This window comes from Enterobacter sp. PL_is514, assembly GCF_055816715.1.
Genome location: NZ_JBVPGN010000034.1, coordinates 568574 through 625753, shown reverse-complemented (window position 1 = coordinate 625753; position 57180 = coordinate 568574). Strand labels below are relative to the sequence as shown.

The window sequence follows — 57180 nt, the reverse complement described above, 5'->3', positions numbered from 1 at the left end:
AGCAGCTGCCGGTGGTTCTGTTTGACCGCCACATCAACGACAGCGCGCTGCCGCTGGTGATCACCGATTCCATTACCCCGACGACCGAACTGGTGGCCGACATTGCGCGCCAGCATCCTGATGAGTTCTACTTTCTCGGCGGCCAGCCCCGCCTGTCGCCCACACGCGACCGTCTGGAAGGGTTTAAGCAAGGGCTGCGTGATGCCGGTGTGGCGCTGCGCCCCGAGTGGATCATTCACGGCAACTATCACCCGAGCTCCGGGTACGAGATGTTTGCTGAACTCTGCGCACGCCTGGGGCGTCCGCCGAAAGCGCTCTTCGCCGCCGCCTGCGGGCTGCTGGAAGGGGTGCTGCGCTATATGGGCCAGCATAACCTGCTGCAGAGCGATATCAGGTTAGCCAGTTTTGACGATCACTATCTCTACGATTCGCTGACGATCCCGGTGGATACCATCCGCCAGGATAATCGCCAGCTGGCGTGGCACTGCTTTGATTTGATTAGCAAATTGATCGAGGGGGAGACCCCGGAACCGTTGCAACGCAAGCTGTCTGCCACCCTGCAGCGGCGCTATAAGTGAGCAATATAGCCCGGACCGATACATCAATAACTTTAATTAATTTAAGTTTTGGAAGCGCCGATAACCATAAGGAATAATTCTCCTTGAGGTATTGGTTTATGTCGTTGAAAAAGTCGTCCCTGATTGTCCTGTTCTCGCTGCTTTTCTTCTTTGTTGTCAGCACCGTCACCAGCGTTGGCCTCATCATTAAAAGTAATAATTCGCTGGATAACGTCAACAAAGAGATCCAGGTTGTGCTGTCCATTATTGACCCGATCAACCATAGCCGTACGCTGCGCGTGCGGGTGATGGAGTATGTGAAGATGGTGGAAGCGGGCAACGCGGCGGACGGCGCTGCAAAGCTTACCGCCGTGAAAGAGGCGCTGACCAAAGCGGACCACGCCTTTGCGGCCTTTATGGCGTCGCCGCGCCTGAGCGATGAAGCGCCGCTGGTCACTGCCTATCAGGACGCCTGGCAAAACTACCGCAACCAGGGGCTGGCGCCGCTGATCGATGCCGCCGAGGCGCACGATGTCGCCAAATTTAACGCGCTGATCCCGGAAGTCTCCCGCCTCGACCGCCAGTACGAGATCGTTCTCGACCAGGTCCTTTCCGTCCACCAGAAATACGCCAAAAGCCTGAACGAAGATGCGAGCAGTAACTTCGTCTCTGGCCTGGCGATCATTGCCGCTATCGCCAGCCTGTTTGTGGTGGTGATTGTCGCCGTCAGCCTGCTGATGAAGCGCTTTGTCTTTGCGCCGGTCAACCTGGCGCGCGAGCACTGCAGCCAGATTGCGGCAGGCAAGCTGGACATTCCGGTGCCGGTGAAGGGGAGTACAGGCAACGAAATCGACCACCTGATGGGCTCGATGGAGCAGATGCGTCAGGCGCTGCTGGCGACCATCGCCCAGGTGCGCGATGCGAGCCATACCGTAACGCACGCAGCCCAGGAGATTGCCTCCGGTAATATCGACCTGGCGTCACGCACCGAGCAGCAGGCTTCGGCGTTAACCCAGACGGCGGCCAGCATGGAAGAGCTGAGCGCGACGGTGGCGAACAATACCGATAACGTGTATCAGGCCGGTAAGCTGGTGCAGGACGCTGTGAAAAATGCCCACACCGGTGAAGCGGTGACCCGTGAAGTGATCGACACAATGAATACCATCGCGGCGAACTCGAAGCGCATTGAAGACATTACCAGCGTGATTAACAGCATCGCCTTCCAGACCAACATCCTGGCGCTGAACGCGGCGGTTGAAGCGGCGCGCGCCGGTACGCAGGGCCGCGGCTTTGCGGTCGTGGCCAGTGAAGTCCGCACCCTGGCGCAGAAAAGCGCGGTGGCGGCCAAGGACATCGAAAGCCTGATTGCCCAGTCGGTCTCCAGCGTGAAAAACGGTGCGGAGCTGGTGAGCCGCTCGGGCGAGGTGATTGACTCGATCATTTCATCGGTGAATAAAGTGAATACGCTGATGGAGCAGATCTCCGTCGCCTCCGAAGAGCAAAGCCGCGGGATCAGCCAGGTTGGGCAGGCGGTGACCGAGATGGACGGCGTGACGCAGCAGAATGCCGCGCTGGTGCAGCAGTCCGCCGCGGCAGCGGCCTCGCTGGAAGAGCAGGCGCAGCAGCTATCGCGGAGTATTTCGAGTTTTAGTTTGCCGGTGCAGGCTTGATGGTATGAAGGAGGCTCCTGGGGGAGCCTTTTCTGTATCTGGTGTAACCCTTTCTGTATAATTCAGGACGTCTCTACAGGCAGCACGAATCTACTAGTAATTATCGCCAGGGAAAATTATGTTAATTATTTTTAGTGGGCTACCCGGCAGTGGTAAAAGCACTGTTGCAAAAATCGTTACTCAAAGGCTGGGGGCTGTTTATCTGCGGGTTGATACCGTTGAGCAGGCCATTCGGTCGGTCTCTGAACCTGGTCAAAAAATTGGACCGGAGGGATATTTTGCCCTCTATGGTTTAGCGAGTGAGAACCTTAAGCTGGGCTCCACCGTTGTGACCGATTCCGTTAATGATATTAACCTTGTGCGAGATGCTTTCCGCAATATTGCTCTGTCGTTGAATGTCCCTTTCCTGGAAGTTGAAATTGTCTGCTCAGACGAAAAAGAACATCGTTATCGCGTAGAGAACAGAGTCTCTGATATCCCAGGACTCACGCCTCCTGACTGGGGACAGGTAAAAAACCGTGAGTACGAACCCTGGGGGAGAGAACATCTCATATTGGACACCGCCGTTTTATCAGCGGCAGAGTGTGCAGATAAAATCCTGGAAATAAGGCATAAGATTGCGCTTAACTGGTCTTAAACGATGGACAAGCGCCTGCAATGGCTTAACTACTTTGAGGATTCGCCTGAATTCAGCATAATTGGCTTCAGGAAATAAAAAGCTTCGTTTTTTACCGGCAACGTAAACCGCAGCGCAATCAGAAATCGGAACCGCGCATTGGAAGAATTAATTCACAACATGAACTTAGGGGCAACATCGAAAATGGGAAAGCGCAAGAGTGCTCTGATTTATGTCCTGACCGTAATTATATTTTTGCTTATTATCCCTGAGATCATTCTGCGTGTATGCACGTCCGAGCAACTCGGCCGTATCAGCGACTTCACTAGTTTAGGTGGCTTGTTAAATCCACTATTATCCTTGCTCATCTTCCTGGCATTGTTTTCAATCATACTGGCCGTCATTGCTATCGCATTGGTTAAGCGAATTCTTCATACGCAGTGATTTGCCTGCAAGCGACTCATAGCATCCGCCAGCCGTTACCGCTATGAGACCAAATTCGGCAGCACTAAAAATTTATATTCATCCCAGCAATATTTCCCTTCCTCATCCGTCTACCTCATCACAAGCCATAATCAGTTACTGTAAATGAGGTAAACACCATGAGAGATTTTGATATGCACGGCAGAGGTCACGGGCGCGGATTTGGTCGCCACCGTATGGGCAAGGGCTTAGTCATCGGCGCGGTGATTTTCATCGTGCTCGGCCTGCTGGTGATGACCCTGTGGAACGCCTTGCTCCCGGCCATCCTCGGCGTTAAGGCCATCGGATTCTGGCAGGCGCTGGGCATTCTGGTGCTGAGCCGCATTCTGTTTGGCGGGTTAGGTTTCCGCCCGGGGATGTTCGGCGCGCACCGCCGGATGCACGAGCGCTGGATGAACATGACGCCAGAACAGCGTGAGGCGTTTATTCAGCAGCGCCGCGAAGGGTTTGGTCGTCACGGCCGCGGGCACTGCGGCTGGCGCGGGCATCGTGACGATAAGCGCGATGACGCCACGCCAAAAGCGCCGGAAGCAGAGTGAGCGAGATGAAAGCCGGGGAGGCGGGCGGATCCATGCTGATGTCGGCGCTCAATGCCTGCCGCGCCCGGCTGAAAGCCTTCATTCGCGGACGGACGTCCGTTCGCGATGATGCCGACGACATTTTGCAGGAAGTGACGTATCAGCTGATGAAAGTGGAGCAGCCGGTCGAAAACGTCGCCGCCTGGCTGTTCCGCGCGGCGCGTAACGAGATGACCGACCGGGCGCGTAAAAAGCGCGAGGTCTCACTCTCCGGCTATTTTACGGGCGAAGACGACGAGGGTTTTCCGGAAGACGAGCTGGCCGAAACCCTGTTTGGCGTACCGCACACGCCGGAGGAGGAGTACCTCAAAACGCTGCTGTGGGAAGAGCTGGGGCAGGCGCTGTCTGAACTTCCTCCGCCGCAGCGGGAGGCGTTTGAAAAGACCGAGCTCCACGGCTACAGCATTAAGGTGCTGGCAGAGGAGACCGGCGCCAGCGAACAGGCGCTGTTATCCCGCAAGCACAAGGCGGTGCTTTTTCTGCGCACGCGGCTGCGGGACGTCTATGACGCGCTGACGGGCGAATAGCGGCGACAGACAAAACCTTACACTTCCGGCACTTGTAGATTCATCACTATCGTTTATGATCGGGGCGTCTTGTCACTCTGGAATGTTATGCGCAACCGTCAGCTCCTCGGAAAATGGCTTTTGATTATCACCTGTCTCGCGATGGCGCTTTGCCTCGTGCAGCGTGCGGTGATGCTCAACCATTTTTTACAGGGACTGGATCCGCAGATTTCACTGAGTGCAGATGCCCCGGCTCAAACCAGCAGCACTGAACAACCCGGCCCGTCGCCGTGTCAGCTCGGCGCGCACTCGCTGCTTTGCGCCCAGCCGCTGTTCTTCGACGGTGCATTACCGGCCATTATTATCTTCTTCGCGCTGCTGCAGCTGTTGACGCAAGGGCGGGCATTGGCTCCCGTGGAACAGCCCGTTCAGGCACCTCCTCCCCGAATACACCTTAAAAACTGCGTTTTCCGTGAATGAAAAATATCGTCACCACACGATAATTTTTCACTGTTCACGGAGTACAACATGGTTAACCTCTTCAGGGGATTCGTCTTCCTGTGGCTGTCCTGCATCGGCATTGTCCATGCGGCAGACACCGGCTGGCTGGTTTCCCCACAAAACGATCACGCCCGCATCCGCTTTCAGGCGGAGAGGGAACAAACGCACGTTAAAGGCCTGCTCACCGTTGAGCTAAAGCCCGGCTGGAAAACCTACTGGCGATCGCCGGGCGAGGGCGGCGTCGCGCCAAAAATCAGCTGGCCGGAAGGCGTAACGGACAGCTGGTCCTGGCCGGTGCCGTCGCGCTTCGATATCTCCGGCATGACCACGCAGGGCTATCACGATAAGGTGACGATCCCGATTACGCTCGATGGAGCGAAGGGCGACACGCTCGACGGGACGCTGACGCTCTCTACCTGCAGCAACGTCTGCCTGCTGACGGACTACCCGCTGCATCTCGATTTTACCCAGCCGGTGGATGAGGGCTTCCGTAGCGCCTTCGGGCAAACGATGCGCGCCGTGCCGGGCACGTCTGGCGTATCCAAGGATCTCTCTGCCTGGCTCTCTGGCGACAAGCTGGTGATTACCGGCACGACGGACGGCAAATGGGACAATCCGGGGATCTACTTTGACCCGCTGGAGGGTGACATTCTGCCCGGCGAGCCGGTCATTAAACACGACGGCAATACCCTTCGGGTGACGGTACCCGTGACCGACGAATGGGGTGATAAACCTGCCTCGCTGGCAGGCAAAAGGCTGTCGTATGTGCTGACCAACGGCGAACGGGCGCAGCAAACCACCATGACCGTTGGGACCGCGCCCGAAGAGACCTCCGTACCGGACAGCACGGGAAAAATGGTGCTCTTTGCGCTGCTGGGCGGGCTGATCCTGAACCTGATGCCCTGCGTGCTGCCGGTGATGGGCATGAAGCTTAACAGCATCCTGCTGGCGGGATCGAACAGCCGTGCCATCAGGCTGCGCTTTCTGGCCACCAGCGCCGGGATCCTCACCTCCTTTATGCTGCTGGCCGGGATGGTCACCGCGCTGAAGCTGGCCGGAGCGTCGCTGGGGTGGGGTATTCAGTTCCAGAACCCGTGGTTTATCGGCCTGATGGTCGCCGTGACCTTCCTGTTTGCGCTGAACCTGTTTGGGACGTTTGAAATGCTGCTGCCTTCTTCTGCCGCAGGACGGCTGGCGACGGCAGGGGGATCGGGGATCGGCGGCAGCTTCTGCGAAGGGATGTTCGCCACGCTGCTGGCGACGCCGTGCTCCGCACCGTTCCTCGGTACCGCGGTCGCCTTTGCCCTTGGCGCGCCGCTGCACGCCCTGTGGCTGATCTTCCTGATGCTCGGCGTGGGCATGAGTCTGCCGTGGCTGTTCGTTGCCCTGGTGCCGAAAACGGCCATGCTGCTGCCGAAACCCGGCCGCTGGATGAACACGCTCAAGGTCATCCTCGGCATGATGATGCTGGCCTCCAGCCTCTGGCTGGCGACGCTGTTGAGCGTGCATCTGGGCGAGGCGGTCAGCCAGATCGTGATGCTGGCGCTGACTGCCGCTGCGCTGGTGCTGTTCGCGCTGAAGGGGCAAAAATCTTCGCCGCTGTTCTGGCTGGTGGTCATCGCGCTGTCGGCGTTCGGCGGGTATCAGCTGCGCGGTCTACTTAACGCGCCGCCTGACGCACCGGCACAAAACGTTGCGCAAACCATCCCGTGGCAGCCGCTCAGTGAAGAGGCCATTGAGCAGGCGCTGGCGCAGGGGAAACGGGTGTTTGTAGATATCTCGGCGGACTGGTGCGTGACGTGTAAGGTGAACGAGCACCGCGTACTCAATCAGCCGGACGTTATTGCCGCGCTGCGCCAGCCGGACGTGGTAGCCCTGCGCGGAGACTGGAGCCAGCCGTCCGCGTTTATCGCGGATTTTCTGGCGAAGCGAAACCGTTACGCCATTCCGTTTAACGCGGTGTATGGTCCCGGCCTGCCTGAAGGGGAAGTCCTCTCGCCGCTGCTGGACAAGCGCACCCTGGTCACCACCCTGAACAATGCAAAAGGCTAACGGTATGATGAATAAACTCTTTATTACGCTTCTGCTCCTGCTTGCCCCGCTTCAGGCGTTTGCTGCCCAGCCGCTGACGCCGGACCAGGAGCAGCGCGCGCAGAAGATGATCGCTGACTTCCTGTTTAACGATCCGAACTCCCCGCGCATCGGCGCGAAAAACCCAAAGCTCACCCTGGTGGTGTTTACCGACTACAACTGCCCGTACTGTAAAAAATTCGATCCGTACCTGGAGAAGATTGTCGAAAAACACCCGGACGTGGCGGTGGTCTTTAAGTTTTTACCTTTCCGCTCGGAAAGTTCGCTGACCGCCGCGCGAGACGCGTTAACCGTCTGGCGTGCGCATCCTGAGCAGTTTATGAAGCTGAACCACACTCTGATGGCGAAAAAGGGGTACCACGATGACGCCAGCATTCAGGAGGCGCAAAAGCGGGCGGGCGTGAGCGTGACGACGCCGGACGAGGAGAGTTTTCTGACGATCAGGCGCAGCCTCATTGTGGCGGAAAAAATGGGGATCCAGGGCACGCCTGCCACGCTTATCGGCGAGGGGCTGCTGCCCGGCTGGGTGCCGTACGAACAGTTCGACGAAATGGTCAGTGACGCACTGAAAAACCGCTAACCTGAAGGGGGCGGAATGCCCCCGACAAACCGGAGAGGGAAATGAAAAAATTACTGTTACTTTCGGCGCTGGCGACGTCAGGGCTGGTACAGGCGGCTGAAGCCATACCGGATGTGGTGAAGCACTTCAGCGAGCAGCAGAACATCAAAATCATCAAGAAGCTGGATGCGCCTGGCGGCGCACCGGCCTGGCTGGGGCAGTATCAGGATATGGGCGTGACGCTCTTTCTTACGCCGGACGGCAAGCACGTGATCTCGGGATATCTTTATGATGACAAAGGGAAGAACCTCAGCGAAGGCTATTTCCAGAAAGAGATCTACGCCCCAATGGGACGCGAAATGTGGAAGAACCTCAACGCGGCGCATCCCCTGAAGGAAGGGGCGGATAATGCCCCGCGTAAGGTCTTTGTCTTTGCCGATCCGTTCTGTCCGTACTGCAAGCAGTTCTGGGCCGAAGCGCAGCCGTGGGTGAAGGCGGGCAAGGTTCAGCTCAACACGCTGCTGGTGGCGTTTCTCAACCCCAACAGCGGGCGTAACGCCTCAGTGATTCTGAATGCGAAAGATCCGGTTGCGGCCTGGCGCGAATATGAGCTCTCCGGCGGCAAAAAACTGCCCAAGCCTGAAGGCGAGGCTTCCCGCGAAACAGTTGAGATCTTACAGAAACATCAGGCGCTGATGGACAGCCTGGGCGCTAACGCCACGCCGGCTATTTATTATCTGAATGCGGAAAACGAGCTGCAGCAGGTGGTGGGGATGCCGGATGCGCAGCAGCTCGAGGCGATGTTCGGGCCGAAGCCGTAAAAAAACAGGCAGAAACGGGCGTTTCTGCCTGATCGTTACTTAGCTACCCCAGCGTCCACGGAGGTAGTTTACCGCCTGCTGGGTCTGCGGCTGGTTCAGGTAATCTTCCCGGAACAGGATGGTGCCGTTGACGTTGGGCAGAGAATCGTTGAGATCGAGCTGCTTTTTCAGCTCCGGCACGCCGCCCTGAACCGTCCAGTCCGGCTCATTTCTCGACGGCTCGCCCACCTTGTAGAACGCAATGCCGATATACAGGCGAGTGTGGGTCGGCTTCACGACGTCGGCCCACCATTTGGTCAGCACGTCGTAGCGTGCGGCATCCCGGGAGAAGGGCCAGTAAATCTGCGGAGCGATGTAGTCCAGCAGGCCCTGCTGCACCCACTGACGCGTATCGGCGAAGGATTCATCGTAGGCCGCAGCGCCGCGTGTGTCGGAGCCAGCCGGGTCAAAGGAGCGGTTACGCCACACACCCGCCGGGCTGACGCCAAACTCAACGTCGGGCCTGGTTTGTTTAATCGCGCGGGAAACCTGGACGATCAGCTGCTGCGTGTTGTGTCTTCGCCAGTCGGCTTTTGAGGCAAATCCCTGGCCGTACTGCCGCCAGGTCTGCGAATCATTCAGCGCGGAGCCCGGCGATTCGGCATAGAAGTAATCATCAAACTGCACGCCGTCTACCGGGTAGTTCGCTACCACTTCGGTCACCACTTTGGTTATCCAGTCCCGCACCTCGGGAATGCCCGGGTCGAGCACAAAGCGGTCGCCTGAGATGCGCACCCACTCCGGATGCTGAACATAGACGCTGGACGGGGTCTGATAGGCGGTCCGGTTTAGCGCGGCGATGGTGGACGGCTTCGTGTTGGTCGACACGCGATAGGGGTTGAACCAGGCATGGACCTTCATGCCGCGCTTGTGCGCTTCATCGAGCATAAACTGCAGCGGGTCGTATCCCGGATATTCCCCGATGTTGCCCGTCAGCATATCCGACCAAGGGAGAATCTTTGATGACCAGAGGGCCGTGCTGTCCGGCTTCACCTGGAAAAAGACCGTGTTAATGCCGAGATGCTTAAGGTTGTCGAGCTTTGCGATCAGCGCCTGCTTTTGCATCGCGATGCGCTGGTCCGCGCTGCGGCCATTCACCGACGCGACCGGGGGCCAGTCGAGACGCGAGACGGTCGCCAGCCAGATGCCGCGCATCGGCTCGTTTGCCTGCGGCGTCGGTTTACTGACGGTGGGGAGAGGGGTAACCAGCGATTTCGGTGGTTTTGAGGAGCAGCTCACAAGTAAAAGCGCGCAGGCAGCCAGCGCACCGATCCGTTTTACGTGTCGCGTCATTTGCGTATTAGCTCTTGATAATCCGACTGTTGGCCCAGGGATTAAAGGCGGGCGCCGCCTGCTCTGTATTTCCCTCATCGTTGAGAGAGTCCAGATACAGGGCTTCCACTTCCGCGCGCGCCCACGGGGTGCGGCGCAGAAATTTCAGGCTCGATTTAACGCTGGGGTCTTTTCTGAAACAGTTAATTTTGATGCGGTCGCCCAACTCGCTCCAGCCATATTTCGCCACCAGAGCGTTGATCATCATCTCCAGCGTTACGCCATGCAAAGGATCTTTGGAAATATGTGCAGTCATAGGCGTCCGGATGTCTCGATTTTTAGGGGGTTGGGGTAAACGCTGAAAGGGTACAAGAAAGCAGGGGAAGCGGCAATTTTCCTTTTCCCCTCGCTCACTTTATGACGGACTCCGTGCGCTGATTTTCGCCGACAATTTTTCCCGCACTGTTTTTTATCGTAAACCGAATCGACACGTCATCCTGGCCAGCGGGCGTGGTCGTCAGCGTTTTAATCATCGTTCCCGAGTCTGCTGCGATCGTCATCGTCGTCGTGCCTTTTGCCAGCATCTTATCGCGCTGGGTGATGTGCCAGGTCAGACGGCATTCGCGGCACGGTTTCCAGGTGTCGTTGATGGCCCACAGACGCACGGTCGCCGCCGCCCCGGATTGCCACTGCGCGGTGACCGGTTCAATGGACGGCAGAACAGGCTGGTACGCACGTTGTAGCGCGTAAAACCCGGCCTTAGGTTTACGCAGGTAGTCCACCACGCCCCAGTTAATGGAGGGCCAGGTTTCCACAAACATGAAGTGGAACAGGGCCGTCACCGGCTGGTAGCGTTGTCGGCGATAACTCTCGGCCGCAGTGGCCACCAGCCGCGCCTGATACGCCTGAGTATTGCGGATCATTTCCTGAATGTTGTTTCCACGCGGGATACCGGCAAACTTAAAGGTCTGGAAAGGCTGAAAATTATGGTATTTCCAGACGGTCCAGCCGGGATCGTCAGCGGCGGTCGTTTTTGGCCAGAGCGACGCCGCCGGGATGATGGTTTTTAGCGTCGATAAGCGGGGAAGCGCCTGCGCGCCAAACTCGGTGATGATCCCCGTTTTGGCCGGCGTCAGCAGGTCGCTCACGGTGCCGAAGTACCAGCCCGCCCAGTAATGCTCCTCAACGGCGGAAAAGCGATGCACGATGCGGGAAGTATCTTCGGCGAGCGTGTCCGCCACCCGCTGCGTGAGCTCGCGATTCAGATCTTTATTCCAGTCCGGGAAGCGTTTTTCCATCCACGGCGAATTCCAGGGCGGTTCGTTATGCCCGCCCCAGACGATGATGGCGGGGGAATTGCCAAACTGTTCGACCATCTCCCGCGTCTGGCGAACCGCGTTTTTCGTAAAGGCGTCACGGCTGTCGTAGCCCCACTGCAGCGGGACGTCCTGCCAGATCATCATCCCCATCTCATCGGCAACGTCATACAGCGCGCGCCCGCCAACGTGTCCGTGCACGCGTATGGCGTTAGCGTTCATGGTCTCCACCAAACGAAGATCGCGACGGTATTTTTCTCGCGTCATGGTGCTGAGCCAGGGGGAACCGATGTAATTACTGCCCTTAATAAAAAGGCGTCTGTCGTTAATGAGCCAGCCTTTATTGTCGGGCTGCTCAACGATTTTGCGCAGCCCGGTGCGGGTCACCGCAGTATCCATCAGGCCGTTTTCATCGCGCAATGCCACGTGAATGGTATACAGGTGCGGTTTCCCCGTACCGACCGGCCACCACAGTTTTGCCTTCGGCATGGGTAGCGTCACCTGCACGGAATGGGCGCCGCTTTCGAGGGTAACCGGAAAGACAGCCTGATAGCGCTTGCCGCTGAAATTGGCGGGCGTGGCGGTGAGCCGCACGGTCGCCGGGCCCTGACCGAGCGCGCGATAGCGTATCTCCGCCTTTAGCGCCGGGCGAGTCAGCCCCTGCGTCCAGTCGGGCCGCAGGATGGTCTCATCAAGGGTAGCGCCCCGGCTAAGATGCAGCCTGACCGGTGCCCAGATGCCGCCTGAGTTAGCGTCCTGTCCTTGCGGCGACCAGGCCCCACCGGGACGCGTGTCATGCTGGTTAAGGATCCCCTTCATGAGCGTTTTATGCAGCGGCCAGACATTAGTGGGATCTTCGTAAGGGCTGTCGACCCTGACCACGAGCTGGTTGTGACGTTGTAACGCGGAACGGGCATCCAGCGAAAAGCGCTGAAAATAGCCCTCATGCTTGCCCAGCGGCTGGTCGTTTAGCGTCACCTCTGCTAGATAATCGACGCCGTCAAACACCAGGGTACTCATCACGTCGGGGGGCTGCACGGGCAGGGAAAACGCGTGCTTGTACCACAGCGCGCCCTGGTGATCGTACCCGGCGCTGTACCAGTTGGCAGGAACCTGAAGCGGGCGCCAGCCTGATGCAGCAGGATGCGCACTGTCATTGGCGTCCTGAACCTGCCATTCTCCAGCCAGAGACCAGCTGACCGGCGCAGAGTTCGCCACCGTGTGGGGGGCCAACAGGGCAAAAAGCAGCGCGCAGTTGCGAGTCATCATGCGTTTACCCCGCGCGCGGTGAGCCATGCCGTCAGGCGCCGTGATTCCTGGCGAAGGTTTTCATTCAGGGCCGCAAGCTGTTGCCCATCCAGCGCATGCGCGTCGCTTTCCAGCACCTGTAGCTGCTGTGCGAGCGTGCTGAAGTCCAGGGTGACGGCTTCTCCCCGCAGCTTGTGGGCCGCGCGGCGCAGCGCGTCGCGGTCGTCGCTGTCGATAGCCCGGGTGATGGCCTTCATGGCCTCCTCCAGCCCTTCGCCAAACAGGGCCAGCAGCTCCTGTACCAGGTCAGGGTCGTCAGCACACTGCTTCAGCAGGCGAGCTTCATCCGGAAGACCGGAGGAATCTTCGTGGCGCTGAAGCACGCGAGCAATCTCTTCAGCGAGACGCTCCTGGCTGATGGGTTTGGCAATGTAGCCGTCGAAACCCATGTTAAGACAGCGCTCTTTGTCCCCCTGCATGGCGTGTGCGGTCATGGCGACGGTGGGCTGAGCCGGGCCAGGCCGGGACCGTTCTTCTTCACGCAGCAGGCGAATGGCGGTCTCACCGTCCATCTCTGGCATCTGAAGGTCGATCAGCAGAACGTCCCACGCGCCCGCGCGCCAGCGTTCCAGCAGCGAGACGCCATTATCGACGATCTGACAGGTGTGCCCGAGCCGCTCAAGCAGGCGCGCGGCGACCTTCTGGTTAACCAGATTATCTTCTGCCAGCAGGATCCGCAGTCCCGTAGCCCCTGGCGAGGCGACAGGCGCGGGCGTGCTTTCACCCACGGGCGCCGGCGAACGTTCAAACGCGGCGGCAATCGCCTGATGTAATTCATCCTGGGCGATAGGCTTATGCAGATAGTTCTTGATCCCGATCCGCTTCAGCATATTGATATCAAAATGTCGGCTCATGGAGCTCAGCATGATGATATGGCTCTCAGCAACCTGCGGCAGAACTGAAAGCTCAAGGGCCAGAGACACGCCGTCCATATCCGGCATCTGTGCGTCTAGCAGGATCAGCGGCCATACTGTTCCAGCTTTAACCCGGTTGATGGCCTCGCTGGCGTTGTTGACGCAGGTGGGTTTCAGCCCCATCTGGCTGAGCATCGCTGCCAGCAGCCGCAGGTTGGTCTCGTTATCATCAACTACCAGCACGGGGTCACCGTTAAAGCGATGGCTATGTGGGCGCTCGCCAGGCGCCAGGGTCTGTGCCGCCAGCGGCAGCGAGAACGAAAATTCGCTGCCTTTTCCCGGCTCGCTGGAGACCGTTAATTCGCCCCCCATCGCCGCAACCAGTCGCGCAGAGATGGTTAGACCGAGCCCCGTACCGCCATAGCGGCGTGTGGTTGAGTTATCCGCCTGGCTGAAGGCTTCAAAAATAGCCTTCTGCTTATCTGCCGGTATGCCAATGCCGCTGTCGCGCACGCGAAAACGCCATCTGTCCGCGCTATCGTCGGGCTCAACAATCAGGATCACTTCTCCCTGATGGGTAAACTTCAGCGCGTTACCCAGCAGATTGGTCAGGATCTGGCGCAGACGCGCGCCGTCGACCAGCAGCACGTCGGGGACGCCGGGCGCAATATCAACCAGCAGCTCAATGCCTTTTTCGCTCGCCCCCGGCATGTGCGGGCGAATAAGCGACTGAATAAAGGTGCGCACAGGCACGGGGTCCGCCTCCAGCTCCACTTTGCCGGCTTCAATTCGGGAAAAATCGAGAATGTCGTTGATGATATGCAGCAGAGACTGGGCAGAACTCATCACCAGCGTCAGGTAATCGCGCTGATCGGCACTGAGAGACGTATCCAGGCACAGCTGGGTCATGCCAATAATGCCGTTCATCGGGGTACGAATTTCATGGCTCATATTCGCCAGGAACGCGCTTTTTGCCTCATTGGCTTTTTGTGCCTCAAGGGCCGAGGCGAACGCCTGAATTTCAGCCTCTTTGCGCCGCGTAATATCCTGCAGCGTGCCAATAACGCGCTCGGCGTTTCCCTCAATGGAGAGCGTGACCACCTGGCCTGACAGCAGCATCCAGCGCAGTCCTTCGGTAGGATGATGTACGCGAATTTCACATTCAAAGACCGGACGGTGATCCTGCTTCGAAGCGTGCAGCGCCTTGCGCAGCGCTGCGCGATCGTTCTCGTGGACCTGATTCAGCAAAAACCGCACCGGATATCGCCACTGTGTGCGCGACTGGCCCAGCATGGCAAGCAGGGTGTCGTTCACCTGGAGCGTGTCGCCGGAAACCTGCCAGTCCCAGATCCCGATATGAATGGATTCCGCCGTCAGCAGAAAGTCGTCATGCAGCTGGTGGCGCGCGCGCTGCGCTTCATCCAGCTCCGTAATATCGCTGTGCAGGCTGACAATACCGCCGTCCGAAAGCCGCTGATGCTGAACGAAGATCCGCCGCTGGCCCGCCTGCCGCACTTCGCAGTGTTTATCCTGCCGACAGTTGCGTACCACTGACTCCCGCAGCGTCTGGCGAAGACCGGGGTCGACGTTGTAAACGGCATCGATAAAGCGTTCCGCCAGCGCCTCAAGAGTCGTCCCCACTGTCAGCCACGGGGTAATGACCGGATAAAACAGGGCAACGTTGTGATTCCATGCCTGCAGGCGTTCCTCGCAGTCATAAATCATGACGGCGGCCGGCAGTGCGTTAAGATCGTACGTGAATGTGCTCATCGTGATCCTCCCTACGCGCGGTAGTGCAGTTCTGCCTGTCGGCGAAGGTATTCCAACCCGGGCGCGATCGCCATGGCCCAGGCCGTCAGGATCTCATCGTCGCACTGCGGATCGCGCAGGCTCACCGCGTTCAACATCGCTTCGCGCCACAGGGCAAAAAATCGCGGGGGGAGGTGGAGACCGTCGTCGCTTTGCTCCCGCGCCAGGCGTTCGAGAAAATCAGGCACGATTAATGCGCCGTCTACCGCAAGCATGGCGAAGAAGCTTTTAAACAGGGTCTGCTGACCTTCCCGATCCGGCAGACGAGAAAAATGCGCTTCAGTTTCGGGTGACATGTGGACGAAGGTGTCATAGAACGTCTGAAAAAACGCGGTTTTTTCATTATTCGGAAAGACGCGGTTCAGGCTGGATTCAAACAGATCGCGATAAAACTTCACGGCGTCCTCCTTAGGGTGCTTTCGCCCGGTAGACAGTGCCCGATGGGCGTGTATTCCTCTGCCAGACGGCGTGAAAAATAGCTCTCTTTCTTCGATCGACGCACGTCAAACAGCGGCCCGGCGTTGTGTTTAAAGAAAAGGGCTTCCAGAACCGTGGCATTGGTTGAGAGGGTTAAGGCAGCGTTGGTATCCCCCGTGGCTTCCTGACGGCCCTCGTACCAGCCTTTCTGCGGATCGTTAAGGTGTTTTGTAACCGTCATCAGCACGTCGGTGTACGGGGTGTCCCACAGGGCCCACAGGGCAAAGACTGCTTTGGTCGATACCTGCGCGAAACGGGTGTAGTCCCGGCCATCGTCGCCGACAGAGTTCCAGGCATAGCCATTTCCCCAGACGGTATCCTGAATATGCCAGGGCGCCTGAGAGAGCGAGAAATCTGCCCTGGCCGTCAGGATCTTATCGGTCTCCCAACGGGTCTTCTGGCTTAGCCAGACGTTTTCGGCCTGCTTGCGCAGACGCTTTTGCAGATCGGCCGCAACGCTTTCGGGCTCCCAGCCAAACTCCAGGCCCGGCAGCATATAGGGAAGGGTGGTAATCAGGGAGGGCTGCCACGTGGTGCGCGGATCCCGGGCATCCACGGCCAGCCGCCGTTGAGAGATGATGACGTGGTTCTTCGGCGGCGTAAACGCTTTATCCGGGGAAAAACCCCATAGATGAAACGCCGTCGCGGCGTATTCGCTCTCGCCCAGACGTAGCTCTGCCCGGACCACCGGCTGGCCATTTTGCAGCGAAGATGACCACAGTTCGCCTTCACCGTCGATGACCGGGCAGAAATTCCAGCGCAGGATAATTTTATCGAGGTATTCACTGTACTGTGGCTCCCGCTCAGCGGTGAGGCGCAGGGCGAGCATCAGGCGAGCCATATCGCGTGCGGACCAGCCATTTTTGACGGGGTTGCCGCTAAAATCGATCGGCGCCGCCGTCTGGCTGGAATAGAGCCGGCCCGGCGTCCGGATCTCGGTCAGCGTCAGGCGGTTAAGGGTGCCCATTAGACGGGTTAAACGAGCGTCATACTCGGCGTCATCAATTAGCCCCAGCTCTTTTGCCGCCAGCAGGGCGATAAGCGTATCGCCCATTTGCCAGAGCGTGGCGCGGGGCTGTTTGTCGCTCCCGTTGACCAGGCCCGTTTGCGGCTGGGTATTGTTGACGAAATAGCGCCAGGCGGTTGCCGCCCATTTCTGCTCTTCCGGCGTCAGGGCGGCAATACGCGCGCTGGAGTGCCAGCCGCCATTAATTAGCCAGCGCCAGCCGGCTCCCTGATGGCCAAGCAGAGCAAAGATGATCGCGCCTGCGAGGAGTAATCCCGCGAGCCCTCTGGCTATGGTTTTAAGCATTGCGCAGTCACCGGAGGCAGTTTAACGGGCTCGTCCGCGCTGCATGATGCGCACTGACAGGCCTGGCAGGCGGGTCTGGTGCGCTGCGTGATGCCGGTCCGGTCGCACCAGCTTTTTACGGCCGGCGTGCTGCTCAGGAACGGACGGCTGCGAAGCGCGTTGTTCTCTTCAAACTGATCGAGCAGCTTTTGATCCCACAGCGATGGGGCAAAATCCTTGCTCTTCGGGTTGTCGGTGTTGAAGGCCAGCAGTTTTCCCTCTTTTTTGAACAGCAGGGCCTCCAGCATGATGCCGTTATTGTTCGCGGTGAACTCCTTGATCGGCCCGTCACCGTTTTCATATAGCCCTTCGTAGTAGCCTTTTCCCTCTTCGTTGGCATTCTCAATGGTGTTCAGCAGGCGGTCGGTATAGGGGGAGTTCCACAGCACCCACATGCCCAGCGCCGCCTTCAACGATATCGCGGCAGCGTTAGGGACGAACTGGCCCTTATCGGTAATGGTGTTCCAGTTGTACCCGTCGCTGAAGACGGTGTCATAGACGAAGTAAGGGGCTTTATCGAGCTGGTGCTCAGATCGCGCGGTGAGGACGCCGGTAATGGTATAGCGGTTCTCCTGAGCCTGATAAACGCGGTCAGCAAAGTTTTTCATCCACGTCAGGGAGTAGTCGCGCGGGGCGTTATCCCGGTCGGTCGGTTTATCAAAGCCGAACTCCAGCCCGTAGAGCAGGTAGGATTCCGTCACCACGTAGTTATGCTGCGACGTGTTGCGCGGGTCGCGTGTATCGTACGGGACCAGCACGCAGTAGATTTCGGCAAGCTCGTAAGGCTGCGGACGGCTGGCTTTACAGGTATTAAACCCCCACAGTTGGAAACCGGCCGCGCCGTACTCTTCATAGCCCAGCCGACCTTCCTGAACATATTTCGGCTGGCCGTTCTCCAGATAGGCGCCGTACAGCGTGCCGCAGGGGTCGATCGCGTGGCTGAAATCCCAGCCGAGCACCACGTTATCAATGCTGTTGCCGTACTCCGGATAACGCTCTTTGATGATTTTCAGCCAGACCAGCATTCGCCCGATATCCAGCGCCGAGAAGCCAATTTCACCGGGCTTGTTGGTGTAGTCCACTTTCTGGCCGCTGATGGTGTTATAGGCCTTGTTGGGCAGCTCGTTGCGGAACAGTACCAGGGTGTTTAACGTGGCGAGGAATTTTAGCATCCGGCGGTCAAATTCCGCTTTATCAATGATCCCCAACTCGCGCGCCGCCGTCAGGGCGGCCAGATAGGAGGCGCTGTCCCACATGGTGGTGGAGGGGTATTTGTTGACCGCATTCACCAGGCCCGTCGTGGGCTGATAGTTGGAGACGAAATACTGCCAGGCGTTTTTCGCGATGGTCATCTCTCGGGCGGTCAGCTCGCCGCTACGCGGGGAGTAACCTGATGCAGGAAGCTCGGTGTCCGCACGCACGGTCGATAAGGCCAGCCAGCAGATCGTTATTCCCGTGAGCAGGTGGAAAAGGATCGGGGATCGTGGCTTCATGGCGTTGCTCCTGCTGAGGGGGAAGTGGAGAGGCAGGCCAGACAGAGCATCTGGCCATGCGCGATGTAAGACAGACTTTCCAGCACAATGGCATTGGTATCGGCGTCTACGACGGCATTGACGCTGTTGTTGAGATTTAACCCGCGCTGCCAGCCTTTACCCGGCACCTGAAGCGGCAGAACCTGCTGGCGCAGCGCTTCGCTCCAGCTGTTGCGGAACAGGGCGTACCAGGCAAACGCGGTGCGTGTGGAGGTAATCGCCACCTTCTCCGGCACTTCGTCGCGCAGGTTGCGCGCCTGAACCGGCTGCCTGTTAGGCAGATCGTTAACATAATCCGGCGCCGGTTCGGCATAATCCGTGCTGACCGGCGGTTTTGGGGTACGCAGGCTATGACGCCGCTGTTGGATCTGCATAATCCGCCACGCGATTTCAGCGCTCTGCGCGTCAAAGCCCAGCTCAAGGCCGGTTAACAGATAGGGGAGACTGATCAGGGAGGTTTGCTTGCCCCAGGGCGTGCGTAGCCCTTCATCCGGCACCATCACGCCGTCCAGATCGATCATCTTTTGCCCTTCAGGCGGGTTGGTCACCGCGAGGCCTGCCGCGCTGTCAATTAAGCGCAGCGTATGGCTGGCATAGAGCCTATAGCCAAAGCTGTCCCGCTGTTCGTCATCGGTCAGCGTCCAGTGATGGAGCGGCACCGAAGCCTGGCTTTGGGTGTTATTTTCAATCAGCGCCGCGGTGCGCCACACGCTCAACAAATCGCGGATGGCCGCCGCGTGCTGCGGATAGCGCCACAGCAGGGTCTGTAATGCCGTCAGCAGCCTGCTCAGACCGATTGCGGAGACGTCAGGTTTGCCCAGAATCTTGAGTGTGTCAGCATGGTAATACGCGGCAGGGAGGCCTCGCTCGTTGAGCGGCAGCTGCCCCAGCGTAAACAGGGCCGTGCTGACCCTTTCGTCAAACTCATCGGTGGAAATGATGTTGAGCTGCTGTGCGGCGGCAGTCGCAAACAGATAACTCCCCACGCTCCATAGACTCAGCCACGGTTCACCGTCGCTGGCGTTCGCCAGGCCGTTTGGCTGGGTATTATTCACGTAGTATTGCCAGGCGACCCGCGCCCAGATGGCTTCGTCATAGGTCAGCGCCCGTTTCGCAGGCAGCGGTGGGAAGTCTTTACTGAGCGCGATGCCGCCGCTGCTTTCCACACGCGTGGGCATCTGTTTCTCCACCCAGACCACAATGGCAAAGCCGAGCAGGAACCCGAGCAAAATGGTGAGGTAGCTGCGAGCGGGCAGCAGGGCATCACGTATCCTCATTGGGTGACCTCGTCCTCTTCAGCGGGCGTCCACATGGCCGCGAAAATTAGCGGCAGCATGGCGGCGATGTTCACCCCTCCCCAGAAAATATTGATGACGTAGCCGGAGGGGTCGTCCACCTGTCCACGCGCCACCTGGATACCGCCCCAGACGAGTCCTGTCAGGGTCAGCACCACGATGGCTATCTGCGGCTTCACCAGGTAGAGAAAGCGGCCCGTCTGCCGCTCTTTTGGCGTAACGTGAAATTTGATCTGCTCGCCCCGCAGCACCGTATTGAGCGCGCGCAGGTTCATGGAAAAGAAGGAGAGGTAGGAGGCCCTGCCGTCCCAGGCCGAAATCCCCCATGTCCCGAACATAAAGGCCAGTTCAGAGAAAATAAAAAACGGGAGAAAGTGGAGATAAAACGGCGTCGACCAGGCGGATACCGGCGGAATGCCTGTGAACAGATAAATTATGGGTGAAATCAAAAACACCGTGTTCCACACGCAGGCCATGTACGACCAGAAGGTGGTGGCATACATCAGCGTCTGGGGTAGGGAAAGCCTGAAGCGGCGACGGCTGAAGATGTTGTCATGGAACAAAATATCCAGCGAGCCGGCGGCGTACTTAAAGCGCTGGATCATCCAGGTCAGCATATCCTGCGGAGAGAGCATCTTCGACTCCACCCGCGGGTGCATGACCGAGCGCCAGCGTCGTGCGGCGTCACCGTGCAGCAGCACCGAGGTGTAAATATCTTCCGAGACGTGGAATTTGTAGGGCGTTAGCTCAGTGTCAAACGCTACGTGCGGGCGCATTGCCTCCTGCAGCGCTTCCCGCGTTTCGTCATCGCGAATATCGCGCGTATGGCGATGGATCTCCTCTTCGACGGACCAGACATAGCTGCGCAGCGCGGCCTGCATGACCGCTTCGCGACGGTGGATGGAGGCCGCGCCGCAGCAGAAAGCCGCGTTCGCCCAGTTTCGCCGCCGCAGGATCACGTCATAGAACATGCGTGGATCGTTAAAAAACGGGTCGCGGCCTATCGTGACCGGGCCAACACACTTTTGAATCAGCCAGCCCAGACCGTAGCCCACTTTTCCCGCTTTCCGCTGGCCCCAGCGTGACAAATTTTCACCTTCCGGAAGATCGAAGAACCACTGCGGTGTCTGCACCCAGGCTACGTCCGGATCGCGGAAATAGCCCAGCGTATGGCTGAGTAGGGTGGGAAATACCCGGGTGTCGGCGTCGCAGATGACAATAAAATCGCCGTCAGTTTGCTCAAGGCCATTACGCAGATTACCGGCCTTAAAGCCGATGTTGGTCTGTCGACTGATGTAATTGACGCCTTCCTCATCGCAAACGGCTTTCATCTCCGGGCGACGGCCGTCATCAAGCACGTGGATCCGGTAGTCAATCGGGAACGGGTACGCCATCTTCAGGGCGTCGCGAATGGATAGCCTGACCAGTTCGGTATCTTCCGAGTAGGTGGCAATGAACAGATCCACTTTTACAGGACGAGGTTCTACGGTCTCTTCTGGCGACAGGCATTCGTTAATTTCGCCAGGCGGCGGGCACTGGGGAGGATCCTGTTCTTTCCATAAATTGATGGTAAACAGCACTGTGCCGATCCACGCCAGCGTTTCGGCGAGAACCAGCGGTATGGCGTACCATAACGCGTCCGTATTCAGGGAGGAGGTCCAGCGCCAGTAAATATAATTGGCGCCCAGAATAAGCGCCGCGACCGCTAACACCTGCCAGGTCATCATTACCCAACGCGGTGTTGTTAACGGCTCCGGAGGACGACGATGTTCAAAACGGGAAAAATAAAAATCCATAGTTCCGGCGTTCCTGATTCCGTGAAAATGCAGACCCATTCTGCTGCGCAGACAGTTGCCCAAAAGAGAAAGAAAATAGCGATTAAACAAGATTTAAGATAAGTGTAGAATGCCCAATAAAAGTGTCCAGCCGCGTTTTTATTAATATGTAGCAGGGGTTAATTCAGCTTTAATTCTGCTTAATATGTTTCATCTGTCGCCGATAAATTGCAGTTACTATTCCTTTAGGCTATCTACTTTATTTAGACCTTAATGTTCGTTTTCAGGCAAAGGACACCCTATGAGCCATGTTGCGCCGTCCATCGCGCAAGAAGATGCCGCTAAATCAATAGCATGGCGTTATGCTGTTGCAGGTGCCCGGGATCTGAGAATTGACTTTATGCGCGGCATTGCCCTCGTCATGATGGTCGTGGCGCATACGGAGGTAATGTCGGTATTTAATATATTCTCCTGGGAGCGCTTCGGGTTGACCACAGGTGCTGAAGGGTTTGTTATTCTCTCGGGGTTTATGCTGGGAATGCTGAATCGCGCGCGTCTGCAAAAAGTGGTTTTACTCACGGTTTCCTGGGGGCTTTATCTCAGGGCGTGGAAAATATATCGCGTAAATATCATTGTCATAGTGTCATTTATTCTTCTGGCCTATATCCCACATATTAATATTTTCGAGGTTACCCATTTTACCGACCGTTTTTCGGGGCAAAGCTGGTCGCTTTATCCTGTTACGCCGCAGATTAAAGAGACCTGGTTCAACATTATTCTCTATTTGCAGATCGGCCCCCATCAGACGCAAATTCTGGGACTGTATATCTTTTTGCTGCTCTTTAGCCCCCTTTTTTTAGGGATGTTGCAGAAAGGGAAAGTCTGGTGGCTGTTAGGGCTGTCGCTGCTGGTGTACGGCCTGTGGCAGCGGTGGCCGCTTCGGCTGACCCCGTCGGAGTTCGAATTTGCCTTTCCGCTGCTGGCCTGGCAGTTCATCTTTGTGCTGGGGATGGCCAGCGGCTGGTATAAAGCCGAACTGCTCTCTTTCGCCCGGACGCCTCCGGGGAAAGGGGTGGTAGTGGGGCTGGTCATGGTGTCGCTGGTGCTGGGATTTGTCGCCCAGAACCATACCAACCCGTTTATGCCGCCCGCGCTACTTATGCACGTCATCCCGCCTGACAGCTTCAATACTTTTTATCACACCTGGGCGGCGAAGAACGGGCTGGGCCCGGTGAGGGTGCTAAACGATATCGCTCTGATGGTTACCGTCTACCTGGTGCTGACGTATTGCTGGACGCCGCTCAACCGCCTGCTGGGATGGTTCCTGATCCCGCTAGGCCAGCACTCGCTCTATACCTTTATTTTGCATGTGTACGTGGTGCTGCTGGTGAGCCAGTTCATCACCTTCGACTTATGGCGTCACGCCTGGATAGAGAACACGTTAGTGCATGCGGCGGCACTGGGTATTTTGTGGCTGATGGCAAAATACGACGTCGGCGCACGCTGGATACCTAACTAAGGATGGCGGTTATGCGCGAAAAATGGCTTCTGGCGGGCGTGCTGCTCGCCGCGATCCCCGCCGCAGAGGCGGCACAAAGCAATGATAAAGAAACCCTGCGCGATAAGAACGGTGAACCCGTTCAGGCAGGCGTTTTTACCAGCCGGTGGGGGCGTTTGTTCTCGGGAAATGACAAGAAATTTTCTGGGGCTCTGAGCTTCAGTTCGGGGCTGAAAGAGCAGCTGGTGAGCGTGCCAAATAGCTCTGACAGCGCCGCGCAGGAGAAAAAAATAAACCAGACGCTCAACCTTAGTCTGCAGTATTCCCCGTACAGCTTCTGGTTTGCCAACATTACCTCCCGGTTGCCGGTCAGAGATACCACCCGCTATACCGCCGATTTTCGCTACAGCTTCGGCTATGATGACTGGCACGCCAATACGTTCAGCCTGGTTTACGGTAACTACGGTGAAAACCACTTCTGGACGTCAGGCAGCCGGAGACATACCTATTTCGAACAGGGCGCCTTCACGCTGGCCTACAAGTTTTCGCTACCGAAACCGGTCGAAAACACGCTCCTGATTAATAAAGGGGATTCCATCATTTGCCAGGTCGGGTACAGCTGGGTGCCGCGCTACTACGACCTCAGCAGCGATGACATCCGCAAAAATAAAAACGTCATGCTGGGCGGCTGCGGCTACACCTTCAAACAACATTTCTTCGTTCGTGCGACGGCATTCTGGTTTCCGGACAGCAGCCAGCAGCAGCCCTGGAACGGCGATTACAGCTACAGCTTTGGCTACGCGGGCTATACGCCGGGATCGTTCTCTGTTCAGTACGCTAACTATGCGGGGACGCGCTATCCGGGGCACGGCAACGGTAACGCAAAATTCAGGGAAGGGACCGTGAGCCTCATCTGGTTCTTACCGCTATAGGAGGGATACATGTCGGCTCTGCACGTGTTAATTGTTGAGGATTCGCTGATTTATCGTCGTCTACTTTCCCGGATGCTCACCCAGTGGGGGTATCTCGTGAGCGAGGCGGAAAATGGCGTCGCCGCGCTGGAAATCTTGTCCAGTCAGCCGGTTAGCATGGTGATAAGCGACTGGGAAATGCCGGAAATGGACGGACTTACGCTCTGTCAGACGATCCGTAACCGTCAGTTTGGCCACTATGTGTATATCATCCTGTTGACGGCCCGCGAGAATGCCGGGGACGTGACGCAGGGGTTTGATGCCGGGGCGGATGATTTTTTGAGTAAACCCGTTGAACAGGCTGAACTCCGGGCGCGGCTTCACGCCGGGGTCCGTATTTTGACGCTGGAAGCGACCCTCGCGGCGCACAACAAGCGCCTGAGTGAAGCCTTGCATCAGATTGAAAAAGATCTTGAACTGGCGGCACGCGTTCAGCACTCGGTGCTGCCTTCACACCGCTTACGCTACGGCGACTACTTCTCCGACTGGCTTTTCCTACCGTCAGCCTGGGTCTCGGGCGATGTGTTCAATATCTTTCCGCTGGATTCCCATTTGGGATTCTATTGCGTTGATGTCTCGGGTCACGGCGTGGGGGCCGCGATGATGTCCCTCGCGGTGGCTCGCCAGTTTTTACATGGCCGGGTGGTGGACCGCTTCCTGTTTACCGATGAGGGCGGCATTCAGTCACCCGCGGAGGTCGTCAGGATGTTGAACAGCCGCTTTTGCAGTGAAGAGAGCGACATCACCAGTTATTTCACGCTCATTTACGGCGTGATCGATCCAGAAACTGGGCAGGGGTTGCTGTGCCAGGCAGGACATCCCACTCCCGTCATTGTGAACGCAGACAGCGAAGTCACGTCCGTGGGCGATGGCGGCCCGCCGGTCGGGCTGATCCCAGACCTGAGCTGGGAGGACGTCGCGTTTACCCTCAATCCGGGGGATCGCTTATGCTTATTCAGTGACGGTATTACGGAGTGTGAGAACGTCAGCGGCGAGCAGTTTGGCCCGCAGCGTCTCGAACGCTGGCTTCATGAGCATGCCCGGCTCCCGGTTGACCAGCTCCTGCCGCGGTTTGGTGACCACCTGACCGACTGGCGCAATGCAAATCGTGATGAACCCATCGCCTTAACCGATGACGTGTCACTGCTCGTGATTGAGCGTCAGGGAGAACAGAATGATTATTAACACCGAACGATTACCACATGCCAATATTCTCACCCCCGCAGTTCGGCGGCTGGATGCGTCCATTGCCGCGACGTTTAAAGCGTCCGTGACGGAGGAAATTGGCAGCGATCGTAAAGCCTTAATCGTCGACTTTAGCAAAGTGGATTTTATCGACAGCAGCGGGCTGGGGATGCTGGTGTCGTTGTTCAAGCTGATGAACGGGAAAGGCGAAATGGCGCTGTGCTCCCTGAACCCCGGGATCATGAACATGTTCACCCTGACCCGAATGGATCGCATCTTCCGCATCTATCCGGATAAACATAGCGCGCTTGCGCAACTGGGGCAGTAGATGCAGAGGCCGGATCAGGCTGAATTTCCGGCGGCGATCGCGTCCCTGACGCCGCTGTCCGGCTGGCTTGGCGACAGGTTGAGCGCGCTTCCCGTCGATGATGAGTGGCGTTTCGCCTTCGATCTCGCCGCCTGTGAAGTGGCGACGAATATCATCCGCTACGCGCTTCACGAGGATAACTCGCGCGCCTTTCGCGTCCAGTTCGACGTCCGCGGCAATGATGTCTGCGTTGTTTTTAACGACGCGGGTGACGCGTTCCCGCAGGAGCGGCTTGAGGCCGCCAGGCGAGACCGTTTCTGCGAAATGTCGCCGCTGCTGGAGAGCGGCAGGGGGCTGATGCTCATTTTGCTGAGCGTCGATCGTTTCACTGTGAAACGCGTGGCGGGTGAAAATATCGCCACGCTTGAAAAGAAAATAAGCGTATGACCTGTGGGCCATACGCGCGTGATTTTCTCTATTTTTTAGCGGCAAACAGCTCCGGCGCCCACGGACGCGGATCCACCTCCATAAACGGCGCGCGCTCGAAGCGGTCCTTCAGCGCCCACGGCACCGTGCAGTCGAAGATCGTCTTGCAGGAAATGCCGTTGCCGCGAATCGAGGTGCTGTAATCCGGCGACTGGGACGGATCCAGCTGGTGGCCGCGGATCCCCGGAATATTGGTGATGCTCACATCACCCTGCATGCGCGTCGTCATTGCCCACAGGATGTCGTCGCTGTCGAAAATATCCACGTCTTCGTCGACAAGAATAATGTTCTTCAGCTCCGAATAGGTGGCTAAGGCGATAAGCGCCGCCTGGCCCTGACGTCCTTCGTCTGACGGCTGGCGTTTTTTCACCTGCAATATTCCGAGGAACTTGCCGCCGCCCGCGGTATGGGCATAGACGTTTTGCAGGAAGCCCGGAATCGCCTCCTCAATGGCATTGCGGATGCTGGCCTCGGTCGGCAATCCGGCCAGTGTGGTATGTTCTTCCCCCGGCCCCACCAGCGTCTGCAGGATGGCGTGGTTTCGCATAGTCACGGCTTTCACTTTGATCACCGGCAGGGAGGGATTCGCCTCGCCGCAGTAGCCCGGGAACTCCGGCATCGCGTGGCCGGTGTTGGTGTGCTGATCCTCTCTCACGCGCACGCCCGGAAGCAGTTCGCCTTCGATGATGATCTCCGCCCGCGCGATGGCTTTCTCTTTGACCGCCACGCCCTGCACCAGCTCAACCGGCTGCTGGCGCAGCGCCCCGGCGACGCCCAGCTCGTTATAACCAAATGGCGTGGTGGGGGCCTCAAAGCACGCGCCGATATAGATGGCGGGGTCGAGTCCCATGTTGATCGTCACCGGCAGCGGTTTTCCGGCATCTTCCGCCTTTTTGCGGAACACTTCGATGTGGCGCCCGGCGGCAAGGAACATGGAAAGCTCGTCGCGCTCCTGCACGCAGAGGCGGTGGATGGTGACATCCGTCAGCGAGCTGTCTTCCGGATCGCTTGCCAGCACCAGCCCCAGACAGAAGAACGGGCCAGCATCAATCGGCGTGTTAGTCGGGGCCGGAAGCAGCCTGCGCAGGTCGAAGTCAGGATCGTCAGCGTAGAAGACCTGCTCCTGACAGGGGGCCTGTGTGGCCGGAACGACAACCGGCGCAACCGGCTTTTTCACCGCCTGGCCGACGTGTTTTGCCAGTTCAGAGGGCTCGCAGCCTAACAGAAGCGCCGCGCGCTCGCGGCTGGCGTGCATGCCCACCAGAATGCGGGAGTGCGGATAGCCCTTAATGCTGTTGAACATCATGGCCGGGCCCGTGCGGGTTGGGCGTTTGACCGTGCCGCCTGCGCCGATATGGCGATAGACGCCCGCCAGCTCCGCGTTGGGATCGACCGGACGATCGGTTTCAAGATACTGCCCTTCGTGGCGCTGCAGTAAGGCGATGGCGCTGCGGAGATCTTTAATCTTGTTTTCCATATTTTCCTCCCTCGGTTGAATACCTCCATTTTTATGGCAATGACCAATAGCATCAATTGCATCATTTCTGTTAAATTGATAAGTAAATTTATATCAATATAAGGAGGCGTCTCGTGCAGTTTCGTCAGATGCGCCACTTCATCGTCGTTGCCGAAGAGCTCCACATGCACCGGGCCGCCGAGCGTCTGAACATGGCGCAACCGGCGCTGAGCCAGCAGATTAAGGCCCTGGAAGAACGTTTAGGCGTCACGCTTTTCAGCCGGGCCAACCGCCGCTTAACCCTGACGCCTGCGGGCGAAGCGTTTCTCGTGAAAGCCCGGCTTGCCATCTCGCTGACCGAACAGGCGGTGCTGGACGCCAGACAAACGGCACGGGGCGAGCAGGGGGTGTTAAACCTCGGATGCGTGTCGAGCGCGATGTTCGACGGCAGGCTACCCGCCGCGCTTCGCCAGATGCACAGCCGCTGGCCGGCCATTACCATGTCGCTGATGACGGGAAACGTGCAGACGCTCTACGCCGCCGTGCAGAGCAACCAGCTGGATGTGGCCATCATCCGCGCGCCGCTACCGTCGCTGCCGGACGATCTGCAAAGTCGTCCGTTCACCTCGGAGAAAACGGTGCTGGCGCTGTATCGTCAGCATCCGCTGGCCGGGTCCGCCGCGCTGACGCTCTCGTCGGTGAAAGACGAAAAATGGATCTCCCTGCGCGACCCGGAGGGAATGGGGCTGGAACAGTATTTCTATGACGCCTGCAGCGTGGCGGGCTTTCAGCCGGACGTAGTGCAAAACGCGACCGACGTGCCTACGGTGATAAGCCTGGTTTCGGCAGGGTTTGGGCTGGCGCTGCTGCCCGTGTCGGCAAGGGCGGTGAGCGTCGAGAATGTGGTTTACGTGGACATTCTCGACCGGCTGCGGGAGAGCGAACTCACCCTGGTTTGCCACCGGATTATTCGCTCAGAAGTGCTTAAAAAGTTTCTGGTTACCCTCGATCACACCTGACGTCCGGCGGCCCGCAGCAGCTGTTCACGCAGCCAGGCATTTGCCGGATCCTGGCTGTTTTTCGGGTGCCAGTACATGTTGATGGTAATTGGCTGGAGCGGCAGCGGCGGTGGGAAAATATCCAGCGTGCTGGCGAACTGTCGCAGCATCCGTTCCGGCAGGGTACAGACCAGGTCGGTACCGGCAACCAGCGGTGGCGCCATGGCGTAGCTCTGGGTGGACATGGCGACGTGTCGCTGATAGCCCAGCCCGACAAGGGTTTGGTCGATAAAGCCGGTAAACGGATCTCCCGCCGACGACACCACCAGATGGGAAAGCGCGCAGTAGCTTTCCAGATCTAACGGACCTGTTCCGCGCGGATGGCCTTTACGCTGGGCGGTGGCAAACGCGTCGTCGAGGAGTTTGCGCCTCACCCAGCCGTCATGAGCGCCCGCGCTCACGCCGATGTAGATGTCCACATCCCCGTTTTCCAGCTGCTGCGGCAGGTCAGCCATCTCCGGCAGGGCGAAGCGCAGGCGGATGCCGGGGGCATCGGTTCTCACCTGGTTAAGCAGTCCGGTGCCGAGCATCAGCGCCGGGTTCTCATGCAGCGCGATAACAAAGGTCCGGCTGCTGGTTTGCGCATCAAATGCCGTGGGGGCAAACATCGCGCTGATGCCGCGCAGTACGTTCGCCACCTGCGGCTTGAGCGCTTCCGCTCGCGGCGTGGGTAATACCCCGCGTCCATGCGGGGAGGGAATGAACAGTGGTTCGCCAAACAGCGAGCGCAGACGCGCGAGACGGGCAGACAGCGCGGGCTGGCTGATGCCCAGCCGCGCGGCAGCATGGGTGATGTTCCTGTCCTGAAGCAGGGCGTCCAGCGTCAGGAGCAGGTCTATGTCCATGTCAGATATCCGCGTCATCGCTCTATTTCGCGCCGCTGGCGTCCCGGTTGGTATAGGTGACAGGGACCCAGGCATAGCCGCCGTTCTCGCCTTTCGTTACATAGCCGATGCCCGGGAAAGGCAGGTGCGGGGCGGCAATGAGATCTTTATTTTTCACAAAGTCAGCGAACGCATGCTCGCGAACGCTTGCCGCTTTGTTCTGATCTTCATCGTAGGTGATGGTCACCGCAGGCTGCGGGAACTGGACCGCCGCGGCGTGAATGATGTCGCCGACAAAGGTGATCTTCTCGCCTTTGCTTGTCAGCGTGTAGAAGGCTGAGCCCGGCGTATGGCCGGGATGAACCGTGCCGGTCAGCCCCGGGATAATCTCCGATGTGCCGCTAAACGGCACCACTTTCCCCGCGTCAAGATAGGGCTTTAAGGTCTTCTGCGCGACGTCAAAGTAGTTCTTGCCGTAGCCGGTTTTCTTCTGATTGTCGTCGTTAAAGAAAAAGTCGATATCCGGTTTACCAACAAAAACGCGCGCGTTGCTGAACACCACCTTGCCATCTTTCACCAGGCCACCGGCATGATCGGAGTGGGCGTGGGTTAGCAGGACTTCAGTAATGTCCTCGGGTTTAATCCCCTGCGTGGCGAGGCTCTCAATCAGACGGCCGCCGTTACCGGGGCCAAAGAGCTGGCCCGAGCCGGTATCCACCAGAATTTTATGTCCGGGCATCGCAATCAGGAACGCGTTGATGGAGACCTCAGGCGGGTTGGTCTGGAAATTTTTCGCGAGCAGCGCATCAATGTTTTGCGGCGTTGTCCTGCGCAGCAGTTTGTGCAGATCCTGCGCGACGGTTCCGTCGGTAAACGAGGTGACCAGAATGTCCCCAACCTGAATGCTGTACCCGCCCGCCGGTTGTTTAACGACGTGCTGGGGCGTCTCTGCCGAGGCCTGCAGCGCAGGGTAGAAAAGCAGTGAACTGGAAATCAGCGTGGAAAGAGCAAGTTTTTTCACGGTAAGCATACGAGTCTCCTTTGAAAGCACTCATCTTACTGCTTCGTAAAATTATAAGAACCTGCCCAGAAATGATAGGACCTATAAACGGGATGGATAGTCAACCGAAGGGCCGGTAAGGCGGGGGACGCCTTTTCCGGCCCGTAAGACCTTATTTTTTCAGCGGTGCGTTCCAGCTATCCAGCGTGGCTTTGGACCAGGCGCCATAAGCGGCATTAGGGAGCACAATCCAGTCGTTGCCGAAGTGTTCGGCGCTGGCCTCAACCAGCTCACGCTGCTGCTCGCTCGGCTTTTTGTTTTTAAACTGCACGGCGAAATCCGGCAGGCTGTCGCCGAACAGCATCACGATCTGCTGCTTTTTGAGGATGCTCTGGCGGCGCTCTTCCTTGCTGACCGTATCCAGCAGCACGCTTTCGTCAGACACCTGCGGCAGGCCGAGAGCGTTTAACGTCTTCAGCGTGTCGGCTTTATTTTCCTGCATACGATCCGAAACGTAGTAGATCCGGACCTTGCTCTGATTCACGTGGTCAAGAAACGCTTTCGCCCCTGGGATTAAGCCGGGTTTTCCCTGCTTCTCCCAGTCGCTCCAGGTGTCCCATTGTGTATAGTCGTGACACTGCTCCGCATCGCGCACCAGCAGAGGGGTGTTATCCAGCACCGTTTCGTCGAGGTCCATCACCACGGCGTAATTTTCGGGCGTTTTCAGATCCTTTAACCTCTCGTTGAAACGCTCGGTGGCAAACCGATAGGTTTGCAGCTGAAGGGCCATAATCTCTGCCGATTTCTGCTGATAGCGCAGCGCCATTTCGTACGCTTTCGGTTCACACAGGTCGCGCCCGGCAGCCGTCGCGGTTGCCGCTGCACTCATAACAGGTAATGCCAGCAGTAATGCCTTAGCCATTGAATTCACGCTTTTTTCCTCAACACCCTGGTTAAAATCCCGAAAGCGTAATGAAATTCAATGACAGAAATATGAAGGCTGCGTTGCTAGACCAGCATGTAATACCAGAATAGGGCGACCTCGTCTTTTTCCGGTAAGGCGTTGTAGAGATAACGGTCGTATCCGCCCAGGGTGAATCCGTAATGACGGTAAAACAGACAGGCAGAGACGTTCACGTTTTGTGTTTCAAGCCGTAATCCCGGCGCGTTTACGCTGCGGGCCCAGACGTGGGCGGCGGCCATCAATTTTTGTGCGGCGCCGGTTCTGCGTTTTGTACGCTCAACGGCGATATAATCCACTGAGATAAATTTATTCCAGCCAATTGAAGCGGTAATAAATCCGGCTATTTCACCGTCATCCGTTTCGGCGATAAGAAATATGGCGTCCGGATTAACGCAGTGATTTTCAAGGGTTTGGATGTCGAGCTCGTAGGTTTTAATCCAGGGCTCGGCAACGGCTTCGATATGCAAATCACAATGGATAAAGGGCTCTCGCGCAATGTGGCTAATGGTGAAAGAAAAGTCACAACATTCAAGACGGACGAGGTCCGTATTTAATCCTTTTCGAATCTGCATAATTTTCCCGGTAGTGAGTTATTTCATAAAGAATAGACGAAGCGGTTAAATCCGCTGGGCTAACACACTTTTAATCCTGAACTAAGCTTGTACTTCGTTCCGCGTAAAATGTGGGTCATTCGAGGACAATGAATGGAATTCAGGACATTTCAAAAGCGGTGGGGTGCTGAGTTTATTTCCGATGACGTTGTACGTTTTCGCGTCTGGGCAGAAGGACAGAAAGAACTTACGCTACGTCTGGCCGCCGCCGACGTGCCGATGACGGCAACGGGCGACGGCTGGTTCCAGACAGACGTCCCCGGCGTCACGCACGGTGCAGAATATCAGTTTGTTCTTCAGGACGGCATGGCGGTGCCCGATCCCGCCTCGCGGGCGCAAAAGGGCGACGTTAACGGCCCCTCGGTGGTGATCGATCCCCGACGCTACCAGCCGGTCAATCGCGACTGGGCAGGGCGTCCGTGGGAAGAGACGGTCATTTACGAACTGCACATGGGCACCTTTACCCCGGAGGGCACCTTCCGGGCGGCCATCGACAAGCTGCCGTATCTGGCAGAACTCGGGATTACCCAGCTTGAAGTGATGCCAGTCTCTCAGTTTGGCGGTTCCCGCGGCTGGGGGTACGACGGTGTGCTGCTATATGCCCCACACTCAGCCTACGGTACGCCGGAGGATTTCCACGCGTTTATCGACGCCGCGCACGGGCTGGGGCTTTCGGTGGTGCTGGATATCGTGCTTAACCACTTCGGCCCCGAGGGGAACTATCTGCCTTTGCTGTCGCCCGCGTTTTTCGATGCACAGCGGATGACGCCGTGGGGCAACGGCATCGCCTACGAGCGCGAGCCGGTGAGGCAGTACATGACCGACGCGCCGCTCTACTGGCTGACGGAATACCGTCTTGACGGCCTGCGGTTTGATGCCATAGACCAGATAAAAGACGGCTCCGACACGCATATTCTCGAGGAGATTGCCACCAGGATCCGCGAGGCCATTCCGCACCGTCACGTTCACCTGACCACGGAAGACAGCCGCAACGTGATTTTCCTGCATCCGCGTGATGAACAGGGCAACGCGCCGCTGTTTACCGGCGAGTGGAACGATGACTTCCACAACGCCGCCCACGTATTTGCCACCGGCGAGACGCACGCCTACTACCAGGACTTTGCCTTTGAGCCGGAGAAAAAGTTCGCCCGGGCGCTGGCGGAAGGCTTTGTCTACCAGGGCGAGGTATCACTGCAAACCGGCGAGTCTCGCGGGGTGGAATGCCGCACGCAGCCACCGCAGTTCTTCGTCGATTTTATCCAAAACCACGATCAGACCGGCAATCGCGCCCAGGGCGAGCGGCTTCTCTCCCTCGCGGGTGCCGACAAGACGCGGGTGCTGCTTGCCGCGCTGCTGCTCTCCCCGCATATCCCGCTGCTGTTTATGGGCGAGGAGTTTGGGGAAACGCATCCGTTCCTGTTCTTCACCGACTTTCACGGCGAACTGGCAAAGGCGGTGCGGGAAGGGCGCGCGAAAGAGTTTACCGGTCATGCCGGGCACGATGAAACCGTCCCGGACCCGAACGACGTGAACACGTTTATCCGCTCAAAGCTCGACTGGCATAAAGTCGCCACCGACGAGGGCAAGACGTGGCTGCGCTACACGCGCCACCTGCTGACGCTGCGCCATCGCTATATCGTTCCGCTTCTGCATCCGTGCGGCGCCGTTGAGGGCCATGTGCTCAAGACCGCGCCCGGCATGGTAGCGGTGTGCTGGCGCTTTCCGTCGGGGACGCTCTCTCTGGCGCTGAATATCGGCATTAAGCCCGTCGCGCTGCCCGCTATGGCGGGGGAGACGCGTTTTGCCTCGCCGGAGGTCACTGACGTTTTACCCCCGAACGGTATTGTCGTTCGCTTTGCTAATGGAGAAGCATCGTTATGATCCCTTCCGCCACGTACCGAATTCAGTTCCGTAACGGCATGACGTTCGACCGCGTTGTGGCGCTGGTGCCGTATCTGAAGGACCTCGGCATCAGCCACCTTTACGCATCGCCCGTGTTCACTGCCACGACGGGGTCCACCCACGGCTATGACGTAACCAACCCGAATGAAATCGACCCCGCCATCGGCGGGCGAGACGGGTTTGACCGCATGGCCGCCGCGCTTAAGCAGGCCGGTATGGGGTTGATTCTGGACATAGTCCCCAACCATATGTCCACCTCGCTGGAAAACCTCTGGTGGCGGGACGTGATTGAATATGGCCAGCAGAGCCGCTATTTCCGCTACTTCGATATCGACGGGTCGCGACCGCTAACGCTGCCGTTTCTTGGCGACACCTTTGAGGCGGAGCTGGAGAAGGGAGCTATCACGCTAAAACGTGACCCTGTCACGAAAAAGGCCGCGCTGGTCTACTACGACGCCGAGTATCCGCTCAACCCCGGCACGTACAGCGAGGAGAAGAGCATTGCCGAGCTGCACGACGCGCAAAGCTGGCGGCTGATGTCCTGGCGGGAAGCGCCGAAGCAGCTCTCGTGGCGGCGCTTCTTTGAGATCACCGGGCTGGTCGGCGTTCGGGTTGAAGATGATGCGGTCTTCGACGACACGCACCGGCTGATCCTTGAGCTGGTCCACGCGGGCGTGGTGGACGGCCTGCGCATTGACCATGTCGACGGCCTGGCGGATCCGCTGGGCTATCTGCAGCACCTGCGGCAGGCCACCGGGCCCGACTGCTACATTACGGTCGAAAAGATTCTCGCCAAAGGGGAACAGCTCCCCGCTGACTGGCCGGTATCCGGTACCACCGGCTACGAGTTTATCGCCTCGCTGGCGGAAGTGCTGGTCGACGACGATAGCCTGGGGCGTCTGGAGACCATCCACGACGAGACGCTGGGCATCACGGTCGATCGCCACGCGGAACTGCGCGATGCCAAAGGCCTGATGGCCGATCGTAATTTTGAGGGTGAATTCACCACGCTGCTGAACCTTGCTGAGGATCTGGCACGCCGCAATGAGGTTGCGCTGCCGCGCGAGGAAATCCGCCACGCGCTGCGCGAACTGCTTATTGCGTTTCCGGTCTACCGCACCTATGGCACTCGCGAGGGGTTAACCCAGACGGACGTGGCGCTGCTTAACCGCGTGGTTGCCAGCGTGGAGACGTCGGAAGCGGCGCTCAGCCTGATCGTGCGCATTCTTACCGGCGACCTGCCGGAAGCGTGCTGCGACACCGCCGCACTGTTCAGGACCCGCTTCCAGCAGCTCACCGGGCCGCTGATGGCGAAATCCGTTGAAGACACGCTGTTCTTTCGCCACAACCTCGAGCTTGCGCTCAATGAAGTCGGTGCCGACCCGACCCCGCGCGCGTTTTCCTTATCCCGCTTCCACCAGGAGATGCGCATTCGTCTGGCCCGTCAGCCCGACGCGCTGCTGGGCACCTCCACGCACGATACCAAGCGCGGGGAAGATTCCCGGGCGCGCCTTTATACCCTGACGGAAGCCCCGGAACGCTGGGGAGAAAATCTGGCCCGCTGGCGGCAGATGAACCAGACCCAGGTGCGTTTTCTCAATGACGGTACCGCGCCAAACGCCGCCGATACGTGGATGATCTACCAGGCGCTGGCGGGCGTCTGGCCCGCCACGCTGTCACCGGACGACGCCGACGGGCTGAAATCACTGGAAGAACGTTTCCTTGGCTTCCTTGAGAAAGCGCTGCGCGAGGCGAAGCAGCGCACCGACTGGATCGACAGCAACGAGAGCTATGAGAGCGTGGTGTTGAGCTATGCACGGCACCTGCTTTCACCGGACAACACCCTGTTCCTGCACGATTTCAGCGAGGCGATGCAGCCCTTTATCCGCGCCGGGCTAATGAACAGCCTCAGCCAGACGGTGATCAAGCTCACGGCGCCCGGCGTGCCGGATATCTATCAGGGCAGCGAGGCGCTTAATTTTAGCCTTGTCGACCCGGATAACCGACGGGAGCCGGACTTTCCGGCCCTGGTGCAGCACCTCAGCGCGGCGGATGCCGGGGTGTTTGACAACCCGATATGCTGGCGTGACGGCAGGGTCAAACAGTTCGTTACCGCCACGCTGCTGCGGCTGCGACCGCACTACGACGCGCTTTTCCGCTATGGCGACTGGCTGCCGCTTAAGGTCACCGGCGATCGTGAGGAGAACCTGATTGTCTATGCGCGCGTTAAGGACGGCGAGGCGCTGATTGTTGCCGTGCCGCGTCTGGTTTTTGACGTCACCGATAATCATCAGCTGTGGGTCAATACCACGGTCGCGTTACCCGACGAACTGGCCGGGAAGCGCTATCGGGATCTGTTCAGCGGCGAAAGCCGCATGCTGCAAGAAACGCTGGATTTAACGTCAGAAAAGGGATGTGTACTGGTTCTGCTTACCTGCGAATAATCGTGGAGAACGAAAATGGCAAAGGATACAACGTTTGAAATTCGGGCCGGTCATGGCCAGCAGTTGGGTGCGAATTATGACGGGAAGGGCGTTAACTTCGCGCTGTTCTCCGCTCACGCTGAGCGGGTGGAACTCTGTCTGTTCGATCCGTCCGGGAAAACCGAAATCGCCCGGCTGACGCTCCCGGAGTATACCCATGAGGTCTGGCACGGCTATGTGCCCGACCTGAAGCCGGGGGCGCTGTATGGCTATCGCGTCTACGGCCCCTACGACCCTGAAAACGGTCATCGCTTCAACCCGCATAAGCTGCTTATCGACCCCTACGCCCGCGAACTGGTGGGTGACATCGACTGGAACGACGCCCATTTCGGCTATGAGCTGGGGCATGACGAGCTGGATTTGAGCTTTGACACGCGGGACAGCGCGCCGTTCACGCCGAAAGGCAGGGTCATCGACCCGAATGCCTTTGACTGGCAGGACAGCAACCGGCCGAACGTGCCCTGGCCGCATACCGTTGTTTATGAGAGCCATGTGAAAGGCTTTACCCAGATGAACCCGGCCATTCCGCCCGAGCTGCGCGGCACGTTTGAAGGGATGGGACACAAAGCCTCGGTCGACTATATCAAAAGCCTGGGCATTACCTCGGTGGAGCTGCTGCCGGTTCACTGGTTCCCGGACGATCAGCATCTTCTTGACCGTGGCCTGAAGAACTTCTGGGGCTATAACACGCTGGGCTTTTTTGCTCCGGCGTCGCGCTACTACGGCCCGGCGGGGATTCAGGGCTTTCGCGATATGGTGCGCGCCTATCATGACGCAGGCATCGAGGTGATTCTGGACGTGGTGTACAACCACACGGCGGAAGGGAACGAGCTTGGCCCGACGCTGTCGTTTAAGGGGATTGATAATTACAGCTATTACCGCACGCTCCCGGACCAGCACCGGTATTACATCAACGACACCGGGACGGGAAATACGGTCAACACCTCGCATCCGCGCGTGCTGCAGATGGTGATGGACTCCCTGCGCTACTGGGCGGAATCGATGCACATTGACGGTTTTCGTTTCGACCTGGGGACGATTCTGGGCCGCGAGCCCGAAGGGTTTGACCCGCGCGGCGGTTTCTTCGATGCCATGACTCAGGATCCGGTCTTATCCCGACTCAAGCTGATTGGTGAACCCTGGGATATCGGTCCCGGCGGCTATCAGGTGGGCGGATTCCCGCCGGGCTGGGGGGAGTGGAACGACAAATACCGCGACACCGTTCGCGAGTACTGGAAGGGGGACAACGTCTCCACGGACTTTGCCGCGCGGCTTCTTGGCTCCGGCGATCTGTACGATTTGCGTGGGCGTCGCCCGTGGGCCAGCGTCAACTTTATCACCGCCCACGACGGCTTTACGCTGAATGACCTGGTGTCGTACAACGAGAAGCATAATGCCGACAACGGCGAGGATAATAACGACGGGCATAACGATAACCGCTCGTACAACTACGGCGAGGAGGGGCCAACCGAAAATTCGGACATCATCGCCACCCGGGAGCGGCAGAAGCGTAATTTCCTGACCACGCTGCTGTTCTCCCACGGCACGCCGATGCTGCTGGCCGGGGACGAGTTTGGCCGCTCGCAAAAGGGCAACAATAACGGCTACTGTCAGGACAGTGAGATCTCATGGATCGACTGGAAAGGGCTGTCAGAAAATGACGCCGCGCTGCGCGAGTTCACCCGGCGGTTGATTGCCCTGCGCGCGCAGCAGCCGCTGCTGCGTCGTGAGAGCTGGCGCGACGGGCTGGAGATCCGCTGGTTCAATGCCGGAGGCGGTCCACAGCAGGCCGAGCAGTGGGATGAAGGCTCGACGCTTGGGGTCTCCATCAGCAGGCCGGATCTGCGGCAGGAGGACGGTATCTGGCACGACGTGCTGATGCTGTTCAACCCGTTTGAAGGCACCGTGCCGTTCCAGATCCCGCAGTTTGGCGAAGGGGGATGGGTGCTGGAGCTGTCTACGGCGGATGATGCTGCCACCGGGACAGCGATCACCGAAACCGTAGAATATGAACTGGCCGGTCGCAGCATTACGCTGTTCCGACGACCTTAATTACAGTGACGCCGCCGCCCGGGCGGCGGTGTCATACAGGGAGGAGATCGTGCGTAACAGCTGCGCGGTCTCGCCAATCGACTTCCCGGCAATGCCGCTCTCCGCGTGGATCGCAATCAGACACGCTTCCCGCACGTCCCGGTATTTCATGCACAGCGCTTTCCCTTCATCCGTGGTAGAGAAAAAAAGCTCTTTACCCGCTTTCTCGCTCGTCACGTAGCCTGCTTTGACCAGCTTTTTCAGGGCATAGGTCACCACGTGGGTATCTTCCACGTTGAGGACGAAGCAGATATCGGCCAGCTTTTTCTTGCGGTCGCGGTGGTTGACGTGATGCAGCAGCGAAACGTCAAAGGCGCCCATATCGGGCTCGCCGGCAGCCGTCATGCAGCGCACCATCCATTTGTTGAACGCGTTGCTGGTCATGATCAGCGCATATTCCAGCTCTGATAACTCCGCGCAGCGCTCGGATACCAGATGTCGGGAAGAGACGATCCGGCCATCGTTGATATCGTCGCGATCGGGTGAAGCACTCTTTTCTGAGGTCATAACGTTCCTTAGCCAGAAATGTAAACTCATCGATAAAATAAGAACATTTTATTGATAATTTGTTTACATGTTTTTGAGGTTCAGATATAGCTTTTTAGCGCAGGTTTTGCGAAGCCTGCCAACAAAACACAACATCGCTCGCCGCAAATTAAAAAAATAGCCGTCGGCGCGCAACGCTCACTTTCGATAGGGTAAACGTTATGGACGGTACTACGCTGTTGCCGCTGATCGGGATACCGATCGTGGTTATTGGTTTTGCACTGCGCTTCAACCCGCTGCTGGTGGTCGTGGTGGCGGGGCTGGCGACGGGTCTGCTGGTCGGCATGGATTTCGGCATGCTGCTGGAGACCTTTGGCGAGAAGTTCGTCAATAGCCGATCGCTGGCCACCTTCATCCTGATCCTGCCGGTGATTGGTCTGCTGGAATATTACGGGCTAAAAGAGCGCGCCCAGGCCTGGGTGGCGAAGATCGCCAGTGCCACCTCAGCGCGTATTCTGATGCTCTATTTTGTCGCGCGGGAAGGCACCGCCGCGCTGGGCCTGATGTCGCTGGGCGGTCACGCGCAGACGGTGCGCCCGCTGCTGGCGCCGATGGCCGAAGGGGCGGCGCTGAACGAATATGGCGAGCTGCCGCAGCACATTCGCGACAAAATCAAAGCCCATGCCGCCGCGTGCGACAACATCGCGGTTTTCTTTGGGGAAGATATCTTTATTGCCTTTGGGGCAGTGCTGCTGATCGACGCGTTCCTGAAAGAGAATGGTATTCAGGGCATTGAACCGCTGCATATCGGCCTCTGGGCCATTCCCACCGCCATTGCGGCATTGATTATTCATATGACGCGCCTGCTGCGCCTCGATGCAAGTATCCGTCGCGACGTGATGGCCTGGCGTGCAGAGCAGGGTACGCAGGAGGCCGCGCAATGATGACGCTTATCACCATCAACCGCGTGTACTACCTGATTGGCTTTGTCGTGATGCTGCTGGTTGTGATGACCCTGCGCGATCGCGCCAATCCGAAGCGCTTTACCACCGCGCTGTTCTGGTTCTTGTTTGGCGGGATCTTCCTGTTTGGCGATCTGATGGTTCAGGAACTCGGCAAATCGCTGGCGTACCGGATTATCGGCGGCGGCGTTATCGCCATCGCGCTGCTGGCGGGGTTTGGCCTCTTCGGGAAAGGGCACTATAAAATGTCCACCGAGGAGGAGCGCGTCGCGTCGTCAAACCGGCTTAAAAACTTGCTGTTCCTGCCCGCACTGATGATCCCGGTGGTGACGGTGCTGGGCACGTTATTCCTGAAGGGCGTTTCGGTCGGCGGCGTGTTTCTGCTCGATCAGAAGCAGCTCACCCTGGCGGCGCTGTGCGTGGCCTGCGTCGCGGCGATCCTCACCGGCTGGTGGCTGACCAAAGGCACACCGCTGCATGCCGTTCGTCAGTCCCGTCGTCTTGTCGATACCATCGGCTGGGCGGTGATCCTGCCGCAGATGCTGGCCATGCTCGGCGGCGTGTTCGTGGTGGCCAACACGGGCGACTCGGTACAAAAGGTGGTGAGCCTGTTTGTGAACCCGGATAGCCGCTTTATGCTGGTGGTGATTTACTGCGTGGGTATGGCGCTGTTTACCATGATTATGGGTAACGCCTTTGCGGCCTTCCCGGTATTAAGTGCCGGTATCGCCTTGCCGTTTTTGATCAACGTGCATCACGGCAACCCTGCGCCGCTGCTGGCGATTGGCATGTATGCAGGCTACTGCGGCACGCTGATGACGCCGATGGCCGCGAACTTCAATATCGTTCCCGCCGCGCTGCTGGAGCTGAAAGACAAATATCAGGTGATCAAGATCCAGATCCCGACCGCGTTAACCCTGCTGGTGGTGAACGTGTTCTTAATGTATTTCCTCGTGTTTCGCTAAGGAGCTGTCATGGAATTAACGCAACATCAGGCCGACGCGTTTGCCCGCATGCCTTTGACCTATTTGCGCCAGGAATACCCGAACCACATCATGCACCTGCTTAATGATGATGGTGACGTTCTGCCGCCTCGTGAACTGCATCCCATTTTCTACGGCTGTTTTGACTGGCACTCGGCGGTGCACGGTTACTGGCTGCTGCTGCGCTGCGTGCGCCTCTATCCAGAATTACCGTGTCGGGACGCGATCGTCGCGCTTTTTGACGAGCACATGACCGAAGAGAACGTGGTGAAGGAGCTGGCCTATTTTACCGCGCCGTTCCGCGCCTCGTTTGAGCGGCCGTATGGCTACGGCTGGCTGCTGGCGCTGGCCCAGGAGCTGAAGCAGTCGTCGCTGCCGCAGGCCGCGGGCTGGTACCAGACGCTGGCGCCGCTCACCCAGGATATTCGCAACCGGCTGGTGGATTACCTCGGTAAGCTCACCTATCCGATCCGCGTCGGGACGCACTACAACACCGCGTTTGCCCTCGCGCTGGCGCTCGATTACGGTCGCGCAGTCGGAGACAAGGCGCTTGAACAGGCGATTGTGGCAGCGGCGGAGCGGTTTTATCTCGCCGACACGCGCTATCCGGCTCATTATGAGCCCGGCGGAGACGAGTATATTTCCGGCGCGCTGACGGAGGCGCTGCTGATGAGCAAGGTGGCTGAAGACTTCCCGGCCTGGTTTGACGCGTTTCTGCCGGAGGTGGGCGCCGTTACGGCACTGATGAACCCGGCGGAAGTGAGCGATCGTACCGACCCGAAAATTGCCCATCTGGACGGGTTAAACCTCAGCCGCGCGTGGTGTATGAAGCACATTGCGAAAGCGCTTCCAGCCAGCCACCCGGCGCAACCGGCATTGCGCGAGGCGGTGACGAAACATCTGGCCGCAAGTGTCGGGCATGTGGTCGGCAGCCACTATAGCGGCGGGCACTGGCTGGCGAGCTTTGCGCTGCTGGCGCTGGAGTAAACAAACGCGCCGTCTTTCTTGCCGGGTGGCGCTGCGCTTACCCGGCCTACATTGTGCAACGCTTGCCTGTAGGCCTAGCCGGGCGCAGCCTACATTTCTTTGATTTTTAATGCGATTAATACCTTAGTCGGATATTTTCCCGTCATTTCTCTGGAAACAGATATCTTTTTTACCATCACAAAAGTGTACGATACGCGGCCACATACCCAATACCCACAGTGGATGGATGGTTAATATGGCTGTTATACCTTTGTTGCCTAAAGAAGGAATCGCACTTGTGTTGGCAAACATGAGGATTGCAAGAGCGCATGGTATGAGTAGAAACATGGCTATCCCTACGACCTATCTTTGGTTTTATCAAAAAGTAAGAAATAAGGGGCCGTGGGATTACAAGCAAGGACACCCGGAGTTAGCAAATTTTGGGAACTTCAATTATGGTTCGGCTGGCTATGCTGCCGGGATACCATCAGAAACGCTATTGATGGGTGCTGGATGGGCGCAGGAAAGAGCTAAAACCTCCAAAAAGAAATGGGGGTACTGGTATCAAAAACCGCCTTATGGGGATGATCCTCACGATCAGTTTTGGATAAGGCAAGGTATAGAATATGCAAAGAAATACGGTTATTAAACGGCTTCATTGCTTACTCACAACGATTCTATTGCTCGTTGTTTGTGGGTTTCTGACATATCAATACTATTTTAACGCACCTTCTCACGATAGTTTTGTCAGCAAACAGAAACTCTCTGATTCCGTCACACTGTACATAACTAAGTATGATGATGGAGGCGCTACGGTGTCGGATGTTTACCGCTTCTATTTAGATAAAGACAACAGCGGGAACATTATGAAAGCCCTTGAAGATCGATCACCATTCCTTGAAGCCAATACAAGTAATGTTACTGCTTCAGCTTATGGGAACACGGTAAATGTAAAAATCACCGGCAAGGTTTATTCATTCACTAATTCTGATCTGTTCTATGCAGATGGTGTAGCGATCATGCCTGTAATTAACCTCATAGCCAATGGAATAAGAGATTAATTAACATATATGCGTAAAAACGAGCAGCGCCTCTCGGCGCTGCAATAGTTTACGCTGATGCCCGAACCGCAGGGCGCAGCCTGCTCAGGCTAAATAAGACCGATCCCGTTGAGGCAATCACCGCAATCCACAGCGCCAGATGCACGGCCCGGTCATCAAGCGTTTGATGATCTGACCCTGTAGTGACAGCCAGCAGCACCCCCACCACGGCGGCGCCGAGACACTGGCCGAATGTCCTCACAATCGACAACACGCCGGAGGCATAGCTGGCATATTCCCGCGCGACGTTAGAGAGCATTTCCCGGTTATTGGGGCTCTGGAAGCAGCCAAATCCAATACCGCATACCAGACTGCGCAGGCAGATATTCCACACGGAAGGATTCTCCGGCAACGTGGCCAGCAGGACCAACCCACCCACAAAAATCACCAGCCCGAGGGTCGAGATCAGTGGCGCGGAGATCGTATCCGCCCAGCGACCCGCGTGCGGCGCGATCAGCACGATGCCAATCGGCCACGGGGTGAACAGCAGCGCCGACACCACCGGGCTGTAGCCATACACGCTCTGAAACAGGAACGGCAGCGCGACAAACGTGATCCCCTGGCTCACAAACGACGCCAGCGAGGTCAGCGCGGCGAGGGTGAAGCGCCCGTTTCTGAACATCACCGGCGGCAGTAGCGGATGTTGTGCATGCCGAATCCGCCAGGTAAAGGCTAAGGCGCCGACCAGCGCGAGAACGCCCCAGCAGACGGCCTCCTGGTTAATGTGTTGCGTCACGTGCTGAAGGCTGTCGGCCAGCATGATCGCTGAACCTAACAGCACGGCGGAGAGCACGGCGCCCGGCGCATCAAAGGGAGTGCGGTCAGCGGCCGATTCCCGCGGCAAGGCCCGCCATGCCAGCAGCAGGGCGATGCTGCCTGGAATAAGGTTAATGGCGAACAGCCACTGCCAGCTCAGGGCGTCCAGTATTGTTCCGCCGAGCACCGGGGCGATCGCCGTGCTGGAGGCGATAAGCAGGGCGTGCAGCCCCAGAATGCGGCCCAGCAACCGGCCCGGAAAAACGGAGCGCAGGATAGCCGGAGCAATACTCAGGGTCGCCGCGCCGCCGATGCCCTGCAGAATTCGCATCCCGGTTAACATTTCCGGCGTTGTTGCCATCGCGCAGCCGAGCGAGGTGAGCGTAAAGGTGGCAAGCCCGCTCAGAAAGACCGGGCGATAGCCCACGCGGGCTGCCAGCGCCGCGAAGATGGCCAACGTCATCGCCGCTGACAGCAGATAACCGTTGGCGAACCAGACCGCAACGTTCGCGGGGACCTGCATCGCTCTTGCCATGGAGGGGAGCGCGATGTTGATCATGGTACCGTCAAAAACGCCCATCAGCGTGGTGGTCATAACGGCGGCCATCACCCTGGCACGTTCATGTCCGGGTAAACCTTCATCGCCGGGCTGGTTTGAAAAGAGCGTCATCGTCGTTACTCCGAATAAGAATCGTGATGACGAAACTATAATCATGCGGTATACAGGGCGGAAGACGCAGCATTTGCACTTAATCATTGCACATGACGCCATATCTGAGGAGCTATCGTGTCCGATCCTGATTTTAACCTTCTGGTTGCGCTCGACGTTTTGCTGGCAGAAGCCAGCGTGGCGGGCGCGGCGCGACGTTTGAGCCTGAGCACCTCCGCCATGAGCCGCACCCTGAGCCGGCTGCGGGAGGTGACCGGCGATCCGATCCTGGTGCGGGCTGGTCGTCACATGGTGCTGACGCCCTGGGCCGAAGCTACCCGGGACCGCGCCAGAAGCGCCGTGCACGAGGCGAGGGCGGTGCTGCAACCCTCCACCGACGCGCTGAAGGTGGAAAGCCTCGAACGGCTGTTCACCATCCGGGCCAACGACGGTTTTGTGGTGGCGTTTGGGCCTCTGCTCATTGCTGCGGTGGCGAGCGTCGCGCCCGGGGTGTGCATCCGCTTCTCACCGAAACCGGAAAAAACGTCGCGCTACTTGCGTGAGGGACTTGTCGATCTGGAGATCGGCGTGCAGGGTAACATGGGGCCTGAAATACGGCTGCAAAGGCTCTTTCAGGATCGGTTTGTTGGCGCGGTGCGTAAGGGGCATCCGCTGTCAGAGCAGCCGGAGGTCAGCCTGAGTGACTATGTTTCCTGGGGCCATGTGGTAGCCTCACCGGACGGATCGCTGCACGGGTTTGTCGATGAGGCGCTGGCGGATCGCGGGATGAAGCGCAAGGTCGCCAGCGTGGTGCCCGGCTTTCCGACGGCGTTATCCGTGGCGCTGGCCTCCGATCTGATTGCCATGGTGCCGGCGTTATACCTGCTCAATCAGGCGATGACCGAGCGCGTGCACGTCTTTGAACTGCCCTTTAAGACCCGGACCATAACGGTTTCACAGATGTGGCATCCGCGCATGGAGAGGGACCCGGCGCACCGGTGGCTCAGGGAAAAGGTCCTTGAGGTGTGCCGTGCTGTTTGCTGACGCTCAGAGCACTTTCCCCGGCACGGTGAGGATGAAGCGCGTCGACACCGCATCCGATTCCACGCGGACTTTTCCCTGATGTGCGGTAACAATGGACTTCACGATAGCAAGCCCAATTCCGCTGCCTTCGCCTTTACGCTGCCTGGACGGATCGACGCGATAAAAACGGTCAAACAGCTTCGGCAGATGCGCCGGCGGGATCGGCGTGCCGGGGTTTTCTGTCACCAGCTCAACGTCGTTATCCTGTTTTCGCAGTGTGACCGTCACCGTTTTGCCCGCTGGCGTATAGCGCAGGGCGTTGGATAACAGATTATTTATGGCCCTTCTGAACATCTGCGGATCGCCTTCTATCAGGCAGGGCATCCCGTTAAACTTCAGCGCGATGTGACGTTCTTCCGCCCAGGCTTCGAAGAAATCAAACACTTTCATGACCTCGGCGCTTAAATCAAACATCACCCGGTCAGGGATGAGCTGATTGTTATCCGCCTGCGCCAGGAAAAGCATGTCGCTGACCATGCGGGTCATCCGGTTGTACTCTTCCAGGCTGGAGTACAACACATCCTCCAGCTCCTTCGGAGTGCGGTTCTGACTCAGCGCGATTTCCGTTTGCGTCACCAGGTTGGTGATGGGGGTTCTGATTTCGTGCGCGATGTCGGCGGAAAAGTTAGCCTGACGGGTAAAGACATCTTCAATCTTTTCGATCATCTGGTTGAAGGAGATGACCAGCTGCTCCAGCTCAACGGGTACGCGGGACGGCTCCAGTCGTGCATCCAGATTTTCAGAGGTGATGTTTTTTATGACGTTGCTGACGTTACGCAGAGGCAAATGTCCCTGGCGCACCGCGATGCGAATGACAAGGATAATCAGCAGGCTGATAACCGCTGCAATCGCCAGGAGATTCTTTTTCAGCGCTTCAAGATAGTGGAGATGAAAATTAATGGAGAGCCCAATCAGCATGACGTAGTCCTGGGTTTTTCCCTGCAGCGTCGCCGTGCCTGAAGAGGCGATAATCCGGTAGGTTTCCATTTTCATGTCGGACCCGGCGTGCATGGGGTTGGCCGGGTCTTCTACCGTCCAGAGAAACACATCCTGTGCGCGACGGTGTTCGCTAAAGTTCGCCGTGTTCATTGCCGGGCGCAAAGCCGCCCCTTGCGCCGAGCTGAACAGGGTATTGCCCTGCGGATCCAGAAGCAGGACGGCCACGTTGCGGTAGCTGGCGATCGACTCTTTAATCTTGCTGATTTTCTTTTGATCGGGATCGGCCGGTGATTGCAGTATGCGGTGCATCGCAGTGCTGATTTGCTGCAGATCGCTGATATCCTGCTCGGCGAAATGCTTTTCAACGGAATGGAGCATAAACCAGGTAAAGGCGAAAAAGGCCAGTATAGTGGAGAGACTGATAAGAAAGGTCAGCCGCAGGGCAAGAGAAAAGGGGCGCCGGGGAAGCTTAACGTGCATCCGGCACCTCCAGCATATAGCCCACGCCGCGCACCGTCTGGATCAGCTTCGGTTCAAAATCGTTATCGATTTTCGCGCGCAGCCGCTTTACCGCCACGTCAATCGCGTTTGTGTCGCTGTCAAAATTCATGTCCCACACCTGGGAGGCAATCAGGGAGCGGGGAAGCACTTCCCCCTGATGGCGCATGAAAAACTCCAGCAGGCTGAACTCTTTGCTGGTTAACAGGATGCGACTTCCGGCCCGGCTGACCTTTCTCGACACGAGGTCAACCGTCAGGTCAGCCACCTGAAGCTGGCTTTCCGCGATCACCGTATTTCCGCGTCTTAACAGCGTCCTTACCCTGGCGAGCAGCTCGGCAAAGGCGAAAGGCTTAATCAGATAATCATCCGCGCCCAGCTCCAGCCCTTTAACCCGATGTTCAATCGTACCGAGAGCCGTAAGTAACAGAATGGGCATCCCTTTGCCGGCAGAGCGGAGCATACGGACAATGTCCCAGCCGTTCACATCGGGCAGCATGATATCCAGAATCAGCAGATCGTATTCAGCGGTCATGGCGAGATGGTAGCCGTTCAGGCCATTATCCGCGTGGTCCACAACAAATCCGGCTTCAGTCAGCCCCTTACACAGGTACTCACCGGTTTTCATTTCGTCTTCGACGATCAGTATTTTCATCGTGCTCCCCAGAATGGCTGCTGATGACATTCTATGGCGCCCGCGACCGTTCACAATGACTTACGTTAAAAATGACAACATTGTCATTATCCTGTCACCCGTCAAACAGGATGTGTTCCGTAGAGTAGCCCTAAAAATACTCTGGACTTCATTTGAACCGTTATGTTCCTGATAAAACGACTTAGCATCAGTACGGTATTTATCCTGGCAGGCTGCGTCTCGCTGGCTCCCGACTATCAGCGCCCGGCGTCACCGGTACCTCAGCAATTTTCACTCTCGCGCAACGGCCTGACGCCCGCGGTGGCGGGTTATCAGGACACCGGCTGGCGCACCTTTTTTGCCGACCCGCAGGTAGCGGGGCTGATTACGGAAGCCCTGAATAACAATCGCGATGTAAAAATGGCCGCCCTGAAGGTTGAAGAGGCGCGGGCGCAGTTCAACGTGACGGATGCAGACCGTTATCCTCAGCTGAATGCCTCTTCGGGTATCACGTACAGCGGCGGGCTTAAAAGTGACAAACCCACCACGCAGCAGTACGACGCGGGCCTTGCGCTTAGCTATGAACTCGACTTCTTCGGCAAGCTGAGGAACATGAGCGAGGCTGACCGACAAAACTATTTCGCCAGCGAAGAGGCCCGGCGCGCGGTGCATATCCTGCTCGTCTCTAACGTTTCTCAAAGCTATTTCAACCAGCAGCTGGCGTATAAACAGCTGCGTATTGCGCGGGAAACGCTGACAAATTACCAGCAGTCTTATGCGTTCGTTGAGCAGCAGCTGGTGACGGGCAGTACGAACGTCCTGGCGCTGGAGCAGGCCCGGGGACAGATCGAAAGCACGCAGGCAGATATTGCCAAACGAGAGGGAGAGCTGGCGCAGGCCAATAATGCCCTGCAGCTGGTCCTCGGCACGTATCGCGCGCTCCCGGGCGACAGCGGCATGAATGCCGGCGATGTCGCGCCGGTAAAACTGCCTCCCCATCTTTCCTCAGCGATACTGTTACAGCGCCCGGATATTATGGAGGCGGAGTACCAGCTTAAAGCGGCCGATGCGAATATCGGCGCCGCGCGTGCCGCCTTTTTCCCGTCCATATCACTAACCAGCGGGCTTTCCACAGGTAGTACGGAATTATCCAGCCTGTTCACGTCAGGGAGCGGGATGTGGAATTTTATTCCTAAAATCGAAATTCCCATTTTCAATGCGGGCAGGAATAAGGCCAACCTGAAGCTGGCTGAAATTCGTCAGCAGCAGTCGGTTGTTAATTACGAACAAAAAATTCAGTCCGCCTTCAAACAGGTTGCCGACGCGCTCGCGCTGCGGGACAGCATTAACCAGCAGCTTGCTGCGCAACAGCGGTATCTTGATTCGCTACGCATCACCCTGCAGCGGGCCAGAGGGTTATATTCCAGCGGGGCGGTCAGCTATATCGAAGTGCTTGATGCGGAACGTTCTCTTTTCTCCACGCAGCAAAATATTCTCGACCTTATTTATGCCCGGCAGGTTAATGAAATTAATCTTTTCACCGCGCTTGGCGGCGGTTGGGTCGAATAACGTTATTTAATTAAACAGGAAAATAAACATGCGCAATTCACTTAAGGCTGTTGTATTCGGTGCGATCTCTATTGTGTTTTCTGCTGGCCTCCAGGCTGAAGTTCATCAGCACGAGGGAATGAGTGCTGCCAGCGAAGGGAGCTCAGAGCAGCTCATCACCGGGACCGGTATCGTGAAGGACATTGATCTCACAAATAAAAAAGTCACGATTTCTCATGAGGCCATCCCGGCGATTGGCTGGCCCGCGATGACCATGCGTTTCACCTTTATTCAGGCCGATGAGAGTATCAACGCCTTAAAGGTCGGCAGTCACGTTGATTTTTCGTTTGTTCAGCAGGGCAATATCTCTTTACTGAAGAGCATTAAATAGCGAGATACGGCATGGCCTCATTAAAAATAAAATATGCTGCCATGATAGTCAGCAGCCTGATTGCGGGAGGGCTGATATCGGTAACGGCATGGCAGGCTTTTCATTCGTCTGAAAAAACAGAAAACAGCGTCTCTGAAAGAAAGGTGCTTTTCTGGTATGACCCGATGAAGCCCGACGTTAAATTCGATAAGCCCGGTAAATCGCCGTTTATGGATATGGATCTGGTGCCGAAATATGCGGACGAAAATGACGATAAAAGCAGCACCGGAATACGTATCGACCCGACACAGGTTCAGAACCTGGGATTAAAAACGCAAAAGGTGACGCGCGGAACGCTGAATTATGCCCAGACGATCCCGGCCAACGTCAGCTATAACGACTATCAGTTTGTCATTGTGCAGGCGCGTGCGGAAGGGTTCGTGGAGAAAGTGTATCCGCTGACGACGGGCGATAAGGTGAAGAAAGGCACGCCGCTGATTGATATTACCATTCCGGACTGGGTCGAAGCGCAGAGCGAGTTTCTGCTGCTATCCGGCACCGGTGGAACGCCAACGCAAATAAAAGGTGTGCTGGAGCGTCTTCGCCTGGCCGGAATGCCGGATGACGATATTCAGAGGCTGCGTGCGACCCGAACGATCCAGACCCGGTTTACCATCAAGGCGCCTATCGACGGGGTGATCACGGCCTTTGACCTGCGTACCGGGATGAATATTTCCAAAGATAAGGTGGTGGCGCAAATTCAGGGAATGGATCCGGTCTGGATCGGCGCGGCAGTACCTGAATCCATCGCTTATCTGCTGAAAGATACCTCGCAGTTTGCTGTTTCCATACCGGCTTATCCGGATAAATCCTTCCCGGTTGAAAAGTGGAGTCTTCTGCCGAGCGTGGATCAAACCACCCGTACGCTGCAGGTGCGTCTGCAGGTCTCTAACAAGGATGAACTGCTGAAACCGGGCATGAATGCCTACCTGAAGCTAAATACCCAAAGTCAGGAAATGCTGCTGATCCCCTCCCAGGCCGTAATCGATACCGGCAAAGAACAGCGCGTTATTACCGTTGATGCGGACGGGAATTTTGTGCCGAAAAGGATCCACGTTCTGCATGAAGCTCAGCAGCAGTCCGGCATTGGTAGCGGACTGGAAGAGGGAGAGTCGGTAGTGGTCAGCGGTCTGTTCCTGATTGACTCGGAGGCCAATATTACCGGCGCGCTGGAGCGCATGCGTCACGCTGAAACGGCTGACGGCGCGCATTCTGGCCATTAAGGAGACGATGATGATTGAATGGATTATCCGGCGGTCAGTCGCCAACCGTTTCCTGGTCATGATGGGGGCACTCTTCCTCAGCGTCTGGGGGACATGGACCATCATCAACACCCCGGTCGATGCCTTGCCCGATCTGTCTGACGTTCAGGTGATTATCAAAACCAGCTATCCCGGCCAGGCTCCGCAGATTGTTGAAAACCAGGTCACCTATCCACTCACCACCACCATGCTGTCGGTTCCCGGCGCAAAGACCGTGCGCGGTTTTTCGCAGTTTGGTGATTCGTATGTCTATGTCATTTTTGAAGATGGTACCGATTTGTACTGGGCCCGTTCGCGCGTGCTGGAGTATCTGAACCAGGTTCAGGGCAAACTGCCTGCCGGTGTGAGCTCAGAAATAGGCCCTGATGCCACGGGCGTGGGCTGGATATTTGAGTATGCGCTGGTGGATCGCAGCGGAAAACACGATCTCGCCGAGTTACGCTCGTTGCAGGACTGGTTCCTGAAATTTGAACTGAAAACGATCCCGAACGTGGCTGAAGTGGCCTCCGTCGGCGGCGTGGTGAAGCAGTATCAGATCCAGGTCAATCCGTTAAAACTGGCTCAGTACGGCATTAGTCTGCCGGAGGTTAAGCAGGCCCTTGAGTCGTCTAACCAGGAGGCAGGGGGATCGTCAGTTGAAATGGCGGAAGCGGAGTATATGGTCCGGGCCAGCGGCTATCTGCAGACGATGGACGATTTCAATAACATCGTTCTGAAAACCGGCGAGAACGGGGTACCGATTTACCTTCGTGATGTTGCCCGCGTACAAACGGGGCCGGAAATGCGGCGCGGTATTGCCGAGCTTAACGGGCAGGGTGAAGTGGCGGGCGGCGTGGTGATCCTGCGTTCGGGTAAAAACGCGCGCGAGGTCATTACGGCGGTGAAAGATAAGCTGGAGACGCTGAAGGCCAGCCTGCCGGAAGGGGTTGAGATTGTGACTACCTACGATCGCAGCCAGCTCATCGATCGGGCAATCGACAACCTGAGTTCCAAGCTGCTCGAAGAGTTTATCGTGGTGGCCATCGTCTGCGCCCTGTTCCTCTGGCACGTTCGCTCGGCGCTGGTGGCAATTATCTCTCTGCCGCTTGGCCTGTGTATTGCCTTTATCGTCATGCATTTCCAGGGACTGAACGCCAATATCATGTCGCTGGGAGGTATTGCCATTGCGGTCGGCGCGATGGTGGATGCCGCTATCGTGATGATTGAAAACGCGCACAAACGGCTGGAAGAGTGGGATCACCAGCATCCGGGAGAGCAGATTGATAACGCCACGCGCTGGAAGGTGATCACCAACGCCTCTGTCGAGGTTGGCCCCGCGCTGTTTATCAGCCTGCTGATCATCACCTTGTCCTTCATTCCTATCTTTACCCTTGAGGGTCAGGAAGGGCGGCTGTTTGGTCCGCTGGCCTTCACGAAAACGTACGCCATGGCGGGCGCGGCCGCGCTGGCCATCATTGTTATCCCCATCCTGATGGGATTCTGGATCCGGGGTAAAATCCCCGCAGAGACCAGTAACCCATTGAACAGGCTACTGATTAAAGCCTATCATCCTCTACTGATTCGTGTGCTCCACTGGCCTAAAACAACGCTGCTGGCTGCGGCCTTATCCATCTTCACGGTGATCTGGCCCCTGAGCCAGGTGGGCGGCGAGTTCTTGCCAAAGATAAATGAAGGTGACCTGCTGTATATGCCGTCAACATTGCCGGGCGTCTCTCCGGCTGAAGCTGCCGCGCTGTTACAGACCACGGACAAACTCATCAAAACCGTGCCTGAAGTGGCCTCGGTGTTTGGCAAAACCGGCAAGGCCGAAACGGCAACGGATTCCGCGCCGCTCGAAATGGTGGAAACCACCATTCAGCTCAAGCCTGAGGATCAGTGGCGGCCCGGCATGACGATTGACAAGATCGTTGACGAGCTAGACAAGACCGTTCGTTTGCCTGGCCTGGCGAACCTCTGGGTTCCGCCCATTCGTAACCGGATAGACATGCTTTCGACCGGGATCAAAAGCCCCATCGGTATCAAAGTGTCAGGTACCGTTCTGTCGGATATTGACGCCACGGCGCAGAGCATTGAGGCGGTAGCCAAAACGGTGCCGGGCGTGGTGTCTGCCCTGGCTGAACGTCTGGAGGGCGGGCGCTACATTGATGTCGATATCAACCGGGAAAAAGCCTCCCGCTACGGGATGACGGTGGGTGATGTGCAGCTCTTTGTCTCCTTGGCCATCGGCGGGGCGACGGTGGGTGAAACGGTGGAAGGCGTCGCCCGATACCCGATTAATATTCGCTATCCTCAGGATTACCGGAACAGCCCGAGCGCGTTGAAGCAGATGCCTCTCCTCACGCCGATGAAACAGCAGATCACGCTGGGTGATGTTGCGGATATCAACGTGGTTTCCGGCCCCACGATGCTAAAAACGGAGAATGCCCGACCTGCGAGCTGGATTTATATCGATGCCCGCGGCAGGGATATGGTGTCGGTGGTGAACGACATTAAAATGGCTATCAGTCAGAACGTAAAGCTGAGACCGGGTACCAGCGTCTCATTCTCCGGACAGTTTGAACTGCTCGAACACGCCAACAAGAAACTGAAGCTGATGGTGCCGATGACGGTGATGATCATCTTCATTCTGCTGTATCTGGCGTTCCGTCGCCTGGATGAAGCGTTGCTGATCCTGATGAGCTTGCCGTTCGCCCTGGTCGGAGGAATATGGTTCCTCTACTGGCAGGGCTTCCATATGTCTGTGGCAACCGGCACCGGTTTTATCGCTCTGGCCGGGGTAGCGGCAGAATTTGGGGTGGTCATGCTGATGTATTTGCGTCATGCCATTGAAGCACACCCGGCGTTATCCCATCGGGAAACGTTCACCGAACAGGGGCTAGATGACGCTCTTTATCATGGCGCGGTGCTGCGCGTGCGGCCAAAGGCGATGACCGTCGCGGTGATTATTGCCGGTCTGCTGCCCATTCTGTGGGGTACCGGTGCCGGGTCAGAAGTCATGAGCCGGATAGCGGCGCCCATGATTGGCGGCATGATCACGGCTCCGCTACTATCGCTGTTTATTATTCCTGCGGCGTATAAGTTAATTTGGTTGCGCAGGCATAAAAAGCCATAAAAAAAACCGCCAGTGATGGCGGTTTTTTTTATGGGATGAACGCTTAGCGCGCTGTTTTAGCACGCGTCTGGCTGAGAAGCTTGCGCCAGGCACGATTATGCAGAGTAAACAGCAGCATCTTATAGAAGGCAGTGGAAAGGATACAGCTGCCGCTAAGCAGTAGCATGACGGAACTCACTAGCGCCGCGGTCAGACTGACGCCCGGAGCAGCGCTACCGCTCAGCGCGACCAGCAGATAGGCTGCCGTTAATACCAGGCTTATCACCGCCAGCGTAAGGTGTAACCGCACGGCGCGCATGCTGCCTTTGCCAATCATAAACATTGTCACGCCGTTAAGGCCAGCGAACAGAAGGGCGATCAGGACAACCCAGACGAATACGTGTCCCGCTGGCTGGTCGAGTTCGGCGAGTACGCCATACCCCAGCCACAGCTGAGGAATAGCGAAACTGACAATCACCCCGAGAGTACTGATTGCCGCCGGAATACCCATGGTGTGTAAACCCACAGGTTTGCCCATTTCTTCAGCCAACTGAGTCTTTAGCTGTTGCAGCTGTGTAGGGGAGGCATTGCTTATGCTGGTAGCCACCTCGTTACAGTGTTGCAGGCGACGGGATAAATTTCTAATTATTTGAATAATCAACGTTTTGTATCTCTCATTCCTTGAGTGCCGGAATAGGGTAGGGAATAAGCTCATAGAGTGACAGAAATGTCACTCGCCAGTCATGCGATAAACAGTAGCCGGTTTTTATAATTCATTATAAAGAAGGCCTCCAACTGTTGGGCGCTTTAACTTCGGAGATACCGTTATGAAAAAGACCCTTTTATCTGTTATTGCCCTCCTGGCGGTTTCTGCATCCAGCTGGGCGGCAGAGACAAACAGCAACAAACAGGCAGCACTGCCCCATGACATGATGCAAAGCAACACATCGGATTCGAGCCAGGGCATGGCGGAAATGCATAAGGAGATGATCAAAACCCGTCCATGCGGTACTAACGAAGCAGCGACGTCGTTTTCCGCGATGAATGAACACGAGAAAGCGGCGATTGCACACGAGACGGCGAATAACGGCCAGTCTTCGGTCAGCCATCAGCAGCAGGCGCAACAACATCGTCGCCAGATGACAGAGAATTAATCCGCTGCGAAGCCTCTCGAGGCCGTAAACCCTCCATCGATCCTGCTGAAGTGTATCGTCTGCATGTGGTCGCGAAAATGGGCGGCACGGCAATTTGAAAACCCGCAGGTAACTTTGCGGGTTTTTTATTTCAGCCGAAAAAAGGCCTACAAATCAAAATTTAAAATATTTATACAATTAAGCTTTGATTAATAAATAAACTAACCATTAACAATTGCTTAATTGTTAATTTAAAACAAAAGCGATTTTTCTTTGCCTTTTTCTGGGGGAGGGGGTGTTTATTCTGATAATAATTAATCACTTGAGGCATTGCTCTGGATTAAGATGAAAAAGCCATCATTGCTACTTTGCTTATGTTATAAAGTAGCACATTACACCATGTAAACCATGGTGCAGTAAAATGAAATTCCGTATTATTAAAGTCAGTTGCGGGAAATGATTGTACCACTAATATTTAAGAACGTTCTGATTGCCAGTTATTGCACTGGTTAAAATATAAAATATATCACAAGCAGCTTCTGCCAGATTGAAGCTGGTGGTTTTTTTCTTTACAAATATGTATGGAAATAAATGGATTCCAGAAACCATTTCAAAATAGATGGGGCGAACTCCGAAAAGCCAAATGAGTAGGATGACTAATATCGAGGCAATATCATGTCGAATCAAGAGACTATTGTTGGTGGCTGGACGGCTTATCATACGTTGACCGAAAAAGATTGGCAGGTATTTAAAGAAGCCATGGCGGGATTTGTTGGTGTAACGTATGAGCCGCAGGCCGTCTCAACGCAGTTAGTGGCCGGGACAAATTATCGCTTCAAGTGCCTTGCTTCAATTCCGCCTGCTTTAGTGGTGTGGGAGTCTATTGTTGAAATCCTCCAGCCTTTGCAGGGGGCTCCGCATATTGTCGGGATCACCCGAATCTGAACTTTCAATCAATACTGTGTCAATGCGTGATTTAGGAAAACATTCCAGGCTTTGACGGTCTTTTCGTAAATAAGTGCTTTTTATTAACTTGGCTTTGCTTTAATCCACTTATTGAAAGAAGTTGTGAGCTTAAAACACGATTTCCTTGGTATGAAATGACCTGATTAGCCACGGTCAATATGTTTTATATTTAACTGAGTTCTAAGAGTTCACTCCGATCTTAGTAACAGAAAGGGTATTTAATAATGCTAAATCATATTCTACAGGCCGGCACTAATCCGTCGATTAACAGTAATAACATGAAAGCGAGTGCTGATGCCTCAACCACGGCAGCTGTGATTATTCAAAACTATGTAGGCACCATTTTAACACAGGCCGATCTCTCTCTGCCTGATATATTACCCGATCTACCGGAACATCAGGCAAAGGCCAGAGACCATGCCACATCCTGGCGTGATGCCATACAGCCGCAAATGATCTCAACCAATACGGATATTGTGAGCTTCTCTAACAATTTTGATTCCTATTATGATCCTTTGGTTAAGCTGGCGGTAAAAATACAGCAAAACCCTTCGGACACAGCATCAATTAATACTTTTAAACTGGGTGTTCAGCAACTTCAGGCGTTGGTCGCTCAAAAACAAACCGCTACGCATACCGTGGTTAATTCAGTGGGGGGGTTCCAGACCACGCTTGCCGAAGATGCCCGCAATTTCGCCAGTGATTTTTCGACGGCAGAGGCGGCATTAGCCGGTAAAGACGGGCAAATTGCCGCACTGGGGAAACAAATCGACGCTATTAATTCCGCCATGAGTAAAGACTTGACTATGATTGCAGCGGGTTCAACCGCCGCAGTGGTAGGGGGATTAATGATTGCCGTGGGGGCACTGGCGGAAATTGCGACCGCAGGCGTCAGTACCGCACTGATTGTCGGTGGATTGGTGGTCGTTGGAGCCGGTGCTGGTGTTGCCATTGCTGGGGGAGTTGACTATGCCAAGCAAACCAGCGCGCTCAGCACGGCCATTACGACCAGAACAAAACTACAACAACAGTATTCTGCCACCAAAAACGTGAATACGATTGTTCAGAATCTTTCAGGCCAGGCATCTGCTGCGGTTCAGGCCGCGGGTTCTTTACTGACAGGTTGGCAGACGCTAGAACAGGACTTTATTGTCTTCCAGTCGGCGCTGACCAGCGCGACCCCCGATTTAGGTTATTTCCTGATCGCGCAACTCAATGCGGCGAAAGCGGACTGGGATGACGTTGGCAATCATGCCCGTAAACTCCTGGATTATGGTTCTTTACCGGTCAGCAACGCTTCGGTTACCAGCGGTGGGATCCTGTTACCTAATCCAACGGCGACGTTTGCACGGCTGGCTGCTGCATAGCGTTCATCAATCATCAATCAGGCCCGTGAGGGTCTGATTGTTTTAACAGAAAAACCGGACGCATCGTTTCACGATGATGCC

50 protein-coding genes and 1 pseudogene (1 of these 51 running past the window's edge) are annotated in these 57180 nt (G+C 56.9%); 32 read left to right on the top strand and 19 right to left on the bottom strand.

Translation table 11 applies throughout. The annotated features are described in order from the left end of the window. The 9 genes from AC0TNG_RS18590 to dsbG form a co-directional block, all read left to right on the top strand. Nucleotides 1-578: the 3' portion of a LacI family DNA-binding transcriptional regulator gene (locus AC0TNG_RS18590; RefSeq protein ID WP_024909532.1), read on the top strand. Its footprint begins 430 nt before the window's first position; the window shows 578 of its 1008 coding nt (coding positions 431-1008); the start codon falls outside the window, past its left edge; the stop codon is at nt 576-578. A gap of 98 nt (nt 579-676) precedes the next feature. Further along, the gene (locus AC0TNG_RS18585) at nt 677-2227 is read left to right on the top strand and encodes a methyl-accepting chemotaxis protein (RefSeq protein WP_024909531.1); all 1551 of its coding nucleotides are present in this window, start codon (nt 677-679) and stop codon (nt 2225-2227) included. Between the two features lie 118 nt (nt 2228-2345). Further along, entirely contained in the window at nt 2346-2864 is a 519-nt protein-coding gene (locus AC0TNG_RS18580) for a P-loop nucleotide/nucleoside kinase family protein (protein WP_473712914.1), read from the top strand. A 581-nt stretch (nt 2865-3445) separates the two neighbouring features. Continuing rightward, the gene (locus AC0TNG_RS18575) at nt 3446-3865 is read left to right on the top strand and encodes a hypothetical protein (protein ID WP_473712913.1); all 420 of its coding nucleotides are present in this window, start codon (nt 3446-3448) and stop codon (nt 3863-3865) included. A 5-nt stretch (nt 3866-3870) separates the two neighbouring features. Then, nucleotides 3871-4431 (top strand): RNA polymerase sigma factor, encoded by a 561-nt coding sequence (locus AC0TNG_RS18570; protein WP_473712945.1) that lies wholly within the window; start codon nt 3871-3873, stop codon nt 4429-4431. 87 nt (nt 4432-4518) lie between these two features. Next, a complete protein-coding gene (locus AC0TNG_RS18565; RefSeq protein ID WP_048992352.1) occupies nt 4519-4890 on the top strand; it encodes a hypothetical protein in 372 nt (123 codons plus the stop codon). 48 nt (nt 4891-4938) lie between these two features. Beyond that, complete coding sequence (locus AC0TNG_RS18560; RefSeq protein WP_473712911.1) at nt 4939-6963, top strand: protein-disulfide reductase DsbD family protein; 2025 nt, start codon at nt 4939-4941, stop codon at nt 6961-6963. Nucleotides 6964-6970: 7 nt separating this feature from the next. Then, nucleotides 6971-7582: a DsbA family protein gene (locus tag AC0TNG_RS18555; protein WP_473712944.1), complete on the top strand. Its 612-nt coding sequence runs from the start codon at nt 6971-6973 to the stop codon at nt 7580-7582. Nucleotides 7583-7623: 41 nt separating this feature from the next. Further along, nucleotides 7624-8382 carry a thiol:disulfide interchange protein DsbG gene (gene dsbG / locus AC0TNG_RS18550; protein WP_473712910.1) on the top strand — a complete coding sequence of 253 codons (759 nt, stop codon included), beginning with the start codon at nt 7624-7626 and terminating at the stop codon, nt 8380-8382. A 39-nt stretch (nt 8383-8421) separates the two neighbouring features. On the opposite strand, the gene AC0TNG_RS18545 is transcribed toward dsbG, so the two are convergent. The 9 genes from AC0TNG_RS18545 to AC0TNG_RS18505 form a co-directional block, all read right to left on the bottom strand. Beyond that, on the bottom strand, nt 8422-9714 hold the full coding sequence (locus AC0TNG_RS18545) for a glycoside hydrolase family 10-like protein (protein WP_473712908.1): 1293 nt from the start codon (nt 9712-9714) through the stop codon (nt 8422-8424). 7 nt (nt 9715-9721) lie between these two features. After that, complete coding sequence (locus AC0TNG_RS18540; RefSeq protein WP_024909521.1) at nt 9722-10009, bottom strand: VF530 family protein; 288 nt, start codon at nt 10007-10009, stop codon at nt 9722-9724. A 94-nt stretch (nt 10010-10103) separates the two neighbouring features. Continuing rightward, nucleotides 10104-12275, bottom strand: coding sequence for a glycoside hydrolase family 2 protein (locus AC0TNG_RS18535; RefSeq protein WP_473712943.1), 2172 nt, complete (start codon nt 12273-12275; stop codon nt 10104-10106). Then, complete coding sequence (locus AC0TNG_RS18530) at nt 12275-14941, bottom strand: hybrid sensor histidine kinase/response regulator (protein ID WP_463726729.1); 2667 nt, start codon at nt 14939-14941, stop codon at nt 12275-12277. The genes AC0TNG_RS18535 and AC0TNG_RS18530 overlap by 1 nt, the downstream gene beginning before the upstream one ends. Before the next feature lie 11 nt (nt 14942-14952). Next, entirely contained in the window at nt 14953-15378 is a 426-nt protein-coding gene (locus AC0TNG_RS18525; protein WP_090416876.1) for a globin family protein, read from the bottom strand. Then, on the bottom strand, nt 15375-16769 hold the full coding sequence (locus tag AC0TNG_RS18520) for a DUF3131 domain-containing protein (RefSeq protein ID WP_463726728.1): 1395 nt from the start codon (nt 16767-16769) through the stop codon (nt 15375-15377). The genes AC0TNG_RS18525 and AC0TNG_RS18520 overlap by 4 nt, the downstream gene beginning before the upstream one ends. Next, nucleotides 16754-18301 (bottom strand): DUF3131 domain-containing protein, encoded by a 1548-nt coding sequence (locus tag AC0TNG_RS18515; protein ID WP_473712906.1) that lies wholly within the window; start codon nt 18299-18301, stop codon nt 16754-16756. The genes AC0TNG_RS18520 and AC0TNG_RS18515 overlap by 16 nt, the downstream gene beginning before the upstream one ends. Further along, the gene (locus tag AC0TNG_RS18510) at nt 18298-19617 is read right to left on the bottom strand and encodes a DUF3131 domain-containing protein (RefSeq protein WP_090416882.1); all 1320 of its coding nucleotides are present in this window, start codon (nt 19615-19617) and stop codon (nt 18298-18300) included. The genes AC0TNG_RS18515 and AC0TNG_RS18510 overlap by 4 nt, the downstream gene beginning before the upstream one ends. Continuing rightward, on the bottom strand, nt 19614-21431 hold the full coding sequence (locus tag AC0TNG_RS18505) for a glycosyltransferase family 2 protein (RefSeq protein WP_090416884.1): 1818 nt from the start codon (nt 21429-21431) through the stop codon (nt 19614-19616). The genes AC0TNG_RS18510 and AC0TNG_RS18505 overlap by 4 nt, the downstream gene beginning before the upstream one ends. A 280-nt stretch (nt 21432-21711) precedes the next feature. On the opposite strand from AC0TNG_RS18505, the gene opgC reads away from it, so the two are divergent. From opgC to AC0TNG_RS18480, 5 genes are read left to right on the top strand one after another with little or no spacing between them, the layout of a single operon-like run. Further along, the gene (gene opgC / locus AC0TNG_RS18500) at nt 21712-22929 is read left to right on the top strand and encodes an OpgC domain-containing protein (protein ID WP_473702504.1); all 1218 of its coding nucleotides are present in this window, start codon (nt 21712-21714) and stop codon (nt 22927-22929) included. An 11-nt stretch (nt 22930-22940) separates the two neighbouring features. After that, nucleotides 22941-23840, top strand: a complete 900-nt coding sequence (locus tag AC0TNG_RS18495) for a hypothetical protein (RefSeq protein ID WP_463726725.1) — start codon at nt 22941-22943, stop codon at nt 23838-23840. A gap of 9 nt (nt 23841-23849) precedes the next feature. Next, nucleotides 23850-25064, top strand: coding sequence for a PP2C family protein-serine/threonine phosphatase (locus AC0TNG_RS18490; protein ID WP_473702503.1), 1215 nt, complete (start codon nt 23850-23852; stop codon nt 25062-25064). Then, complete coding sequence (locus tag AC0TNG_RS18485; protein WP_196352235.1) at nt 25054-25392, top strand: STAS domain-containing protein; 339 nt, start codon at nt 25054-25056, stop codon at nt 25390-25392. The genes AC0TNG_RS18490 and AC0TNG_RS18485 overlap by 11 nt, the downstream gene beginning before the upstream one ends. Then, nucleotides 25393-25818: an ATP-binding protein gene (locus tag AC0TNG_RS18480; protein WP_473702502.1), complete on the top strand. Its 426-nt coding sequence runs from the start codon at nt 25393-25395 to the stop codon at nt 25816-25818. It begins immediately after the preceding gene. Between the two features lie 28 nt (nt 25819-25846). Here AC0TNG_RS18480 and AC0TNG_RS18475 read toward each other — a convergent pair whose 3' ends face one another. Further along, on the bottom strand, nt 25847-27334 hold the full coding sequence (locus AC0TNG_RS18475; RefSeq protein ID WP_473702501.1) for a UbiD family decarboxylase: 1488 nt from the start codon (nt 27332-27334) through the stop codon (nt 25847-25849). Between the two features lie 113 nt (nt 27335-27447). Here AC0TNG_RS18475 and AC0TNG_RS18470 point away from each other — a divergent pair, with 113 nt between their 5' ends. Beyond that, a complete protein-coding gene (locus AC0TNG_RS18470) occupies nt 27448-28332 on the top strand; it encodes a LysR substrate-binding domain-containing protein (protein ID WP_473702500.1) in 885 nt (294 codons plus the stop codon). Here the strand turns inward: AC0TNG_RS18470 and AC0TNG_RS18465 are convergent. The 4 genes from AC0TNG_RS18465 to AC0TNG_RS18450 form a co-directional block, all read right to left on the bottom strand. Next, nucleotides 28323-29234 (bottom strand): LysR family transcriptional regulator, encoded by a 912-nt coding sequence (locus tag AC0TNG_RS18465; RefSeq protein ID WP_473702499.1) that lies wholly within the window; start codon nt 29232-29234, stop codon nt 28323-28325. The two genes, AC0TNG_RS18470 and AC0TNG_RS18465, sit on opposite strands and share 10 nt — an antisense overlap. Nucleotides 29235-29238: 4 nt before the next feature. Further along, nucleotides 29239-30225, bottom strand: coding sequence for an MBL fold metallo-hydrolase (locus AC0TNG_RS18460; protein ID WP_417927420.1), 987 nt, complete (start codon nt 30223-30225; stop codon nt 29239-29241). A 142-nt stretch (nt 30226-30367) separates the two neighbouring features. After that, nucleotides 30368-31117: a 5'-nucleotidase, lipoprotein e(P4) family gene (locus AC0TNG_RS18455; protein ID WP_473702532.1), complete on the bottom strand. Its 750-nt coding sequence runs from the start codon at nt 31115-31117 to the stop codon at nt 30368-30370. An 86-nt stretch (nt 31118-31203) separates the two neighbouring features. Next, nucleotides 31204-31731: a GNAT family N-acetyltransferase gene (locus AC0TNG_RS18450; protein ID WP_061715103.1), complete on the bottom strand. Its 528-nt coding sequence runs from the start codon at nt 31729-31731 to the stop codon at nt 31204-31206. Between the two features lie 132 nt (nt 31732-31863). On the opposite strand from AC0TNG_RS18450, the gene treZ reads away from it, so the two are divergent. Genes treZ through glgX form a run of 3 tightly spaced genes read left to right on the top strand, consistent with a single transcriptional unit; the run spans nt 31864 to nt 38207 of the window. Further along, nucleotides 31864-33651, top strand: coding sequence for a malto-oligosyltrehalose trehalohydrolase (gene treZ / locus AC0TNG_RS18445; protein ID WP_473712905.1), 1788 nt, complete (start codon nt 31864-31866; stop codon nt 33649-33651). Then, nucleotides 33648-36116 carry a malto-oligosyltrehalose synthase gene (treY, locus tag AC0TNG_RS18440; RefSeq protein ID WP_473702497.1) on the top strand — a complete coding sequence of 823 codons (2469 nt, stop codon included), beginning with the start codon at nt 33648-33650 and terminating at the stop codon, nt 36114-36116. The genes treZ and treY overlap by 4 nt, the downstream gene beginning before the upstream one ends. 15 nt (nt 36117-36131) lie before the next feature. Continuing rightward, nucleotides 36132-38207 (top strand): glycogen debranching protein GlgX, encoded by a 2076-nt coding sequence (gene glgX, locus AC0TNG_RS18435; protein ID WP_473702496.1) that lies wholly within the window; start codon nt 36132-36134, stop codon nt 38205-38207. Here the strand turns inward: glgX and AC0TNG_RS18430 are convergent, their stop codons facing one another. Continuing rightward, nucleotides 38208-38753, bottom strand: coding sequence for a winged helix DNA-binding protein (locus AC0TNG_RS18430; protein WP_417927415.1), 546 nt, complete (start codon nt 38751-38753; stop codon nt 38208-38210). A 200-nt stretch (nt 38754-38953) separates the two neighbouring features. Between AC0TNG_RS18430 and AC0TNG_RS18425 the strand changes: the two genes are divergently transcribed. The 5 genes from AC0TNG_RS18425 to AC0TNG_RS18405 all read left to right on the top strand — a co-directional run bounded on the left by AC0TNG_RS18425 (nt 38954) and on the right by AC0TNG_RS18405 (nt 42704). Next, the gene (locus AC0TNG_RS18425) at nt 38954-39676 is read left to right on the top strand and encodes a DUF969 domain-containing protein (protein ID WP_008501655.1); all 723 of its coding nucleotides are present in this window, start codon (nt 38954-38956) and stop codon (nt 39674-39676) included. Next, a complete protein-coding gene (locus AC0TNG_RS18420) occupies nt 39673-40659 on the top strand; it encodes a DUF979 domain-containing protein (RefSeq protein WP_473712904.1) in 987 nt (328 codons plus the stop codon). The genes AC0TNG_RS18425 and AC0TNG_RS18420 overlap by 4 nt, the downstream gene beginning before the upstream one ends. Before the next feature lie 9 nt (nt 40660-40668). After that, the gene (locus tag AC0TNG_RS18415; RefSeq protein ID WP_473702495.1) at nt 40669-41664 is read left to right on the top strand and encodes a DUF2891 domain-containing protein; all 996 of its coding nucleotides are present in this window, start codon (nt 40669-40671) and stop codon (nt 41662-41664) included. 235 nt (nt 41665-41899) lie between these two features. Beyond that, nucleotides 41900-42292 carry a polymorphic toxin type 44 domain-containing protein gene (locus AC0TNG_RS18410; protein ID WP_333041857.1) on the top strand — a complete coding sequence of 131 codons (393 nt, stop codon included), beginning with the start codon at nt 41900-41902 and terminating at the stop codon, nt 42290-42292. Next, complete coding sequence (locus AC0TNG_RS18405; RefSeq protein ID WP_048958227.1) at nt 42270-42704, top strand: hypothetical protein; 435 nt, start codon at nt 42270-42272, stop codon at nt 42702-42704. Before AC0TNG_RS18410 ends, AC0TNG_RS18405 begins: the two co-directional genes overlap by 23 nt. 49 nt (nt 42705-42753) lie before the next feature. On the opposite strand, the gene AC0TNG_RS18400 is transcribed toward AC0TNG_RS18405, so the two are convergent. Next, on the bottom strand, nt 42754-44169 hold the full coding sequence (locus tag AC0TNG_RS18400; RefSeq protein ID WP_473702494.1) for an MFS transporter: 1416 nt from the start codon (nt 44167-44169) through the stop codon (nt 42754-42756). Nucleotides 44170-44286: 117 nt separating this feature from the next. Between AC0TNG_RS18400 and AC0TNG_RS18395 the strand changes: the two genes are divergently transcribed. Further along, nucleotides 44287-45192, top strand: coding sequence for a LysR family transcriptional regulator (locus AC0TNG_RS18395; protein ID WP_473702493.1), 906 nt, complete (start codon nt 44287-44289; stop codon nt 45190-45192). 3 nt (nt 45193-45195) lie between these two features. On the opposite strand, the gene AC0TNG_RS18390 is transcribed toward AC0TNG_RS18395, so the two are convergent. Both AC0TNG_RS18390 and AC0TNG_RS18385 read right to left on the bottom strand, forming a co-directional pair. Beyond that, nucleotides 45196-46650, bottom strand: coding sequence for a Cu(+)/Ag(+) sensor histidine kinase (locus AC0TNG_RS18390; protein ID WP_267216453.1), 1455 nt, complete (start codon nt 46648-46650; stop codon nt 45196-45198). Continuing rightward, nucleotides 46640-47323, bottom strand: a complete 684-nt coding sequence (locus AC0TNG_RS18385; RefSeq protein ID WP_024908527.1) for a copper/silver response regulator transcription factor — start codon at nt 47321-47323, stop codon at nt 46640-46642. The genes AC0TNG_RS18390 and AC0TNG_RS18385 overlap by 11 nt, the downstream gene beginning before the upstream one ends. A 162-nt stretch (nt 47324-47485) precedes the next feature. Here AC0TNG_RS18385 and AC0TNG_RS18380 point away from each other — a divergent pair, with 162 nt between their 5' ends. Genes AC0TNG_RS18380 through silA form a run of 4 tightly spaced genes read left to right on the top strand, consistent with a single transcriptional unit; the run spans nt 47486 to nt 53654 of the window. Continuing rightward, on the top strand, nt 47486-48871 hold the full coding sequence (locus AC0TNG_RS18380; RefSeq protein ID WP_267216454.1) for an efflux transporter outer membrane subunit: 1386 nt from the start codon (nt 47486-47488) through the stop codon (nt 48869-48871). Between the two features lie 28 nt (nt 48872-48899). After that, nucleotides 48900-49241 (top strand): cation efflux system protein CusF, encoded by a 342-nt coding sequence (gene cusF / locus AC0TNG_RS18375; RefSeq protein WP_024908525.1) that lies wholly within the window; start codon nt 48900-48902, stop codon nt 49239-49241. 11 nt (nt 49242-49252) lie between these two features. Next, on the top strand, nt 49253-50503 hold the full coding sequence (locus AC0TNG_RS18370; protein ID WP_473712902.1) for an efflux RND transporter periplasmic adaptor subunit: 1251 nt from the start codon (nt 49253-49255) through the stop codon (nt 50501-50503). A 10-nt stretch (nt 50504-50513) separates the two neighbouring features. Further along, nucleotides 50514-53654, top strand: coding sequence for a Cu(+)/Ag(+) efflux RND transporter permease subunit SilA (gene silA / locus AC0TNG_RS18365; RefSeq protein WP_417927704.1), 3141 nt, complete (start codon nt 50514-50516; stop codon nt 53652-53654). Between the two features lie 43 nt (nt 53655-53697). Here the strand turns inward: silA and AC0TNG_RS18360 are convergent, their stop codons facing one another. Continuing rightward, entirely contained in the window at nt 53698-54159 is a 462-nt protein-coding gene (locus AC0TNG_RS18360) for a hypothetical protein (RefSeq protein WP_417927407.1), read from the bottom strand. A gap of 301 nt (nt 54160-54460) precedes the next feature. Here AC0TNG_RS18360 and AC0TNG_RS18355 point away from each other — a divergent pair, with 301 nt between their 5' ends. From AC0TNG_RS18355 to AC0TNG_RS18340, 4 genes and pseudogenes are all read left to right on the top strand, one after another. Beyond that, entirely contained in the window at nt 54461-54787 is a 327-nt protein-coding gene (locus AC0TNG_RS18355) for a Silver-binding protein (RefSeq protein WP_417927406.1), read from the top strand. Nucleotides 54788-54804: 17 nt separating this feature from the next. Next, nucleotides 54805-54882, top strand: a pseudogene (locus AC0TNG_RS18350) (recombinase family protein); the annotation flags it as partial. Nucleotides 54883-55441: 559 nt separating this feature from the next. Continuing rightward, a complete protein-coding gene (locus tag AC0TNG_RS18345; protein ID WP_417927405.1) occupies nt 55442-55711 on the top strand; it encodes a hypothetical protein in 270 nt (89 codons plus the stop codon). Between the two features lie 245 nt (nt 55712-55956). Continuing rightward, nucleotides 55957-57099, top strand: a complete 1143-nt coding sequence (locus AC0TNG_RS18340) for an HBL/NHE enterotoxin family protein (RefSeq protein WP_417927404.1) — start codon at nt 55957-55959, stop codon at nt 57097-57099. Nucleotides 57100-57180: the final 81 nt, after the last annotated feature.

Excerpts from the sequence above, each read along its gene's own strand:
- AC0TNG_RS18400 (WP_473702494.1), bottom strand. The coding sequence starts at position 44,169 with ATGACGCTCTTTTCAAACCAGCCCGGCGATGAAGGTTTACCCGGACAT.
- AC0TNG_RS18510 (WP_090416882.1), bottom strand. The coding sequence starts at position 19,617 with ATGAGGATACGTGATGCCCTGCTGCCCGCTCGCAGCTACCTCACCATT.
- AC0TNG_RS18520 (WP_463726728.1), bottom strand. The coding sequence starts at position 16,769 with ATGCTTAAAACCATAGCCAGAGGGCTCGCGGGATTACTCCTCGCAGGC.
- AC0TNG_RS18355 (WP_417927406.1), top strand. The coding sequence starts at position 54,461 with ATGAAAAAGACCCTTTTATCTGTTATTGCCCTCCTGGCGGTTTCTGCA.
- treZ (WP_473712905.1), top strand. The coding sequence starts at position 31,864 with ATGGAATTCAGGACATTTCAAAAGCGGTGGGGTGCTGAGTTTATTTCC.
- AC0TNG_RS18490 (WP_473702503.1), top strand. The coding sequence starts at position 23,850 with ATGTCGGCTCTGCACGTGTTAATTGTTGAGGATTCGCTGATTTATCGT.
- AC0TNG_RS18370 (WP_473712902.1), top strand. The coding sequence starts at position 49,253 with ATGGCCTCATTAAAAATAAAATATGCTGCCATGATAGTCAGCAGCCTG.
- AC0TNG_RS18430 (WP_417927415.1), bottom strand. The coding sequence starts at position 38,753 with ATGACCTCAGAAAAGAGTGCTTCACCCGATCGCGACGATATCAACGAT.
- AC0TNG_RS18570 (WP_473712945.1), top strand. The coding sequence starts at position 3,871 with ATGAAAGCCGGGGAGGCGGGCGGATCCATGCTGATGTCGGCGCTCAAT.
- AC0TNG_RS18515 (WP_473712906.1), bottom strand. The coding sequence starts at position 18,301 with ATGAAGCCACGATCCCCGATCCTTTTCCACCTGCTCACGGGAATAACG.
- AC0TNG_RS18505 (WP_090416884.1), bottom strand. The coding sequence starts at position 21,431 with ATGGATTTTTATTTTTCCCGTTTTGAACATCGTCGTCCTCCGGAGCCG.
- AC0TNG_RS18585 (WP_024909531.1), top strand. The coding sequence starts at position 677 with ATGTCGTTGAAAAAGTCGTCCCTGATTGTCCTGTTCTCGCTGCTTTTC.
- AC0TNG_RS18535 (WP_473712943.1), bottom strand. The coding sequence starts at position 12,275 with ATGACTCGCAACTGCGCGCTGCTTTTTGCCCTGTTGGCCCCCCACACG.
- AC0TNG_RS18385 (WP_024908527.1), bottom strand. The coding sequence starts at position 47,323 with ATGAAAATACTGATCGTCGAAGACGAAATGAAAACCGGTGAGTACCTG.
- AC0TNG_RS18420 (WP_473712904.1), top strand. The coding sequence starts at position 39,673 with ATGATGACGCTTATCACCATCAACCGCGTGTACTACCTGATTGGCTTT.
- treY (WP_473702497.1), top strand. The coding sequence starts at position 33,648 with ATGATCCCTTCCGCCACGTACCGAATTCAGTTCCGTAACGGCATGACG.
- AC0TNG_RS18555 (WP_473712944.1), top strand. The coding sequence starts at position 6,971 with ATGAATAAACTCTTTATTACGCTTCTGCTCCTGCTTGCCCCGCTTCAG.
- AC0TNG_RS18425 (WP_008501655.1), top strand. The coding sequence starts at position 38,954 with ATGGACGGTACTACGCTGTTGCCGCTGATCGGGATACCGATCGTGGTT.
- AC0TNG_RS18340 (WP_417927404.1), top strand. The coding sequence starts at position 55,957 with ATGCTAAATCATATTCTACAGGCCGGCACTAATCCGTCGATTAACAGT.
- AC0TNG_RS18465 (WP_473702499.1), bottom strand. The coding sequence starts at position 29,234 with ATGACGCGGATATCTGACATGGACATAGACCTGCTCCTGACGCTGGAC.
- AC0TNG_RS18415 (WP_473702495.1), top strand. The coding sequence starts at position 40,669 with ATGGAATTAACGCAACATCAGGCCGACGCGTTTGCCCGCATGCCTTTG.
- AC0TNG_RS18405 (WP_048958227.1), top strand. The coding sequence starts at position 42,270 with ATGCAAAGAAATACGGTTATTAAACGGCTTCATTGCTTACTCACAACG.
- AC0TNG_RS18495 (WP_463726725.1), top strand. The coding sequence starts at position 22,941 with ATGCGCGAAAAATGGCTTCTGGCGGGCGTGCTGCTCGCCGCGATCCCC.
- AC0TNG_RS18345 (WP_417927405.1), top strand. The coding sequence starts at position 55,442 with ATGTCGAATCAAGAGACTATTGTTGGTGGCTGGACGGCTTATCATACG.
- AC0TNG_RS18390 (WP_267216453.1), bottom strand. The coding sequence starts at position 46,650 with ATGCACGTTAAGCTTCCCCGGCGCCCCTTTTCTCTTGCCCTGCGGCTG.
- AC0TNG_RS18410 (WP_333041857.1), top strand. The coding sequence starts at position 41,900 with ATGGCTGTTATACCTTTGTTGCCTAAAGAAGGAATCGCACTTGTGTTG.
- dsbG (WP_473712910.1), top strand. The coding sequence starts at position 7,624 with ATGAAAAAATTACTGTTACTTTCGGCGCTGGCGACGTCAGGGCTGGTA.
- AC0TNG_RS18455 (WP_473702532.1), bottom strand. The coding sequence starts at position 31,117 with ATGGCTAAGGCATTACTGCTGGCATTACCTGTTATGAGTGCAGCGGCA.
- AC0TNG_RS18540 (WP_024909521.1), bottom strand. The coding sequence starts at position 10,009 with ATGACTGCACATATTTCCAAAGATCCTTTGCATGGCGTAACGCTGGAG.
- AC0TNG_RS18460 (WP_417927420.1), bottom strand. The coding sequence starts at position 30,225 with ATGCTTACCGTGAAAAAACTTGCTCTTTCCACGCTGATTTCCAGTTCA.
- AC0TNG_RS18545 (WP_473712908.1), bottom strand. The coding sequence starts at position 9,714 with ATGACGCGACACGTAAAACGGATCGGTGCGCTGGCTGCCTGCGCGCTT.
- AC0TNG_RS18380 (WP_267216454.1), top strand. The coding sequence starts at position 47,486 with ATGTTCCTGATAAAACGACTTAGCATCAGTACGGTATTTATCCTGGCA.
- cusF (WP_024908525.1), top strand. The coding sequence starts at position 48,900 with ATGCGCAATTCACTTAAGGCTGTTGTATTCGGTGCGATCTCTATTGTG.
- opgC (WP_473702504.1), top strand. The coding sequence starts at position 21,712 with ATGAGCCATGTTGCGCCGTCCATCGCGCAAGAAGATGCCGCTAAATCA.
- AC0TNG_RS18485 (WP_196352235.1), top strand. The coding sequence starts at position 25,054 with ATGATTATTAACACCGAACGATTACCACATGCCAATATTCTCACCCCC.
- AC0TNG_RS18480 (WP_473702502.1), top strand. The coding sequence starts at position 25,393 with ATGCAGAGGCCGGATCAGGCTGAATTTCCGGCGGCGATCGCGTCCCTG.
- glgX (WP_473702496.1), top strand. The coding sequence starts at position 36,132 with ATGGCAAAGGATACAACGTTTGAAATTCGGGCCGGTCATGGCCAGCAG.
- AC0TNG_RS18565 (WP_048992352.1), top strand. The coding sequence starts at position 4,519 with ATGCGCAACCGTCAGCTCCTCGGAAAATGGCTTTTGATTATCACCTGT.
- AC0TNG_RS18560 (WP_473712911.1), top strand. The coding sequence starts at position 4,939 with ATGGTTAACCTCTTCAGGGGATTCGTCTTCCTGTGGCTGTCCTGCATC.
- AC0TNG_RS18580 (WP_473712914.1), top strand. The coding sequence starts at position 2,346 with ATGTTAATTATTTTTAGTGGGCTACCCGGCAGTGGTAAAAGCACTGTT.
- AC0TNG_RS18575 (WP_473712913.1), top strand. The coding sequence starts at position 3,446 with ATGAGAGATTTTGATATGCACGGCAGAGGTCACGGGCGCGGATTTGGT.
- AC0TNG_RS18475 (WP_473702501.1), bottom strand. The coding sequence starts at position 27,334 with ATGGAAAACAAGATTAAAGATCTCCGCAGCGCCATCGCCTTACTGCAG.
- silA (WP_417927704.1), top strand. The coding sequence starts at position 50,514 with ATGATTGAATGGATTATCCGGCGGTCAGTCGCCAACCGTTTCCTGGTC.
- AC0TNG_RS18530 (WP_463726729.1), bottom strand. The coding sequence starts at position 14,941 with ATGAGCACATTCACGTACGATCTTAACGCACTGCCGGCCGCCGTCATG.
- AC0TNG_RS18450 (WP_061715103.1), bottom strand. The coding sequence starts at position 31,731 with ATGCAGATTCGAAAAGGATTAAATACGGACCTCGTCCGTCTTGAATGT.